The following is a 57,671-nucleotide window of genomic DNA, read 5'->3' as shown; positions in this document are numbered from 1 at the left end:
AGATGATGATTGATTCAACGTAGGGCTTATGGGTTTAGAAATTTTGGTGCCCAGGCCGGAATCGAACCGGCACGGAGGTTAAGCTCCGAGGATTTTAAGTCCCTTGCGTCTACCTGTTTCGCCACCTGGGCATTTACTTTGTTAATGGAGGCTGAGGCCGGAATCGAACCGGCGTACACGGCTTTGCAGGCCGCTGCATAACCACTCTGCCACACAGCCTCAAATAGATACTGCGCGCCTATCACTCTAAAAAAAAAGCGACATCGCAGTCGCTTAATTTGGAGCGGGAAACGAGACTCGAACTCGCGACCCTAACCTTGGCAAGGTTATGCTCTACCAACTGAGCTATTCCCGCGTCTCTACGGGATGAAATTCTACCGAAAATAAATAGGCTGTCAACAACAAAATTAACTTTTTTTCATTAACTCTGGCCAAGCAATAGCCAAATAAATCACCATAGACCAAATCGTTAAAATTGCAGACACATAGAGAAGAACAAAACCTATGCTCCCCCACCATGAAACAACTGGATTAAAGGCGAGTAATAAAACCAAAGCAATCATCTGCAAACAAGCTTTTACTTTCCCGATATACCCAACAGCAACAAGAGCGCGTCTCCCTACCTCAGCCATCCACTCACGCAAAGCAGAAATCACAATTTCCCGCCCGACAATAACAATGGCCGGGATCGTAATATAATTGATGTCTTTAGCCCCAACTAAAAGTAACAGGCTGGTCGATACCAATAATTTGTCAGCTACAGGATCAAGAAAAGCACCAAAATGAGACATCATTTGAAGTTTACGGGCCAAATAACCATCTAACCAGTCGGTAATACTTGCTATTGCAAAAATAACCGCAGCTGCTGGATGGGCCCATTGAAATGGACAATAAAATATGAGGACAAATATGGGAATACTTGAAATCCTCATCAAAGTTAAGATATTCGGCAAACTAGTTAATGTGCTCACTGCTTACTACCCCCTTTAGACCTCTGGCAACCTCAAGTAAGTAGCCAAAAGCTTGTAATCATCAAATACGGCTAAGGCACCTGCAGCTTTTAGAGCCGCTTCTTGCTGATGGTAAAAATCCATACCTATAGCATTAACATTAATTCTTCTTGCCATTTCCATATCGGTGACTGAATCCCCTATCATCAAAGTCGATGAGAAATCCTGCCCAAACTCTTCCATAATTTCTTCAAGCATTTGCGGACAAGGTTTTGCTGGCACTTGTCCTGCAGCACGCGTTACCTTAAACCATTGATCCAGGCCAGTAGCCTGAAGGGCACGCATTAAGGAATTATGACCTTTATTAGTAGCAATTGCTAAATCGATTTTTGCCTGTTGAAGTCGCTGAATAAATTCTAATACACCTGGTATCAAACAGACTTCTGTTGGTTTTGAAACCATTGCAGACTGCACCGCGAGCAATAACTCTTCTTGCTGTTTAGCTGTCAGATGAGGCAATGTCTTTTTTATTGCCTGAACCAAACCCAAATCGACATATCTTCTTGCCTGATAAGGATCAACCTCACCAAAACCTAATATTTTAGCTTCAGCAGCTACGGTATGTAAAATAACACCCAAGGTATCAGCGATCGTGCCTTCCCAATCAAAAATCACTAACTGATATGAATTACTCATTACTCAACAAGCTCCTTGCACGCAGCTGTTTTAGTGTATTACCAAATCTATCATCTACATCCGCTTGGAATACTCGCTTTATTCCATCCAAATGGAATTGGATAGACCTTGCGTGCAAATAAAGACGATTTTGGTGATTATCTATATCTTCCACTTCACCCACCCTAGAGCCGTATTTTTCATCACCAACAATAACGTGACCAAAATAGGCACTATGAACGCGAATTTGGTGAGTTCTTCCTGTCTTAGGAGTCGCCTCAACCCAACAAGCTTGGTGATAGTTTTCCAATAATTTAAATTCTGTTTCAGAGGCCTTACCTTCTTTATTAACCGAAACAAGCCTTTCCCCAGATCTCAATACATTCTTTTCAAGAGGGGCTGTAATCGTGATTTTCTTTTTACCTTCCCAACAATGAGTCAATAAAGCCCAATAGGTTTTTTTAACTTCACGTGCTTCAAGCAAGGCCTGAATAGCTCTCAGAGCGCTTCTTTTTTTAGCCAATAAAAGGCAGCCAGAAGTATCTCTGTCTAATCGATGCACTAATTCCAAATAAGACAAATCGTGCCTCATCTTTCGTAAGGCTTCAATTACACCAAGGCTCAAACCACTACCACCATGTACAGCTATACCTGCTGGTTTATTAATTACCAACAATGAAGAACCTTCAAAAATAATACTATCCTTCAAACGTTTTGCCAAACCATCACTTACAAACGTTTCCTTAGTATCAGCCATTCGAATTGGAGGAATCCTTATAATATCCCCTATTTGTAAGCGGCTATTCACTTGAGCTCTTTTCTTATTGATCCTTACTTCACCTCCACGAATAATTCTGTAAATATGACTTTTAGGAACACCCTTTAAAATACGTATTAGATAATTATCCAAACGTTGTCCATTCTCTTCTGAACTAATTTCTTTATAACTTACTTCACCCATTGTCAATAAACCTGTTTTCTGAGCGTGATTTTTTTGATATGATTAGATACCGTATGGGAAAATCCCTTACGACCGAATTATAACGTATAAATAGAGAAATAGTTTAATAGTCGACTCATAATCGACAAAAGATTTGTGATAAATTCACTAAAATAGATGCAATCTCCTTAATTTCCCATCATCTATACAGAATGGAAAATTAACAGAATAGCATAAGTTTAGTTTATTTGATAACAAATCAAACTAAAGAAGCAGCTACTCAGGCCATTAGACCTCTTTCGAAAATCGCTGTAAAGCTGTAAGTGCGAGGAGACACGAAGCACAAAGCCGAAATGTACATGAGGATTTGAGCATCGGACAACGAAGCAATTGCTCTTCCTAGTGATAGAGCATGAGTAGATGCCTAGTTAAGAAACAAAATGCGCTTCCATTTAAGTCAAAGATATAAGGAAGCGACCCAAAACCAGAGTAAAATTGATAATTATTTCGACAGATACCTACGCATGCCAGACATGCTTTATACCAATTACGAATGATTCCCGGGCTTTTGCACGCCTGATAAAAGGCTTTTTTCTCTTAGGACTTGTTTACAAACCCACTAAAAATGGACCCAAACCTACAATCTGCGAGAATCACAGCGCAACTTACGCAAAAGTGAATGAGCAAATCGCAGAAAGTCGTGGATTTTGGTCATTTTCAGAAAAGCTTGCAAACAAGATCCTAACCCACTTAATCAGTAAGCGGTACATCACAGAGTGTGCACCTTTTATTATCAAGGTAGCATGCGTACGGTCTGTCCATAAGGTAATGGGTCAGCTTAAAGATCTCCTCCCTACCTGCCAAATGGCACTGTCTTTAAGACATAGAATTAGGCAATTAGGGAATAGACTGTTACCGTTTTAGCAGAATAAGACCAAGATATTAATTTATCCGTCTTCTTACTCAGCATATAAAGACGAATGCAAGTAATAAAACTGAGAAATTAACGTCCAGGCACAAACCCTGCAGAAATGGCTATAACACTATACAGAGCCTTTCACTATCTTGACATAAATGCATGCGCCCTAAATATGGGGTTACACATGGAAAAAATGCTGATAAATGCAATGCAAACTGAAGAAATCCGCGTTGCACTCATTAAAGACAACCAATTATTTGACCTGGATATTGAATGTCCAGGAGAAATCAAGAAAAAAGGTAATATTTACAAAGCAATTGTAACAAGAAGAGAACCAAGTCTCGATGCCGTTTTTGTTGAGTATGGCTCCAAACGCCAAGGTTTTTTACCACTTAAAGAAATAGCGCCTGAATATCTAAGCAAAAATCCAGAAGAGTTTGGCGATGAAAAACCTCCAATTACGAGTCTTATCCGTGAAGGCCAAGAATTACTCGTCCAGGTCGATAAAGAAGAAAGAGGTAATAAAGGAGCAGCACTCACTACGTTTATTACCTTGGCTGGCTGTTATTTGGTATTAATGCCCAACAATCCTCGTTCTGGAGGAATATCGAGACGCATAGAAGGTGAAGAACGGGATGAGTTACGTGAAACACTAAATGCTTTAACGCTACCAGAAGATATGGGGCTTATTATCCGTACAGCAGGAGTTGGAAAAAGTCTGGAGGAATTGCAAGATGATTTGAATATGCTTTGCAATCAGTGGGAATCCATCAAACAAGCGTATAACACAGAACTGGCACCCTGTTTAATTCATCAAGAAGGTGATGTCATTATTCGTTCTATTCGTGATAATTTACGAAAATCAATAGGCGAAATCATTATTGACGATCAAATCTCTTATATTAAAGCGAAACAATACATTGAGCGTGTAAAACCAGAGTTTTTACCTAATCTAAAACTCTATAACAACAGCATTCCTCTTTTTAATTTCTATCAAATTGAAAGCCAAATTGAAACAGCTTATCAACGTCAAGTCATGCTTCCTTCTGGTGGTGCTTTAGTTATTGATAGAACAGAAGCGCTGGTATCCATTGATATTAACTCTGCTAAGGCTACAGGGGGCGCGGATATTGAAGCTACTGCTTTAAATACTAATCTCGAAGCAGCCGATGAAATTGCCCGTCAACTACGTCTACGTGATTTGGGCGGCTTAGTTGTCATCGATTTTATTGATATGAGCTCGAGCAAAAATCAAAGAGAAGTCGAAAATCGACTGAAAGAAGCTTTGCAAGCTGATAGAGCCAGAATTCAAGTAGGGCGCATTTCCCGCTTTGGTCTTCTTGAGATGTCTCGTCAGCGCCTCAGATTATCATTAGGAGAATCAGCTCAGGAAGTTTGTCCTCGTTGTGAAGGCAGAGGAACAGTTCGTAGCATTCAATCTCATGGCTTGTCCATTACCAGGCTTATCGAAGAAGAGGCCTTGAAAGAAAAAACAGCTGAAATTCAGGTGCAATTACCTGCTGAAATGGCTACATTCATCATGAATGAAAAACGAAATTTTATTAAAGATATTGAAAAAAGACATGGCGTAAGTGTAGTGGTGATTGCAAATCCTTATTTGCATCCTCCACAATATACTATTACACGTCTAAAAGAAGATAATGTCGGAAAATCAAAAAAGCCTAGTTATACCTTGATTCAGCAACCTGAAGTGCATGTACCTAGCAGTGATAAAGAACCTGCCTCACATGATGAACCAGCTGTTAAACCATTTACAGAACACAGAACTATCAAACATCCTCAAACTAGTTTCATAAAACGATTATGGACCAGTTTATTTGGTGGCCATTCTGCTACCCAAGCTACGGCTCAAGAATATAGCAAAAAACACCATAATCGTGCTCAACATCAAGCAAAACAAACAGCCAAGGGCTCAGACAAGCGCTCTCAAAGCAGCAGCAGTGGTTCAAATCGAAGACGTCGTTCAGGAGGAAGTCATCAACGTAGCTCGTCAGGCAGCGCCAGCAGTTCTGCTACCTCAAATCAACAACGGAAAAAATCCGGTTCCAACCCGAATCAAGGAAGCCAACAAAGCAATCGGTCAGCTCCTGCAAAAAATGAGGGTAACAAAAAAAGAGAAGCTATGCTGATTAAAGAACAAGGGGAATAGTAAATTGTCACGCTGTTATAGGAACGTCATTCCGATAACAGCAGGACAAAGATCTTAAAATTTGTAATCGTTCTGACCCTTTGTAAATAAAGTCTGTGGATTAGTCATTTGACCCAGCATTAGCCATTTTAAGAGATCACTTGTTGGGTCAGAATGGCCCAACCTACTTGCTTTTTGATACCAATCGTCCGTATTTATTCAAATTGGATGCTATAGGGCATTTCAGCGCACTAGTAGAGGCGATTTAATGTACTCTCATACCTTCTCTAACTGTATGCGTATCATCTGGAATTGATACAGCTGGTATTTTCTTCTCATTACAATATAGTCCATACCTATACAAACCCAAATTGTCATTACCCAGCTTAATATTTTCTTTATCCGATTCTGCCACTTGGCCTATTTCTACCGCTCTATCAACCATTTTATCCAAGCGATCCACTTGAGCTTCGTGACGCTTTAATAATTCGTTATAGCGCTCATTACTGCGTCTTAACTCTTCTTGAACCATTCTTAGCTCTTCTTCCGCCTGGCAAATTCGTTCAGCCACTTGATCAAAACTGATTTCTTTAGCATTAAGAAATCCATCCAGCTGTTTTTGGAATGAGGCACGTTTCTCTTGATCAGCAATAACCGTTCCTGATAAAGTTTGAACTGCTCCTTGTAGAGTATTGGCAACAATTTTAGCTTTCTCGACCTCCAGACCTAAAGACGTTCTTACTTCATGTAATTCAGCAACTTTAGTAGCTAATTGTTTTTGACTCCTTTCATACTCTTTTACTACCTGCGATAATTCTTTCTGGTTTCTTTCCAATAAATCCGTTTGTTTACTAGCTGATTCTTGCAGTTGTCTGGTCGTTTCCTCGAGATCATTTTTAAATTTACGAAGCAATTTTTCAGTTTCCATAAATAACTCTACTTGAGTAGTAAGTGACTCCACCTGACTATCAAGTCTATCAATATTTTCAGTTAATCTGGTATTTTCCTTCTTAAATTTCTGAATTTCCTCAGCAAATTTTTTACGAATTTCATCCAAGGCATCAATGGTAATCTGCAACACATCAGCTAAGCCAAAAAGCCCTTCTTTTAATCGCTTAGCGATATTCACATTGCATGTGTGATGATCGTCCAAAACAATGGCACCGGCTGTATAGGTGATTCCCGTAACTCCACCTATTACCAACAAAACACCAATGTGAGCAAACAACCCTACTGCTAAAGTTGGAGCTGTTAAAACTACTCCCCCTGTCACTTTTTGCCACATAGGCAGTTCACCCCATGCTGTTGCTGCACGAGTAAATAAACTAGGATTTTCTGCCATGCTGTCTACAATCGAACCTAGGCTTTCTTTAACGTCGCTAAGTTGTTTTTGAGTATGAATAATTTTTTTGAGACTGTCTGTTTCAATCTCAGGAGCGTCAGTACTGTCTTTAGAAGACTTTAAAGTACTTTCTGTGCCATTAGTAGTGGTTACTGAATTATCAGCTTTAATCAAAACTTTAAGTTCTGTTTCATTGGTGGCCATATCTACTCCTTACGATTAAAAATCTTCCTTAGATGACCATTTTTAATCATAAAGCATCAATAAGACAAGTAATTCTTTTATTTTTTGCAATTAAATTTTATTTTAGAATATCAGCGAAAAAAAAGATCTGAAAATTCAATCACTAACAGATTTTAAGAAATCTAAAAAATCCTGATTAAGGTAAATAGCAGTGCCATGTTGCTAGACGCCTCGAACAAACCGAGGCGCATAGACAGGGGGACTTATTGTCAACAGACCTTATTTTATTGTGCAATTATAATCTTCTGAAGAGGCTTTGCTTAACTCAGTCTCTTTTCTTTGATTACATGCTGTTGTAAATATTGAATTGCGTCCAGATACAGAAGATTTCACATGGTAAGGACAAAAAGATCGCAGGACATCAGGAGCGTATTTTCCTAAAACGTCTTTATTCATTGCCTGTGAATCACCTAACATGTCCTGTCCAATCAAGCTGTTGATTTGGTGTTTTCTCAAGAAATCAATCAAAGAATCCTTACCTACGGTTGCTATTTGCTCCGGCAACATCTCAACACAAATAATATGGGAGCTTCTTTTTTCTGCATCGGGAATCCCATACTTTGCATACAAATCAAGGAAATACTGCTTTTCGATTAACTCCTCTCTGGGACCATGCGAACAAACTATTAGAACGCGTGTTTTCTCTAATTGAATTCCTGCATTGGTTTTCCAACCCCCTAAAATCTTATGCATTCCCTGCAATTGGAGTTGAGCTGCCCGTGAAGCATAATCTTCATTGATTATTTTCATCTCTTGCAAATACTGACTCTGTAACTTTTTCATCTGGGATAAATTAGTTATCACTTGAGCTTGAGCGAGGTAAGTCATTATTTTATGAATTACTGGGAGCTCAGGACGAATCTTCTCATCTAAACACCTTAAATCATGCAAACAAGATTTAAGTTTCAATAAATCGATTATATGGCGGCTATTTCTTGCACGTCTCTCAATCATCGATTGAAAAATCATGGTTAACCAAACAGAACAATGAGATATTGATTTAATCAGATTATAAGAATCCCCTAATGCAGGAGTTTTTTGATCATCACTCTCGGAAAAAGCACCGTCTTTATTTTTCTGCCAAAGTGACAAGTGCCCATTAAGATAAATAATCACATGCTCAATACCTGTTAATGCCTGAAATTTTGCATTTTGACTATGGGAATTAAGAAACTCATTTTGAATTCTTGCCGATATCGACTTGATTGATCGTTTTTGGGGGACAGTATGAAAAAAGGAATGAGGAAGCTTGGGATAAGGATGGCTAGTTGTTAAAAAGATACCCCCAACGTTGAATTATTGAGCCTGCAGCAGATTTTGATAAATCTTTTCTAATTAATTGTTTTAAATGGGAGTGAGCTAACATACTATTTCTCCTTTTCTTTTAAAATTTTAAACTCATTGACACTATACTGTGCTTGGACATTTAGTGTCAATAATTTGTATACCATGTTTATACTGTAATCATTTTCACCGTATATACCTAAATCAATAGGTTGAAATTATTCATGCCACTCAATTTAAAAATTGATACAATCGCTCATTAAAAATTAATGATACAAAATAAAGAGGAAGTTACACTTTATGACATTTTCTATTGGTCAACGCTGGATAAGTAACACTGAGTCACAACTCGGGCTGGGTATTATTACTGAAGTTGACGGGAGGCAAGTTTGTATAAGCTTTCCAGCTGCTGAAGAAGATAGAATTTATGCCACTGACAATGCTCCTCTAAGCCGTATATCTTACAAAGTTGGTGAAGAAATCATCACCAATGAGCAGCAAAAATTAAAAGTTACCGCTATTAAGGAACAAGATGGCATTTTATTTTATACAGGGGAAGACGAATCAGGAAAACTGTTTCAAGTGAGTGAGCTTGCTCTTAATTGTTTTATCAAACTGAATACGCCACAACAAAGACTCTTCAGCGGATTATTAGACAAGCTCAGCACTTTTAAGCTCAGAATAGAAACATTAAATCATGTCAGCCGATTACAAAGATCTAAGGCAAGAGGATTATTAGGTTCGCGAGCCAGCCACCTTATTCATCAAATCTATATTGCGTATGAAGTAGCTCAAAGATTTACCCCTCGTGTTCTATTGGCTGATGAAGTAGGACTTGGTAAAACAATTGAAGCTGGCATGATACTGCATTATCAATTACATACTGGCCGTGCTTCTCGAGTACTTATTATTGTTCCAAATTCATTGATTCATCAATGGTTTGTCGAAATGCTCAGACGATTTAACTTGTATTTTTCTATCATAGATCAAAATCGTTATGATAACCTGGCAAACCATTCTGGTGAGTCGGAATATGAAAATCTTCCAATAGAAGAAAATTTGGGAACTGATAATCTATTTGAGTCGGAGCAATTGGTATTAACCAATCTGGATTTCCTCATGGAAAATGAGGAAATCCGTCAGCAAATATTAACTGTCCATTGGGATCTTCTTGTCGTAGATGAGGCACACCATCTTCACTGGTCCGAAGAATCTCAAAGTCCTGAATACACATTTATCGAAAAACTATCAACTCAGAGCGGAGGTTTGTTACTGCTTACGGCTACTCCTGAACAGGCTGGAATAGAAAGTCATTTCGCCCGCCTTCGCCTGCTTGATCCAGCACGATTTTATGATTTTGCAGCATTTAAAAAGGAAGAAAAACAGTACCAGGAAATAAATCAAGTCGTTCAAGAACTCCTTGATTATAAGGAAAAAAATGAAACAGATGAGTTGCACTCTCAATCTCAATTGCGTTTAGCGCAATTCTTGGGTGAAGAAGTCCCCTCCAGCATTAATGCTACAATTCAAGCATTATTGGATAGATATGGTACAGGACGCGTATTGTTTCGAAATACTCGAGTTGCGATTAAAGGGTTTCCCATAAGGATAGTTCATCCTGTCCCTTTAACTTGCCCAGATATTTACTCCATGGTAAACAAAAAATTAAAATCCACCAACCTTTATCCCGAATCTTTGCTGGATAATGAGTCATGGGTAAATCATGACCCTCGAGTAAGCTGGCTTGTTGACAAAATTCACGAACTTTACCCTAAAAAAATTCTGGTCATCTGCGCAGAAGCAAAAACGGCTATTACACTAGAACAATATTTAAAATTAAAGACAGGCATTCGTAGCGCAGCCTTCCATGAAGGATTAACCATTATTGAACGTGATAGAGCCGCTGCATATTTTGCAGAAGATGATAATGGAGCCCAAGTGCTCGTTTGTTCCGAAATAGGCAGCGAAGGGCGAAACTTTCAATTTTCTCATCATTTGGCCTTATTTGACTTGCCACTAAACCCTGACTTGCTTGAGCAACGAATTGGAAGATTGGATCGAATTGGTCAAAATCATCCCATTGAAATTCATGTACCCTATATAATAGGTACAGCTCAGGAAAAATTATTCCGCTGGTACCACGAGGGAATCAATATTTTCCAACAGAGCTGCTCTGTCGGTTTTTCAATATTTGAAACTTTTCAAGATCGACTGCTACCTATTTTGAGCAATCCAGATCCAGAAAAAAACCTTATAGAGGAACTCATTATTGATACCAAACTACATACTGAAGCAATTAAAAAAGAACTGAGTGCAGGCAGAGATAGATTATTAGAGTTGAATTCCTGCAACTATATTATAGGAAAAGAACTAATTGATGCGATAGAAGCAGAAGAGAACTCTCTTGAACTGGAAAATTATATGTCGCTGGTTTATCAGGAATATGGAATCGATCAGGAGTACCATTCGGAAAATGCTGAAATACTGCGTCCAGGTAATCACATGAAAACCACTCATTTTCCCGGATTAAAGGAAGATGGTATGACCGTCACTTACTCTCGCCCCAAAGCTCTTATACGTGAAGACATGGAATTTTTAAGTTGGGAACACCCCATGATTCATGATTCCATGGAAATGATTCTGGAATCAGATCTTGGTAATGCCACGGTGACAACCATTTCAATTAAAAGCATAAAACCTGGGACTCTATTCTTGGAGACTTTTTATACAATCAATTCTGCAGCTCCAAAATATCTGCAACTTGACCGATTTTTACCTTTGTCGCCGATTAGAATTTTGATGGATACAACCAATAAAAATTTATCCAATATTTTAAATTATGAACAGCTCAATGGTTTATGTGAACCAGTTAAGCGTCATTTAGGCTATCCAGTCATTAAACAGGTTCGAGAAAATATTGAATCCATTCTTAAACAAACTCACGAGGTTGCAGAAGCACAGATGAGGCTACTTGTTGAGGACGCAAAATCAAAGATGGAATTGACTATTTCTCAAGAAATAAATCGACTCGAGGCGTTACAAAAGCTTAATCCTGCAATTCGTGATGAGGAGATCCAATTCTTTAAAAAACAAATTTCAGAGAGTACTCACTTTATTAATGCTTGCACCTTAAAATTACAGGCTATACGGGTTGTAATCAATGTGAATTCAAGATAACGAAGATTATCCTAAGCTTATTATACCCCCATAAGATGATCCAATATTATTAATAGTGACTAAATTTTGACATGGAAAGAAAGGAACAGGTATAATCCCGTACGTCAATAAATAGTTACCCTATTTTCGGGTTCTATGCATGAAAAAATACTTGCCTTCTACGTTCCGCGGTTTATACACGGAATCTAGCGATATTGCTCAGTTCCGGATCCCGCAAACAAGTCGCGGAACATAGAAAATAGCATTAAATTGAATTTATTAAATTCAATTTAAGTGTTCATTCATGGGTAGGCCCTGACCCTATTTTGTTATTGGTGAGCAAACTAATCTTTTAATGCCATAGTGAATAAAAACAAGGGCTCTGCCCTAAATGAGTATCTCTATGAAAACATTTATTAATCGAAATCGCTTCCTCAAAGCTGTTGAATACGTCAGCGAAAACTATTTTTCAAAACCATACTCCATAACTCCAATGGTTGGTCGTTGGTTTAATCAATTAGCAATGATTCAACTTGAAAATGGCAAATTGATTCACTTAAGTGGTGATGTGGCCAGGAAATTCGTTGACATCACTCTTGATGGTAAAGTGGTTGACCCAACGGATATTACGCGAGTACATAAATTTTATGCTGCGGATTCAGAATTTGAAAAAGAACGCGTTGATCTGGTAGATAAAATCGATCAACTCACCGATGCTCTTAAAAAAGAGCTTGAGCCTCTAGTAATAGAGCAAAAAAATAAAGAACTAAAAGAATTACGGGAAAAATTAATTGCCTTTGACTCAGACAAACAAAAAGCCAAGCAATTATACGATAAACTTGTAGCACGAAGCCACTCTTCTTTAAATCAAGAACGTTTTGAAAAAGCCTATGGTTCTCAAATAAAACATATTGTCTACCGTCCAAATCACGGCCTGACCCATTCGGTTAGAACTGCCTATTTAATTACTGCGATACATGCATTTAAACAAGCGTATAAATCGGAATTCAAATCATTAACTGATCCTGAGCTTGAAAAATTACAGCTCATGATGTTATTCAGCGTTGTTGGTCGCCGTGATGAAACAGGATTTAATGATACAGGCCCTAATGTATTGGGACGAGCAACATATGAAAGTTTCAGAGTAACCTCTGGCAAAGAGTATCTTAAATATTGCAGAACCAATGCCAAGGAACTCTATGGAGGGGATTTAGAGCGGCTCTATCGAGATGCCATTATTGTGGAACTAATGGGGTATTCTGATATCCAAGATTATTTAGACAGACGAGCTACTCCCTCTGAAATTTTTATAGATTATGTAATTGAAAAGGAGCATAACAAAAAACGGGAAATCACTCGTGAAGAAGCACTGACCTTGATCACCAAAAAAATCTACACCATTGAACTATTATTTCCTGCAGGCTCAATTCGTGAATTGGCTGACGCCAAACTCAATATGATGAACAAAGCCCATGGCCTAGAGTTAACCCGTTGTTATCCTCTTTACCCTGAAAAAGAAGGCGGAGCCAAAAGCATTGGTATTCTAAACTCTTATTTAAGCCAATCCGGCCTCTATAAAACCCTTAATAGCCTTGATCTTGAAAAACTAACGTCCGTATTTAAATTAATACGATGCAGTTTTGATGCCTTGGACTTAACAGGACAAAACTCCATGTTTGGGTTGATCTCGCAAGAGACATTTGAAGCGCAAAAAGAAACGATATTAAATGATTTAAAAAACATTAACTTACGATTTAAACCACCTATCTCTTCAGAAAATCGTACTAAGCTTTTGAAAGAAGCACGCGATGCAACTAAAGAAATTGATTTATTTTGGACTCAGCGCAACCATAATGAAGCACAACTTCTCGACGCTTATCGCTCTCTGTTACTTCTGAAAGAAATTGTAAAGTACTTTACTGCTGCCAGCAAATTAAACCCCAGCAAAAAAATGTTTGCATTCCAACATAGTGAAACAGGTAATCCACATAAAGTGGATCACTTCATGAGTGCTATGAGTTTGATTAACGCGTTGCAAACCATAACCCCAGTACCTGGTGTTACCCAGACTACTCTACCCATCATTTCCAGAGTAAAGCACGATAGGGCCAAAAATATAGCCACAATCTTTTTTGATGACATCCAACAAGCGGACTATTTTAAAGAAACCTATAGCATCCTGCTTGGGATCACACCAAACGTTGTTACTGTCAATAAAGGACAATTTGCTATTGAGGTCAACAGAAAAAATTACCAACAATTAGTCAAAAACAGACTAGTAGAATTTAAACAAGTCACTATACCTAAAACAGCAAGCCGAGAAGAATCTTTAATTGATGAGGATGGTTTGCTTGAGGCACTTAATTTAATAACCCATAATAAAGCACTAGCCCGCTTGGTTTCTACAACCCCTTTAAGTGGAGAAGATTTTCCTGATTACGATTATCTTTTAAAGGCTCTGGAAGACCCCATCCATGAACGGTATACTCATCTCATAAAAGAATTGGAAAATTTTCCTATTGAGTATTTGAAATATTCTGATCCTAGAAATGGAATTTCTTACACAAGACAATTAATTACAGAACCTTTACCGGAGCTGCGTTTTCAAGAACCTATAACAGAACCAACCCCATTTTCAGACAAAGTCGCTGATGGCTTGACCGTTAGATTTGTCCCATCATCCAAAACACAAAGAAATACCATTTATACCAAAAAACTCGCTCATACTTTGCTGCCTCCTCATGGCAAAATAAAACCTTATCCAGGCTACAAACATAAAAGAAACAATTATTTCCCCATTGGTATTATCTCCAATATTGAACAGGTTGATTTAAAAGATGAACGTTACGTTTGGGCCAAAATATGTCAAGCTGTACCAAGTTTTGGATAAGAGATGCTTCAGTCTATGGAAAACAGCTTTATAATTTGCTTAATGCCCAAAATGATGATGTAGAAAAACCAAAACGCTCCTCAACAGGAGCCATTTTTTACAATAAAAACAAGATAAAAAAACCTTCAACACCCGATTTGCTGATCCCCTTTCTGGAAAATAGAGCAGCAAAAATTCTTTCCCGCCTGAATAATAAACATTATCTCCCCTCTGATGCAACAATCCAAGATTTTAAGCTGTTGCTTCGTCAAGAGTGTAAGGAGTATCTTGAACAAGTGCAAGATGACACACTCGTTCAACAAAAAATCCAGGCAATATACTCCTGCTTAGAAGAGAGACTAGCCCAAGAAGAAAAAAGAAAACATCCTAAATACGCCATATCCCTTCGTGAATTAATTGAACTGCAGAAAAAGTCTTCCGATGCAGAAGAGCATAATGAAATATTGGCATGTAATACAAAAAGTGCTGTCCGTGCGCTTTATGCTTGTAAAGACACATTATTTGATCGATTAAACCTTGCTTTTCATGCTCTGCAAATAAAAAAGCAATATCACTATGATCTCCCTCTTCTCATCATCAGTGAGAACAAATCACCTTATCATTATAGTGAAGCTATGATTAAAGCCGATTTGGAGGATGCGTATCATTTATTAAAAAACAATAATTTTCCGTACGACAGAGAACTATTCCCGGTATATGAACTTGATAAAAATGGACTCTTTGTGATTAGAAAAGGCGAAGCCGTAATCAAAAAGAATGAACGTGGTCATGAGATTAAAGAACCTAAAAACATTAGATACCAGCTCAATTTATTAAGAGATTTATTTCAATTAGGGTTACCTCAATTACAAAATATAAATCAATTAAGGCAGGGGAAATTGGGGAAAACTGAAATAACAGAAAAACAAATACAAACTGCCATCTCTTCCATAGTAGAGCAAATGGATGTTATTGGTAATATCAGACGCGAAAAAAAACTAATGCGGAAAATTTTTTCTAAGCCAGATCAGAAACCAAAAGAGAAATTTTTCTTGCGAACTGTAGCACTTGGTCATCAAACTCTGATAAAAGAAATTTTAGACCGTAGCGATTTTAAGCCTTCCTTGGCATTGTTAGAAAAATCCATCCAATTTGCCATGAAAAATAACCATGCTGAATTAAAAGAGTCATTAAAAGAATTGTGGTTAACTGAAAATATTGAATTTAAGGAATTACAATCTCTGGCTAACCAATTGGATTCTTTTGCAGATCTCCCAAGCGAAGCACAAATAGCTGCTCAAAAAAAACGTATAGAAATCATTATTAATGTAATGAATCGCGCTCAAGTGCTTCAACACCAAATTGAATTACCATTAGAGTTTTCTCAACTAATACAACAAAAAATACCCGAGGTATTTTTAAACAATGCATCACGAGGGAATAAAAATACAGCTCTCATTTTAAAATTTAAGGAGATATTAGATAAAAACCCTATACTAATACATCCTTATGCGCAAATGTTTACCAATAATCAAATGCTCAAATTAGATAAATTAATTGAGATTTATAATCAACTAGGAATTAAACACCTCTTCAATATATTAACGATCGTTGGAACTCGTGGTTGGGAGGCTGGTAATAACTATCGACTGTTAATAGAGTTTAATCAAACAGAAAAAGCGGAACAATACCTAAAAGATAAGCATTCCTTAAAGAATGAGAATCTTGGCAATATTAAAGAGGAATGCGAAAAACTAATCGGACAAATTGAAAAAGCTGGTTTCGGTAAAAAGGATACGGCAACTCAAGATTATTGTAAAGCCGTGCGAGAAATGGTAGAAAAAGGAGAAGCTGATTTTGTCCTAATGGCTATGATCTTACAGCAATTAAAACAGATTGACAAATCCGTAAACTCTCCTGAAATGAGAGCCATTAAACAGCAAGTAGAGCGACTCGAGAAAAATTCTGAGAGCTTTTTTAGCATCGGTAATAGGAGTAAAGCCACTCGAATTAAATCGGCTGTAGCAAAAGTACCATTGATTGAGAGAATTCATATTTTTTCCAATGAAAGCAGCTCAACTTGCAATAAAGTGCGAATAGCTCTTGCCTCACACAGAATATCTTTTACAAACTCGGTGAACAAGAGCAATAAAGTAGTCTCAGAAAATGCTGCAAAAAGTTTTATAGAAGTTGAAAAAATAGCAAATTCTGAGCAAGCCAAAGAGGCAATTAGATTGTTTTACCATACGCCGATAGCAGAAAAAACGGAAGATGAAATCACTATTGCATCCCCACTTGTTAAAAGCATCTAGGCCTATCATCTTGGCAAGGTCAAAGCTAAAAAATTTAAACAGAGGTTACGTAAAATAGCCCACTTCCGTGTCTCGATGCCCACGACATATCCCTGGGGCGTCGGAAAAAAGAGAAGCTTGAGCTTGCTGTTACCAGGTTATAAATACAGGAGTTCTTATGATATCAATTAGTTCGCTAGGCTCTCATCCTTCCTCCCCATTAAAATTTTTCAATAATGAAAAGGAACTTGCTAAAAGAGATGACCTCTATACAGGAGAAGATTTTTATTTTGGTTTTGACAGCAGTAATCATTCCTTTCTGGATATCATAGGGGGCAAAAAACCTCTAGCCATTAAATATGGACAAATCTTGTCACTATATAAACAGAGTATCGAAGGAAATTCTTGTGTCATCTATTGTATAAATGCCAATGAAAAAAAATTAGTTCCTATTATTACTATCAACACTCTACCAGCCGATGCGCATCTATTACAACAACTACTTCCATGGTCTTTTACTGATTTTTATTCCGAGAGATGTCCAGTTGATGAGTGGATAAGGAGCACAAAAAGAAGAGCTACTCATTCCGAATATAGAATTCAGAAGATAATTGAACAAATATCTAACAGTCAATGGCCCAATGATAGCGAACTGGATGAATTCAACAGAAATATTTCAGATCTGCTCGCAAAAAATTCTGATTTAAGAATTACCGTACATGATTTAAGCCCCGTGAAAGCACAGGCGAATCCAGAAATACTTCCTTCGAATCACAGGGACTTAATCACTCCTTACTCCCCATTCCATAACAATGCCAGATTGTCAGTTGATTTTTTTAAAACAAAATTTCCCCATCATATAACAGTCCGGTTAATAGATGACGTCTACTCACGAATTGAAATTATTACACCAGGAATTGAAGATGACCTTACATACAAGGCAATCTACAAAAGCACCTCCCCTGTCCTCTATTGGCAATTAAAGGAAGTTCTAAACAACCCTGAAGAATTAACGGTCTTACTTCAAGAAGAATTCAAAGATTTAGTGGATGAGTTTCTATTAAAACAATATCCAGAAAGACCAAAACAACCGGACTCTGGTCTAATTTGCTTTCGTTAAATTAAATAGTGCGGTCATTCATCAGAAACACATGCAAAATGAGTATTTAAAATCCCTCTTTAAAAATTCAAACACCAGTTGTATATTGGGTATACAGGAAAGGAGTCATGATCATGCATGGTAAAAAAGATATCATTAAGCTTCATGCCAAAGATAAAAAGCAAATTGTTAGCTATCTCGCAGAAGGTAGAAGAAAGGAAGCGATTAAACTATTTACTGAACTGTCCTTAAAAAAAACTGACCTTACGCCAGGCCACAAAATAAAGCTTGTTGAATTAAATCAAGAAAATCGTTTAGGTATACTGAAACAGGTTATGATTCATACCCTTGAAAATTTATTTAAGAAAAAACCGGATGAATTTTTTAAGACAACCTATCACTACGATTGGTGGGCTTTTCCCATGCATGTACCATTAGAATGGAACTGGCCTAAAAGAAATTATGATGCTTCCATTAATCTAAGAGAGGCGCAAACTTTATTAGAGGATGATGAATTTGTATCTGCTTATCTGGAGTGTATTACTCTCTATCTAGAAGCCCTAAAAAAACATGGTTGGAATGATTACCCTGTGCGTTACGCGCGCATGATTCATTCTCTGTCCCTCTTTATAAAAGCCGCAAGTACTGTAGATCAAAAGGGAGTAATAAAGGAAAAAACAATATATCAACGCCTATCGCAAAAAGGAGAGGAGATCATCGATTTTGCGCACACTAATTTAGCCGAAAAATATTCTGATTACTCCTTATTTACGAAAGGAATGGAAACTCTCGCCCAGGAAATTAAAAAATTTAAGGAATTTGCTGAGGAGCAGCCACGCGAAAGTAATCCGTTAAGTTATGCATAAGCAGCTACTTATAAACCAGTAGCAATAGGATTCACTCCTATGTTGGGATTAATTCCGCAATCATCCAGAATTTTCAATAAATTATTCCCTTTGCGAGTTAAGCGCTTAATACAATATTCTTCCAAATAACTATTCAAAATATAGGAATAATCTTCTATAGTCAAAATAGTAAGAATTTTCTCTGCTCTTTCTAAATGATGCCTGTTTCCATGATCACAGGATTGAAATAAAACCCCACCCAATATCGCAGCGATACTCGCCTTACGCTCAGGGCTGGCCAAATAAAACCGTTGAAGGCATTCATCAAGAGCTCTGTCTTTATCCCATTCTATCCATTCATTATATAATCCTAGAGCAACATCTGGATTAAAATTCTCTACACTGGTTAATTCCTGCATCACATACGCAACCGGCACTACGGCTTGCACATTAGCCCAGGAACAATTTCCACTTATTTGCGAACTAATTGGAATTTGTGCAAAAGGAAGCAATCCCAGCTGTTGATTAATAACATGATGAAAATAGCGCCTGTTTTGTTTTTTATATAAAAAATCTTGAATAAAACGAACACTCAATGCCTCAGGTCTGGTTATCCTATAAATATTGACACTTCCCTCTTTCAAACTATTCTCCCCTCTATCAATTTTTGCCCACCATTGATGATAGCGTACAAAACATAAAGCATGGCCTCGGCTTGCCGCTGGAAGAATCAACATATGGTCTTTTAACAAATCCTCAAAGCGCTTAAAGTGCTGCTCATTCAGTCGTGGATGATGTTGGTATTGCAATAATTCAGCCGCATTAGCAAAAGCATCCATAATATTATGAATCAATGGGAAATGCTCTCTTAAATGTCGGGTAGAAAAGCTACTGATGAACCTACGCAAAGAATCTTTTACTACTGCAACAGTAAATTCCAAAATAAATCCTTCATAATCCAACTCAATAAACTCACCTATGGAATTGACTATATCTACGTCGCCCTGCAACTCAAATCGATGTCCAATCAATTTGGCATTAATAAAATCCATGGCAAAATCCAGTTTAGCACCATGATGATATAACAATTGTTTTATTGCATCTTGTCCACGCAAAACTGGATAAACCAGGACACTAAGGCCATTACGGGTATAAGCATTAGGATCAGCTCCATATGTTAACAAGAGCCTGGTCATTTCTAAATCATTATTATCTACTGCCCAATGGAGAGGGGTTCGTCCTGTAACGTCTGGTTTATTAATATCGACTTTTCGTGCAATTAATTGCTCTGCAATTTTAATTTGGCGAGTGATTGCACATTCTATTAGAGGAGTAAAACCATATTCATCAATATCATCTAAAGATTCCCCCTCGCGCAAATACGCATCGAAATCAGGCATCCTATGTCTGATAATGTCGTTCGCGATACTCATTTAGGGCCCTCGAGGGGTAGGTGCTGTGGTAAATTTTGGCATGTTCCCCAAACGCAATTGTTTTTCTTTATCCTGTTCTCTTCTTTCATTATCAAACTCTCGCCTTGCTTCCGTATTGAGAGGCGGCTCAGGATTTAAATTAGGATCTATGCCATCAAACCGTTGGCTATCCAATTCAGGATGCTGCAATATATTATTTTGTAACTCACCTTCTGGGGCCACTCGGATTTCTTCCTCAGGATGTTCACGTGCCTTAACCGACGCAAATCGCCTCTCGCCTTGCTGCTCTGCCAAACGTCTCTTCCTTTCCATGGATTTCGTTTCAGCAACTAAAAAGGACGTGTCACGTTTACCGGTGGGCAAGCGTGTTGGCAAGTCTGTGCCTGAATCTCTGTGTTTTGTAGTGCTCATATTTTGAGTATACACCTAAAAAAACAATGTGGACAACTTATGCATTTATGAGCGCGGTCTATCGCATTGATTAATTATTACAAAAATTCTCTTTGAAGTATTTCAGCGATTTGCACGGCATTACTGGCTGCTCCTTTGCGAATATTATCAGCAACTACCCATAAATTTAAACCGCAAGGATGGGAAATATCCTGCCTTATGCGCCCTACAAAAACATCATCATGACCTACTGCATTCTTGATCGCTGTGGGATAACTTGCTTTGGAAATGTTATCCACCACAGTAACACCTGGTGCTTTTGCAAGTAGAGCACGGGCTTCATCAGCAGTCAGAGGCTTTTTCAACTCCACATGAATAGCCTCGGAATGTCCATAAATCACAGGGACTCTGACTGCGGTAGGATTAACCATTATGCTCTCATCTTCCATAATTTTACGAGTTTCCCAAACCATCTTCATTTCTTCGCGGGTATATCCATTGTCTTCAAATTGATCGATGTGTGGAATAGCATTAAATGCAATTTGTTGAGGGTAAACTTGAGCACGAGCTGGCCTTCCATTCAAAAGTTCTCCTACTTGGGAAACAAGCTCACTTATAGCTTTTTTTCCTGTTCCAGAAACAGACTGATAAGTAGCCACATTAATGCGATTAATGCCTGCTGCATCATACAAAGGCTTTAAAGCCACCACCATCTGAATAGTAGAGCAATTTGGGTTAGCAATTATGCCTCTTTTGGTATATTCAGAGATGCGATGGGGATTAACTTCTGGCACCACGAGAGGAATATCATTCTCATACCGAAAACAAGAGGTATTATCCACTACGACACATCCAGCAGCTACCGCTTTCGGAGCATACTCCTTTGAAACAGCCCCCCCAGCAGAAAATAAAGCGAGATCAACTTTACTAAAATCAAAATCTGCCAAATCCAGAACATCCAATTCTTCCTCTCTAAAAGTCACCGTCTTGCCTACTGACCGAGAACTGGCTAATGGGTAGAGAGATTTGATTGGAAAATTCCTTTCTTCCAAAACAGTTAAAAAAGTTTCCCCAACAGCGCCCGTGGCGCCTACAATAGCTATATTTAAATGTCTGCTCATTATGACCTCATCATGTAATGATCATGAATTAATAAAGTATTACCGTATTAGCGAAAAGCATAACACGGGCTATATTATCAGGCGGAGAAGCCGCCTGCTTAAGGAGCAGGATCAGAAAACGAAATGCCTGCAGCTCCTAATAAAATCTCTAATTTTCATTTAGTAACATTGCGCCTTGTGTCGCAAATAATGATCCATTAACACCAAAGCCATCATGGCTTCAGCTATTGGCACAGCCTTATCCCTACACAAGGATCATGCCTTCCCTTTGTTACCACTGTCACCGCCTCCCCCTGAGTATTAATTGTTTGGCCAGGGGTCGTAATACTTGAAGTTGGCTTTAAGGCAATACTCACCTCAATGGGTTGCCCCGTAGCTATACCGCCCAAAATACCACCTGCGTTATTACTCAAAAACCCTTCACGCGTTAATTGGTCCCTATGCACACTGCCTAGCTGCTCAACAGCATTAAAACCAGACCCTATTTCAACCCCTTTCACAGCATTAATCGACATCATAGCATAAGCCAAGGTAGCATCCAGCTTATCAAATACTGGATCGCCCAATCCTATCGGCACCCCACGCGCTATTACTTTCACTCGAGCCCCAACAGAATCTCCCTGACGTCTTAAACTCTCTATATAATCGGCCAATTCCTGAATTTGCTTATTATTAGGGCAAAAAAATGGATTTTTATTGATTTCCTCTTCCTTTTCAAATTGCAACTTTAAATCACCCATTTGTTGCAAATAACCCAAAATATCTATTTTTATATAACGCTGTAAGTACAATCTGGCTATTGCTCCAGCTGCTACTCGAGCTGCTGTCTCACGGGCAGAAGATCGCCCCCCTCCCCTGTAATCTCTGTGCCCATATTTATGATAATAGGTAAAATCAGCATGTCCTGGGCGGAACAAGTTTTTAATTTCTTCATAATCTTTGGAACGTTGATCCGTATTGTGGATCAATAAAGCAATAGGAGCCCCTGTTGTCTTTCCTTCAAAAACCCCTGATAAAATTTGTACTTTATCTTCTTCTCGTCTTTGTGTGGTGAATTTGGATTGGCCTGGTTTACGTTTGTCTAAGAAAGGCTGAATATCCCTTTCATTTAAGGGCATTCCTGGTGGGCAACCATCCACTATACATCCAATAGCTGGACCATGGCTTTCACCAAAGGTTGTTACAGTAAATAACGTTCCAAAGGTATTCCCCGACATGTATTGCTCGCTTATTTCATGTGAGTTCGATATAAGCAAAATCGGAGGTATTGCTCATATCGAACTGGATTATTTTGAATTAAAATATTCTTCTAATTGTTGTTTTGTTAATAAAAATACTCCTTGACCACCATTACTCATTTCTAGCCAGGTAAAGGGGACCAAAGGATAAGCATCACATAAAGCTTCTTCACTATTACCAACTTCTACAACCAAGATCCCATGTTCATTTAAATAATCATGAGCGCTCTTGAGAATTTTTTCAACAATAGCTAGACCATTATTACCAGTTTCCAAAGCCAGAACCGGTTCATGGCGATATTCATCGGGTAAAGTTTGCATCTCTTCTTTACCAACATACGGTGGATTACTGACTATCAAATCATATTTTTTATTGGGAAGTGCTGCAAAACAATCTGACTCAATAAGTTGCAATTGCTCCCCAACTTCATGTTGTTCACAATTTATAGCAGCCACTGCAAGTGCCTCACTTGAAATATCCACAGCATCAACCTGAGCTTCAGGGAATGCATAACAACAAGCAATAGCTATACAACCGCTTCCAGTACATAAATCCAAGATATGATGTACTTGTTCTGGTTCTATCCATGGTGAAAATTGATTATTGATCAGCTCCCCTATTGGCGAACGAGGGATCAATACACGCTCATCTACATAAAAAGGCAAATCACAAAAATAAGCTTCTTTAATTAAATAAGGAACAGGGACTCTTTGATTAATTCGTTTATCCAGTTGAATACAGAGATGCTTCCGTTCATTAGCGGTTAAACGGGCATTTAACAAAAGAGGATCTATATCATAGGGCAAAGACAAACTTCTTAATATTAGGGAACGCATATCATCCCAAGCATTGTCCGTTCCATGTCCATAATATAATTGTGCGTTTTCAGCACAAGACAGACTGAATCGTAAAAAATCCAGAATAGAAACCAATTCCTCTGTTTCTTTCATAAAATAACTACTCATGGGTACATTAGACCTAGCTATAGAAAAAGTACAAATTGTACACTAAATTAGAAAGCATGTCGTGTATGTATGCTTCGTACACAACAGATTTTTTTGCCATGCACAACGATATAACTGACTTTCACCTAAAGAAATACTCTAAATTAAGTTATAATTAAATATAAGTTTTCAATTCCTTTAACAAATGACCGATGATTTCCTATCCGATGAAGATAAGGCTCTGTTTCGTAACCATATGCGCTCAGTTAAGCCATTAAATGAAAAAACAAAGCGAGTAACAGACCCAACACCACTCCTCCACAAAAAAATTTACTCTGCTCCTGGGAGCGCAAAGCTCAAAGAAGAGAATTTTTTATCTGATTTTATTAAGGAGACAGTACAATCTAATACCATTTTATCCTATGCTAACTCAAGCATTCCCACCAAGAGATTCCGTGCTCTAAAAAATGGACAAATTCCCTGGGAAGCAAAATTGGATTTACATGGTTTAAAATCTGAAGATGCTCGCCAGGCATTGCAACATTTTATTCAAACTCAATCCCTGAATAATAAACGTTGTTTGCTTATCATTCATGGTAAAGGAGGTCATCAAGGAGCTCCTCCTGTTATAAAAAATCTAATAAACCGCTGGCTGCCTCAATTTAGTCAGGTATTAGCATTCCATAGTGCTTTATCTAAAGACGGAGGATTAGGAGCCGTCTATGTTCTATTAAAGAGAATTCATCCAAAGAACGAATAGAAAACCACAGAACTTAACAGGTTTACTTGCGTTAAAGCGCTAATCTTAGGATAATTCGTCAAATCAAAAATATTTTGAGTATACTATGGAACAATTTGGTCAGTTTATTGTAAACCACTGGCAGCTTTGGCTTGCCTTTGTTGTCGTTATATTTTTAATTTTTATCAATGAAATTTTTTCCAAAAGAAAAAAAGCGAAAGAATTGACGCCTCAATCCTTAGTCGATTTGATGAATAACGAAAATGCCATCGTGATTGATTTACGTGATAAAGAATCATTTAAAAATGGCCACATCATTAACTCAATTAATGCCAGTACTGAAGATTTTGAGCAACAGAAAATGACTCAATATAAAGAAAAACTCATTGTCCTGGTCTGTGCCCGAGGCTTACAATCCCCTGCTGTTGCTATGAAAATCCGCAATCAAGGCTACCAACCTCTAGTTCTTGGTGGAGGAATTCTGGCTTGGCAAAATGCTGATCTCCCTTTAGTAAAAGGAAAATAAAAACCATGAGTGAAATTATCCTATACACTACTGGTTATTGTCCTTATTGCATAAGGGCAAAAGAATTATTGGATAAAAAAAATGTTCCTATACGGAAATTCGGGTTGATTTACAACCGAATTACGGGAAGAAATGATAGAAAAAAGTGGACGGCGAACCGTCCCTCAGATTTTCATTAATGATCAAGCAATTGGTGGCTGCGATGATTTATATGCCCTGGAAGCACAGGGAAAATTAAACCAACTTTTAAAAAAATAGGAATAATATAAATGACTGAACAATCCCAAAACCTCCAACAAAATGAAGAAGCTCAATTCATGATTCAAAGAATCTATATCAAAGATTTGTCTTATGAGACCCCTAATACCCCCGCTATTTTCCAACAACAATGGGAACCAGAGCTTAAGTTGGATCTCAACACGTCTACTACGCAACTAGAAAAAAACGTTTATGAAGTGGTTCTCACAGTGACAGCAACAGTAATAAATCAAAAAACTACCGCGTTTTTGGTTGAGGTAAAGCAAGCTGGTATCTTCACTATCCAAGGTGCTCCTGCAAATCAACTGGATCATTTACTCAATAGTTTTTGCCCAAATATTCTTTTTCCTTATGCACGTGAAGCAATTACCTCTCAAGTGATTCGCGGAAGTTTCCCTCAACTAGTACTTGCTCCAATTAATTTTGATGCTTTGTATATGCAACAATTGGAAGAAAAGAAAAAAGCTACTGAAACTAAAGACGAGACTATTCCTCACTAAGAAAATGAATAAAAAAAACGCAACCATCCCCTCTCCCCCGACTTCCAGCAGCTTGACCTCAGGATCTAGCGATGTTCATAAGTTTATGGATCCTGAGGTCAAGCCACAGGAAGTCGCCAAAGATCCAAGATATGAGCAGTTACAAAAAAACATAGCTATTCTTGGTGCAGGTTCTTGGGGCACTGCGGTTGCAATTCATTTAGCCCAAGCAGGGCATAAAACTTTACTATGGAGCCATAATCCACAGCATGTTGACCTAATGTTGGAGCAACATGCTAATCCTACTTATCTTCCTGGTATCTCTTTTCCAGAAAATTTGATTCCATCTGATGATTTAAACCTATGTGTGCAAACAGCAGATTACGTCATCATCGCTGTACCATCGCATGCCTTCTCGGAATTAATTAATAAAATTCCCAAACCAATCCAGGGACTTACCTGGCTTACTAAAGGCGTTGATCCTCAAAGCCATCATTTATTAAGTGAATTAGTTGCAAAGCAATTTGGTTCTAAATTTCCTGTCGCTGTCGTTTCAGGACCTTCCTTTGCAAAAGAAGTCGCTCATTTTTTACCGACAGCACTGACCCTAGCTGGCAACAATATACGCTATCAAAAAAGCATACATAAATTATTTCATCACAACAACATTCGTGTTTATTTAAGTGATGATTTAATTGGGGTGCAATTATGTGGAGCAGTTAAAAACATCTTGGCAATAGCCTGTGGAATAAGTGACGGTCTAGGGTATGGCGCCAATGCCAAAGCCGCCCTTATTACTCGAGGGCTTGCTGAAATGAGCCGTTTGGGGCTTAGCTTGGGAGCCAAACAAGACACTTTTCTAGGTTTAGCTGGTGTAGGAGATCTGGTATTAACTTGCACGGATGATCAATCGCGTAACCGTCGCTTTGGATTGCTCCTAGGGCGCAATATACCTATTCAAGAAGCCGAACATCAAATCGGCCAAGTCGTTGAAGGGAAGCACAATGCCGCACAAATTTGCGCCATAGCCAACAAAAACAACATAGAAATGCCAATTTGCGAGCAGATTAATGCGCTTTTACATGGTACCATTAATGCCAAGCAAGCAGTTAATAATCTGATGAGTAGACCAGCTAAAGAAGAATAGACCTCACCCCAAAGTCTTACTTAACCCTATGGGGCGATCAAGTGTCTTAGGAAACTCAAGCCTTGGCATCAATCAATTCAATGTCACTTAAATTCAACTGCTCCCCTAAGAATATCTCTCCTACTTTTTGAAATCGGTTAATAGAATCTGTAACCAAATAATGGACTTTAGGAGCAACAGCCAAATTGTCATTGTATAAATTCTGCGCCTGCAACAAATTATAAAGAGAAACAGCGGTAGCCTGAGCCGAATCTACTATAGATACACCTTCAGGCAACAAAGTGGATAGGAGAGGCTTGAATACAGGGAAATGAGTACATCCCAATAAAACAGCATCTTCATCAGAAAAATCATCGAGATAATGCTTTAATGCCTCACGAGCAACAGAATTATTCACCATCCCTTCTTCTGCTAAAGCCACTAAAACGCTGCAAGCCCTGCTGCTCACCACTGCTTGAGGTAAGGTCTTCATTATTAAATCATGGTATGCTTTAGAAGCAATGGTTGTTTCTGTTGCTAAAACAGCAATGCGATGATTTTTGGTCGCGGAGACTGCAGCCGCTGCTCCAGGAGCCACGACTCCCAAAACAGGGATATCCGTTAAAATACTCTGTAAATGAGGCAATGCCGCTGTCGTTGCGGTATTACATGCAATAACCAAGGCCTTAATTTGACGTTCAACCAAAACCTTTGCCATTTGCATAGCATATTGCTTTACAGTATCTGGACTTTTTGTCCCATAAGGGAGGCGGGCAGTATCTCCTAAATAAACAAAAGACTCCCGGGGCAATTTATCACGCAACGCCCTTAAAACCGTTAATCCCCCCATACCTGAATCAAACACACCAATTGCCAATTCCCTATTAGAGCTCAATTTATTACTCCTTAATTATTATTTAACTACTCATCCCCTTTCTTGGAGTTTCGCTGGGGGCTGGCCCTTCTTTCTTAATAGTTTTTTGAGTAGTCTCACGTACTTTATTTAATTGCTTTTTATATTCACTTTGATCACTTGAAGAGGTTTGTTTTATCACCTGGGAATCCACCTCTGTTCTTTTCTTTAAACCGCCAAATTTTTCATCAACCATTGCTTTGTAGTCTTCTTTTTTGTTATGGACGATATCATAGGTTGATGTTTGCTTTTTATTAGTAAAGACCTGACTATAAAAAGAATTTTTATTAAATGTTCCAAACCATCCTGTCCCCAACAGCCCTTTTATATTGTCTGGATTAAATTCAGCAGAATGCACTTTAATAGCATTACGGTCAAACTTCATTTTTGGATTATTTTTACCAAGAATGACCAAGGCGGTATATAGAAATTGTAATTCCTCTGCATTGTCACCACGTAATCTGATAGGCTTGGCCTTCGTTGGCGGTCCATCACGTTTTGCCAGCATATCAGCTGCTGCAGCCATATAAAAATTCACTTTGGCTTCTAAAGGCGCATCTTGACCTGGGACAGGCGGTACTCGGGTAGGAGATTGCACAATTTCGAATTTATTACCCTCAGCATTATGGGTGTATCGAGCAATGGTTTCAACAGGTGTCCCAGACTGAGGTTTTGTCTTATGAGACACATCAACAACTACCATGCTACCTTCCGGTACTTTCTCGCCAAGGAGAAAACTTTCCAAGGTTCCTTCCTTAGAATCGAAATCAACTGTCGTGTTATTTTTTAAAGCTGGATTAGGCACACGTGGAATAGGCGGTATTCTATCAGGAGTAACGATTTGACGATTGATACCTTTCGTCTCATAATAGTACGTTTTCTCGCCTTTGGCAGCAGAATTTACCGCCTCTAATATTTGCCCTAAATTTTTCTGGTCCCTTCATAAAATTTCAGATCTTCCCTGACAGCTTTTAATTCCGTGCTTAACTGTGTACGTAATTGTTTAATTTCAGTTTTTTGTTGTTCCGTTAATGAGGCTTTAAATTCATTATCATTAGGCAAACTTGCCAAATGTCCCTCCAGAGCAATCACTTGACGCCTTAATTGATCTATATCAAGAGCCACCTCACTAGCCATCCTTTCATATCTTCCTTTCATTTTAATCGCATTAGATTTGGCGGTGCCTTGGAAGGTTGGATTGTATAAATGGACAGGATCTGCTTCATTTATAAGTTTAAATTTATCTTTGTTATCGGTTATTGGTTTATGGAGCCTTGGATTCCTTCTAAACCAGCCTTCACTTCATTAACAGCTCTAGTAACATTCTCTGCCTTTGGACTCACAAACTGTGCTCGTCTTGCAACATTTTTCATCTCATCAAATAAGCCAGGAGTTATTTCCCTTGTCAAATGATCTTTTAATTTCATTTGCTCTGGGGTTAAAGGAGAGTTAGGCGGATTAGGGGTTATCAATTTATCGATAAGATTTTTAGCAGAATCACTATTAACGATTTTATTTAAAAGGCTAAATGTAATGCTATTACTACTTCCAGATAAAGCGGTTTTATCCAATGGATATGGTTTGTCTAGTTTCAGAAAAACAGCCAGGATTGGTCTATAACGTTTATATTTCTCATTAGAATATTCATCCATTAACTTTTCATTACATTGATGCTGACTTCCGATCTTTTTGGTTGCCGTATCTGCCGCAGTACTAATGAAATCAGATCCATTGCTATTCAAATTAAACGCTTTATAAAATTCTTCTCTATCTACAACCCCTGATTGGGCTTTAATCTTGTCAATTAAAGATTTATACTCTCCTACATCAGTAAATGTATTTGGATGATCGCTCGCTTTGATCTCGAGCAATGCGCTATTGATTTCTTTTACTTGATCACCAGATAAAGTGATGTCTGGCTTGAAATTGGCTAAAATTCTGGCTATTTCAGCATTATGGATATCCCTGAAGGCAGCCAATCTGGTATTTTCCTTAACCAATTCATCAATTCCATGAGCATCTTTTCCTAAATAATGCTCCGCTATATGTTTTTCTGTAGCATTTAAAACATTACGTATTTGTCCTGATTTATTTAGAATAATTTCTCTTTGTTTCTCTATTGGAAGTTGATTAAATACAGAAAATAGTTTTGGATGAGCAGTAACACCTAATCGAGATTCATTAGCCACTTGAAGCTCAAGATGACGTGAGCGAACCCACTGTTTGATGTCTTTAAAATCCGATTCCCTCACCCAGTCTGCTGGAGTAATTCTCAGTGTGCCAAGTGCCTCCCTAAATTTTCCCAGATTTGGAGCGCCATCTAATGCCTTTAGCTGATTTGGATCAGCCATACGATTTATAAAGTTTTGCAGCATTACTTTTTTAAGGGAACCTAAATTGTCTTTTGTGACGGAATGATCGATGTAGTTATGGTTTCCCATCAACCCTTTTAATAGGCTTCTTAATGCCTCTTCATTTTGAGCAGTCAGGGCAGGAAGCAAGTCGCGTTTTTCGGAGAGTAAGGCCTCTTGTAGATATCTGGCACCTAATATTCCTCTTGCCCTATTTAAATCACTTTCAGGTAAATAAGTCTTGTAAGGCTCATCCAAACTTGCTTTAAAAGTATTATCATCACCCTCCAACCCCGCTTTTTTGGCTAATAGTGCGTCTTTGGAGAGCGATTGCACGTACCCCTCGAACCCCGTTTGAGCAGCGTTTTGTCTTAATTCTTCAATACGTTCCTCAAGAACCCCTTTTACAGCATCACTCAAAGGGAAGGACAACACACCACTTGCTCCTGGGGGCAAACCCAAGGCATTTGCCGCACTTTTTAATGTTTGTTCATTTCCGGCTTTACATAAATTATCCAATAATTGGTCATTCCTCGACCGATTAATGAATTTAAGTAATAAGGTATCCTGGGCGTATTCTTTAATTCTCTTCATAGCCTCATCAGGTAAAACATTTGTGGATTTATTGATTGCTACGGGGGGAATTGTGAGAGTATGTTCATCCTCGACCCAACCAGGTACGTTATCTTGGCTAAAATTACCAAGCTCAGGTTTCTTTGACGCTAAGTAGGCTCTACACTGATCTGGATTATTCTTCAAAATAGCAATGAGGACAGAGTCATCTGAACTGGCTAATCCAAGTTTGACACGCTCTTCAGCAGCCAATTGATGCAGTTTTTTAAAAGAATATTCCCCTTCTACCCGAGAATTCAAGAAGTCATCGGAGTCCGCTTTGTCCTCCATTAATTCAGCATCTCGCGTATTCCAAAATTCATTATTAATAATGGCTTGCCGAAAAGCAGCATGATCTGAAGGATCAGCTTTCAATATATCATCTAAAATTCTTAAAGTGCCTCTTCTAAGGTCATGATTATCTGGTGCTGACAGGGTATCTTTTATTGCCCTTTTCAATACATGAAACAATTGTTCGTTCTTAGCCATACAGATCTACTCCTCGAGAACTATTATGTATTCATTTTAAGCTAAAAATCTTAAGTTATCCTTAAATTTTGTCGATAATATTTACAAACTGCGCAACCAGATAGAAATTTAAGCTATATAAGAAAAGTATAGCAAGGATAGGCCAATAACATGAGAATAAAAATAATTCCTTTTGGATTGAGTGTGTTGGACCTCCGTGAATACCCAACATACTGTGTTTTCATGCCCTTTTCGAATGAATTTAAACCAATAAAAACCGGAAGTTCTTTTGTATTTCATTCAAATCAAACTGGTTTAAATAAAGCGAAAAACTCATCCATGCACTTAAAGCAGCCAAATCCTGAAAAGGCGCTGGCAAATAGAGTGGATCAGTTAGAATTCCTCTTTCTTTTAACTCGCCTAAAAGTGGTAAATCGTCCAAAACCAATTTGCCGGTGAATAATAAAGGGATGGTATCTACCCTTTTTTGACCGATAGCGAAACGAATATAATTGTAAATTAAGACAAAACCCTTGGCATAGGACAAATCTTTGGTAAATGGTCCTCCCGTTGGCGTACTTCCTCTAAAAATACGAACCGTTTGTTTATAACTGTCCTCCTCTGAGAAGCCACATTCCAGAAAATAACGATAAATGTCAATGAAATCGGCACCTTGAGTGACTTTATCCAAAGCAATAACCCGGTTCGTAATTTTCAACAACCGATCAGGATAAGAAGAGAACGTAACTACTTCGGTGATCACTGCTAATCCCTCTTGAATCACACTACTGGAAGGAGATCCTTTCGAAAGAAAAAAACAGTTAGGTTGCATGGAGCCATTAAGAGTTGTACCGACATGCACCCATCCTTCATGTACCTCCAAATAGCGTAAATCCCTATCGCTAAACATCGCATTTTGACTTAACTTAATGCTGTCCGCACCAGCCGATGCATCTGCTACCATGTCATCACTCACCATGACAGTCACTCGGCCAGGGTGCTTATCAAAAAACTTTCCTAAACGCTCCTGTAAAATTTCCTGCGCCTGGATGGGGGTATACCGCTTTATATCCGCTTCTGATTGCAGCTGAACTTTTAGAGTGGTCAGTACATCAAATAATAAAGACCCCATTTCACACATACGCGGCCCACCCACATAAAAAACATCATCCGGCTGCCGTACAATTCCATCGCCATTTCGCTAAACGAAGGGGTACCTCTTAGAGATAACATTTGTGCCGTACGGCTATACTCTTCGCATTGGCGCCTGATTAGCCTTGTCACCGTAGAGTATTGTCCTAATTGATTTTGAGCATCGCGCAAAATAATACGAAATTCTTCCTGTTTATCTTTTACTTTAAAAGGCAATGGCTTGCTGTCGTAATAGGCTTTATCAACCAAAGGCAACTTCTTCGCCTTGGATTTAAAAAATTCCTGCTTTATCGATTCATCCCATTTAATGCTATCGAGAATCCTAATTTGGCGTTGCGCTTCCACAAGACGTTGAGACAACTCTTGTATTATTGACAACTCTTCTGATTCTGATGGCGTCATGATGAATCCTTATCAAGTTGTTATATCTTCCACTGGAGGCGCTATACTCACCCGTGCATCCTGCGTTTGCGGGGGTAGATCATAAAAATTACTAATGTTGGCACTGGTTAAGGGAGATGGAACTACCAATACATCACCATTACGGCTTTTTAAATATAAATTTTCCCCATTACTGGCGTAGCGAGAGTTACATGACGATAATGCCAGTGCCGCTAAAACTACAAAACTCAATTTTTTCACAACTATCCCCAATTAAAGCAACTTTAAATTTTTAAGTATTTTTTCCAAAGCCTGGTGATGGTTCTCAGACAATTCGGTCATAGGCAATCGCAATTCGCCCCCTATCAATCCCATTTTTTTCATAGCCCATTTTACTGGAATTGGATTAGACTCCACAAACATCAGCTCATGTAAAGGCATCAATTGTTCATGAATACGCAAACATCCGGCCTGATCACTATCTATTGCCAAGTCACACATTTTTGCCATTAATTTTGGCGCTGCATTCGCAGTTACAGAAATAACGCCTTTAGCACCCGCTAATAACCACTGCGCAGCTGTCAAATCATCGCCACTATAGACGTCGATACTCCCTTCGCATAAACGCAAAATTTGCTGCAATCTAGTCATCTGTCCTGTTGCTTCCTTAATTCCAATAATATTTGAAATTTTGGCAAGTCTCGCAACTGTTTCAGGTAACAGATCACAGGCAGTTCTTCCAGGAACATTGTATAAAATAATTGGAATCGCTGCTGAATGAGCAATATGACTATAATGCAAATACAATCCTTCTTGAGTAGGTTTGATATAAGCTGGGGTCATGATTAAAGCAGCATGCACCCCACATTCCATGGCTTGTTGAGTGAGCTCTAGGCAATCCTTGGTGGCATTCATGGCAGTGCCGGCAATAACAGGCACTCTCTCTTTCGCTTGCTCAACCACTGTTTTAATAACCAGAAGTTTTTCACTATGTGATAAAGTACCAGACTCCCCAGTTGTTCCAGCAGCAACCAATGCGTGAGTTCCACTCGCGATATGAAACTCTACTAACTCTCGTAACTGATGAACATCTACTTGGTCATCCTTAAAGGGGGTTACTAAGGCTACTATACTTCCTCTAAACATATTATCCTCAATAATTAATGCTCATAACTAACATATTACTGGAAAACTGATGTGAGAGTAAATTTTTAAATAACACTTTAAGTTTTTCTTACAAAATTATTGACTCTTTGTACCTCCTTACTGGAGCCAGCTTTAACTCAATTAGAATGGCACTTCTATTAATTGTTATTTGAGTACAAGATATAATTTGATTATTTTTTATACATTTTTTATTAATTTTGTACTATCATTGATATGAAGATGGAAAACTACAAAAGGAAATTTACTATGAAAAAAATTATCGCAATATTGTTTTTCATAGGGATGTCAACCACTATGATGTTGGGTTGTACCAATACCCAAGTTGGAACAGCGGTAGGAGCTGCAGCAGGCGCTGGGATAGGTTATGGCGTTTCTGGCGGCACGGCATTAGGAACTGCAATTGGTGCAGGTGCTGGCGCATTAGTAGGCGGTGCCATTGGCCAAGAGCAAGACAGGCGTGAATATTACTACTATGGTGGCTATCCCTATTATTACTACTAATCCGAATTAATTTATATTAAGCGTTCTTTTAAAACCCTGATCATTGTTAGGATCAGGGTTTTATTTATCATGAAAAATCAACTCTGTTCCTTTTAATAAAACAACCAATTAGGGTATGTTGATAATTGCTTCCCAAGATAAAATTTCCTAATGACGTCACTCAGACTATAGAAATAATAACACTCCCTAAGCTACAATTTTAAATATACCAATTCTTTAACAGATTTTTCATGAATGTACCTTTGACTGTCTTGATGGCACAGATTAATCCTACAGTAGGAGCCATCGAATCAAACGCCAATAAAATTATCGATGTCATTAAAAGCCACCAATCCCATCACGATGTTATTATTTTTTCTGAACTGACATTATCTGGCTATCCAGCAGAAGATTTACTTTTTCGCAAGGAATATCACCATAAAATAATGCGGAATCTAAAAAACATTCAGGAGGTCACTAAAGATTGTTATGTGATTGTTGGGCACCCCAAGATGCATAAAGAAGACTGCTACAATAGTTTCAGTATTTTTCATCAAGGCCAAACAATTAAGGAATACCATAAACAAAAACTACCTAACTACGGCGTATTTGATGAAGTGCGGTACTTCACCCCTGGCCCAAAAGATCCTTGTATTATATCAGTTAAAAATTATAAATTAGGAATCTGCATATGCGAAGACTTATGGCAAAAAGGCCCTGTGGACGAATTACTCAAAAATGGCATTTCTGTTTTACTAAGTTTAAATGCCTCGCCGTTTGATTATCAGAAATATTTATTAAGACAAGACCTTCTAGAATCCTATGCCCAACAAGGCGTTTCTATTGTATACGTTAATCAAATAGGTGGTCAGGATGAGTTGCTGTTTGATGGTCAATCTTTGGCAATGGATAACCAAGGTGTTATTCGTGCTCTTGCTCCTGCCTTTGAGGAAAGTTTATGTACGGTACAAATCAGCAATACGAGAGTGACTGGCCCAATCACCCCTTACCTGACTAAAGAAGCATTAATTTACAAGGCATTAGTTTGTGGCACCAGAGATTATGTCAAAAAAAATAATTTTCCTGGCGTATTACTCGGATTGTCAGGAGGCATTGATTCCGCCCTAACCTTGGCCATAGCAGTCGATGCTTTGGGAGCTGAGCAAGTTCATGCCGTTTTAATGCCTTCTCGCTATACTGCTTCAATAAGCAATGAAGATGCTCTGGCACAATTAAAAAATCTTAAAGTAAAACATACTACCATCCCCATTGAGCCAGTGTTTCAATCTATGATAAAAACCCTCCACCCCATTTTTAAAAATTCATCGCCCGATATCACTGAAGAAAATATTCAAGCAAGAATACGTGGAATGCTGCTCATGGCATTATCCAATAAAACAGGGAGAATGGTATTAACCACCAGCAACAAAAGTGAAACTGCCGTAGGCTACGCTACTTTATATGGAGATATGGCGGGTGGTTTTGCAGTCTTAAAAGATGTGCTTAAAACCCAAGTTTATGAATTAGTAAAATATAGGAACGAAATTTCCCCTGTCATTCCTGAGCGCGTTATTACCAGACCTCCTTCGGCCGAATTGAAACCAAACCAAACTGACCAAGACAGCTTGCCAGATTACAGTATATTAGATGCCATTATCATGGCCTACATGGAACAAAATTTGAGTCCTTCCGAAATTATTAATAAAGGATTTGAACCTCAGACAGTTAATAAAGTCATTCAATTAATTAAACGTAACGAATACAAAAGACGCCAGGCGGCACCAGGAATAAAAATTAGTAACCTAGCGTTTGGTAAAGACTGGCGCTACCCTATAACCAATGGTTTTAAATAAATAAATTTTGGCTATAAAAGGCATACTACTCCTTTTATAGCGCTAATAAACGATATCAACTGTGATTTTTAGCCACCATTGCAATAATAATGGCTTATTGTCTTATTCTTATCTTATATAGTGGGGACAGCAGGTTTTAAAGACTCCTCAGTACCCACAATCTTAGCTCTGCTTAAAAAGAAAGTTTCAATATTTCCATATTTTTTAAGATCTAAACGGCAAGGAGTTCGCTCTGGGGATTTATTCTGAGTTATATCCGAATTATTAGAGCCTGCCTGAGAAGATTCTTGGTCTTTTGCGTTCAGCTTTTCTTCTTGCATTTTACTTAATTTACCACTCAAACAACGCTCGATATTTACAAATAAACTCAAGTCTAATTTTTTCGGTGTCGTCACAGAGCTAGTAGAAGTTTGTTCAACCTTTGCATTCTTAAAACCATTAACCAAACATTCTTGTAATTGGGCTTTAAACTCCCCCATACCAATAGACTTGGAAGTATTTACATTTAATAAATGTGCTTTTAATTGAAGAATTTGCTCTTCTCCAAAAGGATAATTTTGAGCGTTTAACCATAAGGCTAAAGAGGGGTAAGAATCCAATGTAATGGGTTGAGCAAAGCCTAATGTATTTATCCACCATAAAGAAAAATCATTAGGTTTCCCTCGCAAAACAAAAGCGGCAGCCAATCCGTTTTGTATCAATTCTTCATTAGTAAGATTAATATTATTTTTAGGATCCAAGGGATTGATAATTAACTGTGTTCTTTCTAAAAACGATTCTCGAGCTTTTAAACATTCCTTTTTAAGCCTTTTTAAACGCAAAGAGCTTATATTTTCTACTTCTTTAACATTATGCTCGATTAGAATTTTCATCAACTCCTCGCCAAGCTCTAGAGCATAAACTTTGCCTGTTGCATCCACCCAAAATAATTTCCAAACATTATTTTTTGAAATCAAACCAAATTGAATATAGTTCTTATTTTCTTCTGCTGATGTCTTTGCTGATTCCAAATTATTCGCAATCAAAACATTATCAACAAATTTCTGTGCACTCTGCTGTGTTATTTTTAGTTCTTGTTTTTGGGCTTCTATCAATTTTTGAGTAGCATGGTATTGGGACATGAACTCATTGATTCTTGTGCCTATTTTCTCTCGGAGTTTCAAAATAATGGGCTGCACTAATTCGCTTTCTAGAAATTTGTAGCCAGGTACTGATTTGATGAGCTCATCAAATAAATAATAATTAAATGATCCATGCTCCCATTCTCCTTTAGCTACTAATAACTTAAACTCCTGTAGGCGCGTATAGGCGTCAGGGAAAGCTTCTATGCTTTTAATAGCCAATTCTATATCTTGCCCTCGTTTTCTTGTGTATTGATAAAACCAACCCTTAAGCCAGGACTCAATGGGTTTGTTATAGCGTGCTTTAGCTGCTTCTATTACCAAAATAAGCTGCTTACATCCTTCTTCCGATTCATCAGCAATTCGATTTAATAGTTTTTCAGAAAACTTATCTAAATTATCAATCACATCAAGTAATTCTTTTCTATTTTTTGGGGGCATATATAACACTCCTTGTTTTTGGCCTAAATTTCATCTTACCCTAATGAGAATTTTATACAACAGCAAAATCATTGACCTAGTCAAATCTCTTGTATAATCTGTATGGTTTGTCTTCGTTTAGATTATCCTAGAAAAAGCACAACAGAAAACTTGCAAATTTAAAGCAAATCGCTAACATGATTCAGTTAAAAAATAATAAAAAAGGGATGTCATGAGAATTACATTACTTACAACAGCTTTATTAGCTAGTGGTATTGCTTCCGCTGCAGTACCTGTCGATGGATGGTATGCCAGTGCGTTTGGTGGTTATACTTACATTCCCCCTAATATATACAATTTTGCTTTCGGGGTATTCCGAGATGAAGTGAAATACAATAATGGTTATAACGTGGGGGGACGAATAGGTTACCAAAGTAATCCCATCCGTTATGAAGCAGAATATACTTATTTAAGAGCAGAAACCAAGCGTTTTAACCTTAATTTCATTACTCAACTGAATGTGACAGGTTTCACATCTGCGAGCCTTATTATGGCCAACATATACTACGATTGTCCTGAAATGTTGCCCGCTATTGCACCATTTTTAGGTCTAGGTATTGGATATGCCAATCTTAAGGCAGAGCTCAACAGCACAGGTCCTTTTGTACCTTCCTATTTTACCACTTCTGATAATGCTTTTGCCTACCAAGGAACCGTTGGTTTGACTTACAATTTCTCAGAAAATTACGCTGCCAACCTGGCTTATCGCTACGTTGCAACTGATAATTCTAGTAATTTCGGAAAAGTCTACCAGGCCCACCTTGCCAGCGTGGGAGCTATTTACCGTTTTGATCAAGGAAATTATAAGTAAGGATACTCTATGAAGCAGTTATTACGACTCACTGTCTTGTCCAGTCTGCTATTAAGCAATTCAACTTTTGCTTTTAACCAACCCCAAGGCTTTTATGTTGGGATATTAGGAGAAATCAGTCACGGACCTTCAGGTGAAGATATAGTATTTCCATATAACGATAGAATATTTACTGGCAATGTAGAATATAGTCCAGTCTCAGGAGGTGGTGGGGCTGTTTTAGGTTATAAAATAAGCCACTACCGTGTTGAAGGAGAAGTTCTTTATAATCGAATTTCAACTGGCCCTTTAACAATAGACGCTTGTACTCTAGAGAGTCCTAATGTTTATACACCAACTGGTGTTTGCCCAGCAGAAATACGGGCAGCTGGATATGGGTTTGATGGTAGCAGCGCCGCTCTTTATGGTTTTTTAAATCTATATTATGATTTTTTCAGTTCCGTACATGAAAGCACGATTGTACCATATATTGGTTTAGGAGGAGGATTAGTCCGTCTTCAGAACAGAGGCGATTTTGTACAAACAACAATTATCAGTTTACCCCCTTCTTTTGGGGTTAGTGATACGAAGGTTACAGGCGCAGGACAAGGTATTATTGGATTAGGGTATTTGATGGACGATTTTGCCTGGCTAGCCATGGATTTTCGTTATATTACAACGAATAGCCTTTCAGACTTCAATAATAAAAAATATTCACTGAGTACTCTCAATGTTGGTGTTAACTTTACTTTTGATAAAGGAGCCTCTTGATCTGTACTGAACCTATTCAAGATACTGAACGATTAATGGCGTCAACTTAAGGAAATCCAAGTAATAGAAAAGCTAACTCTAAGTCAGTTATGACATTTATGCACAAAATTTGCGCTTTATGATAAATTTTATAGTATAATTCCATTGTTCACCCATACTCTGGAGTCTAAAATGTCATTTAAAGAGCTATCTGATAAAACACTAATGGATAGTGTAAATAAGTTAAAAGACGGCATTAATTGCTTTAGGATGCCTTTTACTGTGTTTTATTCCATACATAGTAAAAGCAAACAACTGCAGATGAAAAAGGAATATAAACCAACAGATGGCATAGGCTTATACACGGAAGTTATAAAAACAATAAAAGGAAATTCTGATGCCATACGTTTGGTCAATCAAAAAATGCGCGATAATGGTTTTTGGGGACAACATTATGATAACGATGAAGCGTCGTTAAAACTTCATCTGAGCCTCAATAACATTGGTGATCTCGATGAAAAGACTATTTTCGAATTAGTAAAGTTTCTCGCAGATGAGGCGGATTCTCCTGACAATGACTTTAGTTTTCATTTTAAAATTATTGAACCTGCTCAGCACTCTAGTGCACGTTTTAAAGATACTGATCAGATAACCATTTATTTTGATAAATATTCCTCTACAGGAGATATGGTTAAACTAACAGAAAAAATTGATACATTTCTGAAAAAGAAAGGACTAAAAGAAAACACAATTAAACTAGGGCCTAAAGATAGTTTCGGATTTAATTCTTTTGTTTCTGCACGATTCGATACCAATAAACTTCTTTCAGAATATGATGTTTATCCTTTCTTTGATCTTGAGCTGGAAAAATTTTTTAAAAAACATCAACCTGAAGAATTAAAAAAAATCCCTTTATGTGCTTTAGAGGCTGTTTTTTGTAGAGTAATGCTATCCAAGCAAATTACAAAACTAAAAAATGACAATTTACAGGACTTACTCCCAAGGATAGTGAACTCGTACAACTGGAATTTGAAAAGATGTTAGCGAACCCCAAAGAATATATTCGTTCTGCCACTGAAAATTGGGAAAATAAGCATGAGGAACAAACAAAGAAAGTAGAGGAGCAAATCAAAATACTCTTTGAAAGTATAAGAAACCTTAAATTTGATTTTAGTGACTGCAAGTCTTTATCCGATCTCGATAAAAAAATTAAAATTGAGCAAGAACACCTTGATAAACAAATGCAGTCAATTAATACCCATCAAAAACAAATTGATTTTTTTGACTCTTCTATCACAGAAGGTATTGCACTTTTACTCAAAGAAAAAGAGAAAGAATTGCTAAATGAAGCAAATAAACAGAGAAATCACCTCGCATCTAAAGCAGAGGAGCAAATCAAAATACTCTACGAAAGTATAAGAAACATTAAATTTGATTTTAGTGACTGCAAATCTTTATCGGCTCTCGATAAAAAAATTCAAATTGAGCAAGAGCACCTAGGTAAACAAATGCAGTCAATTAATACCCATCAAAAACAAATTGATGTTATTAACTCTTCTGTCACAGAAGATATTCCACTTTTATTCATACAAAAAGAGAAAGAATTGCTAGAGGAAGCAAATAAACAGAGAAATCACCTCGTATCTCAAGTACAGGAGCAATTCAAAATACTCTTCGAAAGTATAAGGAACATTAAATTTGATTTTAGTGACTGCAAGTCTTTATCCGCTCTCGATAAAAAAATTAAAATTGAGCAAGAGCACCTGGATAAACAAATGCAGTCAATTAATACCCATCAAAAACAAATTGATGTTATTGGCACTGCTGTCACAGAAGGTATTGCACGTTTACTCAAACAAAAAGAGAAAGAATTGCTAAATGAAGCAAATAAACAGAAAAATCACCTCGCATCTTTCGTTATTAAAGAAGATTTGAATAAAAATCCAAAAATTATTAAATTGAGAATAGCTCTTGATGAGTTAGAAAAATATGGTGAAAATTTAAAGTCCAACAAAGCAGACCTTTTAGCTATACAAAAATCTAATGCGGCGCTTGATTTGGCAAAAAACTTAAAGGAACAATTAGAGAAATTTATAGAAAATGGCGATTATACAGAAAAAACCTATGCAGCCTTTGACAAACAATTTAAAGAAACACTGGCTGATAAAAAAACCCAAGACTTATTAAAAACGCATCGTAACTTTCAAAAGGTTATCGTCGCCAATATCTTAATTGCATTAACGATGGTTGGTGCATTATTCGTTGTTGGACAATTGGCATATTCCTATGCTACCACCAAGAAAGCTACAGGTTTTTTTGCCCGTACGCATGGCGAACGACATTTGGAACAAATTGAAGAACAAGCCTATAATTTAAATTTAACCAATAAAAGTGGTGGTTAAGTGAAATTGTAATCGTACCCTGAGTCTTGATGAAATGCCTGAATTGTAATAGGTCACCCTAATAAACTTCAAAGAAGTTTATTAGGGTGACCTATTACTTTACGCTCCTTTGCGGCTCCTGCCATAAGGTTATGAATAAAACCATCACCATTGGTCCTAGGAATAAACCTAACAATCCCAGCGTTTCTACTCCACCCAAGATACCAAATAAGACCGCTAGAAAAGGCAATTGTATCGCACCACCTATAAGGACTGGTTTTACAAAATGATCAGCAACAAACATAACCAGTGTTCCCCATATCAAAACAATGACACCCCCAACCAAACTGCCAATAGAAAGCAATATTAAGGCGACTATGACGAAAACTACAGGAACAACAAAGGGTATCATTGCGGCTAAAGCGGTAATAAATCCAGCTAAAGTAGGGGCGGGAAAATCAACCAGAACATAGCACCCCCCCATTAATATACCGACTCCGATACCAACCACAATTGTTCCATTCACTGTCCCCCGTAAGGCACTGGGAAGCCTGTCTGAGTATCGGAACCATCTCTCACCTAAACAATATTCGCCTATATGCTGAATTTGTAATAATAATTGGTCGCCATCCCGGTAGAAGAAAAATAAAGTTAGGAGAGTAAAGCCCAATTGAAAACTACGATGAGCTAAATTAAACCCAATTTGCTTAATGTAATAACTGGTTGATGTTAAAGTAATATGCAAATTAGACAAGAACTCCCTAATATTCCCTGGTCTACCAATATTTTCATCCCAATATTTGATTAGATCATCACTAATAAACGGGATATCTTTAAAAAAAGCAGGCGCAGCTCCTCCATCTTTATTCACATGCTGCAAAAAATTAATAAATAATTGCGACTCTTTAATTAAGATTCCAATCAACCAGCTTAAGGGGATAAGGAATAATAACCCCATGAGAGTGGTAAATAAAAAAGCAGATGTGTTGTGTCTATTGCCAAATAATTTACGCCATCTAATGTAGAGAGGGTAAGTTGCAATTACAATAATGGCAGCCCAAATTATGGATGGAATGAATTTGTGAACGATATAAAGTGAGAAAACAATTATACCAACAGTAAGCCCTATGCTAATCAGTTCTTTATGATTTTCATTCATCAAGCAAGGCTCCAGGCTAAAATTTGTAAAATGCACCAAGCGGGCACAGCCGCCAAAATATCATCCAACATAATTCCAAAACCACCTTGAATTCGCTGATCTATGATACGTATTGGTTGTGGCTTCCAAATATCAAAGAGGCGAAATAAAATAAATCCCGTTAACATCCATACGATTCCTTTAGGTACTAAAAACATAGTCAGTAAATAACCAACTACTTCATCCCACACTACCCCTTTATAATCATGGATACCCAAATCGCGAGAGACTTTATCACTTACCCACACTCCCAGTATAAAGGCTAAAATAACCCCTAATAAATAAACACTCCAATGGGCATTTATGATTAACAAATAAAGTGGCACTGCGGCTAGAGTTCCCCAAGTACCTGGAGCAACTGACATCAAACCGCTTCCAAAACCAAAAGCAACAAAATAAACTGGATCTTGCCATACTCTATTTGCTAAATTTGCTTGATTCATATTCGTTCCTCAAAATGCCCCTCTCACACCATTTTAGAATAAACGAGATTTAAAAATGTGAATAGCCCCGTGGTTGCAACTCCTCACTCAGATTATTGGCAGATTGTATTCTTAATCCTGGTTTCTCTTCTATCATACCAACAAGAAAACATGCTAGATTTTCTTTTTGGAGCTCCTGTCGAAACACATCCAGCCGCTGAGAGGGCACTGTAAAGCATAATTCATAATCATCGCCTCCTGAAAGAGCCAAATCAATAGCTTCTTCAGAACAATATTTATTTAATAAAGGATGCACCGGTATTTTTTCTTTAAACAAGATAGCGCCAACCTTGCTCGCAACGCAAATATGATTTAAATCAGCACTTAACCCGTCAGAGATATCAATGGCTGCAGTAGAATATTTTCGGAGTAAACTCATAAAATCAACGCGTGGTTGGGGGTGCAACAATTTATCCATTAACTCCATTTTGTCTTTTGAATTGATTTTTTGATTATCCAGGAATTTTACAGCTAATCCTGCTGCGCCTAACTGACCGGAAACCATGATCGCATCGCCTGCCTTTGCCCCACAACGTCTGATGGATTGACCATGGGGTGCAGTCCCCATAATCGTTAAGGTTATTGCTAATGGGCCTTTGGTGGTATCGCCACCGATTAGATCGACATTAAACAAATTCAGTGAATCTTTTATTCCTTGGGCAAATGAGTCAAGCCAAACTTGATCCAATCCGGATAATGTCAAAGCAAGCGTTGCCCAGCATGGCTGAGCTCCCATAGCCGCTATATCGCTGATATTAGCCATGACTGCTTTATAAGCAATATCATAAGGTTTCCATTGGGGAAGAAAATGAATGCCCGACACCAAGGTGTCTGTACTTACTAATAAATCCATACCAGCAGGAATTTGCAGGCATGCTGCATCATCCCCTATACCCAAAAGTACATCACTCCTTTTCAGAGGGATGGATTTAAAATAATGATCAATAAGGGTAAATTCATTCATTATGAAGATTGATTTCAACAGAACGAACCTGTTTCGCTAAATTATTCAATACGCCATTAACGTAACGATATCCTTCTTGAGAACCAAATTCTTTAGTTAACGAGATTGATTCATCAAGAATCACTTTATATGGAATTTCTGGACAATGGAACAATTCAAATGCTCCAATTCGCAGAGTAGTTAGTTCAATAGGATTTAATGCACTGACTTCTCTATCTAGATAAGGTAACAAATTAGCTTCCAAAGAGTCCACTTGGGCTGGGATACCATACAAGAGGCGGCAGAAATATTCCCCATCTACTTTATCCATATTGTTAATTGCTCTGAATTGCGCTTCAATTTCATGAAGATCAGTGCCTGACATTAGCCATTGGTAAAGAGCTTGCAATGCAAGCTTCCGCGCTCGTCTTTTACCTCGAATTGATTGTTTTTCCACTATTACCTCATATTATTCTAGGGCTTAACCAAGATTTCTCCTTATCTTCTTTGCAGCTATTCACCTTAAACCTTCATCCATAATCTTCAAAGCTCTGCCTTTTCTGTCATTAAAAGTAGCGAAGAGCTTCGTAGTAAGCGGTTATTTTTCTTTTTTCATTTGATCTATTGTTTGCCTAAAATCGCTAACGTCTTTAAAGCGTTTATACACTGATGCAAAACGTACATAAGCCACATGATCCAATCTGAATAATTCCTTCATCACTAATTCACCAACCACTTGGGAATCTATTTCTCGTTCACCTCTTCGTCTAATCTCCTGAGTAATAGAAATGATCGCCTCTTCCAGATCATCCACACTAACTGGTCTTTTTTCCAAAGCTCTCAACATGCCAGAACGCAAATTTTCTATATTGAATGGCTCCCTTCTTCCATCGCGCTTTATAATTAATGGCATGATCAATTCAGCGGTTTCAAAAGTGGTGAACCGCTCATGACATTCTAGACATTCACGTCTCCTGCGAACTTGGGCACCATCCGCAACCAGACGTGAATCAACAACTTTTGTTTCTTCTGCATGACAAAATGGACAATACATGATTAGGCATAAACCGGAAATTCACGACATAAAAGCAGTACTTGAGTTTTCACTCTGGAAATATTGGTTTCATCATTAATATTATCAAGAACATCCGCAATCCAGTTTGATAAGAGAGTAATTTCCTTTTCCTTAAAGCCTCGTGTAGTCACTGCCGGTGTTCCCAATCGTAATCCGCTGGTTACAAAAGGTGAACGGGGATCATTAGGAACTGTATTTTTATTTACTGTGATATTTGCTTTACCTAAAGCAGCATCCGCTTCTTTCCCCGTGATATTTTTATTAATTAAATCCACCAGTAAAAGATGATTATCTGTCCCGTCAGAAACAATATCATACCCTCTGCTTTTCAATACAGCACACATGGTTCGAGCATTTTTCAAAATTTGCTCTTGATAGGTTTTAAATTCAGGCAATAAGGCTTCTGCAAAAGCAACTGCTTTTGCAGCGATAACATGCATCAATGGGCCACCTTGCATACCAGGGAATACTGCAGAGTTTAATTTTTTCTCGATTTCTTCATTTTCCTTGCAAAGTATTAAACCTCCACGAGGCCCTCTTAGGGTCTTGTGGGTTGTGGTAGTCACTACATCTGCATAAGGAATGGGAGAAGGATATAGCCCAACAGCAACAAGTCCTGCTACATGAGCCATATCAGCCATTAAATAAGCACCTACTTGGTCAGCAATATCTCTAAATCGTGACCAATCGATGATTCTGGAATAAGCCGAAAAGCCAGCGATAATTAATTTAGGTTTGTGTTGAAGAGCCAGTTTTTCCAGTGCCTCGTAATCAATCAAACCTGTCTCAGGATCAACGCCATATTCTACAGCATTATATAATTTCCCTGAAAAATTAACCTTAGATCCATGAGTCAGGTGCCCACCATGCGGTAAAGCCATACCTAAAAAGATATCTCCTGGAGAGAGCAAGGCCATCATAACAGCGGCATTGGCTTGCGACCCAGAATGTGGTTGAACATTGACGTAATGAGCTCCAAAAAGTTGCTTTGCTCTTGAGATAGCAAGCTCTTCAGCCACATCAACAAACTCACAACCACCATAATAGCGTTTACCAGGGTAGCCTTCTGCGTATTTATTAGTCAGAATAGAACCTTGAGCTTGCAGCACTCTAGGACTTACATAATTTTCAGATGCTATCAATTCAATATGTTCTTCCTGACGTCGTTTTTCATCAGAAATTGCTTTAAAAAGAACATCATCAAAATTTTCTATAGTATAACTTTCGTTAAACATGAATGTTCCTTGGTTTGTGTTTATATTTAGTTTAGTTTGATTTTATAATAATGTCGTTACGAACACCTTTAACTCCGTCAACTCCTGCTGCAATGGTTCCCGCTCTTTGTTTTATTCTTTGGGAATCAACAAAACCGCTAAGCTGAACTTGATCTTTATAGGTTTTTACTTTTATAGCAAATCCTGTAGTTCCTAACTGATCAACTAAACTGGCTTTTACTTTAGTCGTAGTCGCTGAACTATCTAGATACTCTCCTGTACTTTCTGATAAAGGAGAAGAAGCGCATGCAATAATTATCATAGATATAGATCCCACTATTAACATCTTCAGTGAGTCACGCATAAAGGCTCCTTAAAGATAAAAACGTTATTAGAGTACCATAAAATTTATCTAGATACGAAAAAAATAATAGCTCTAGGGTGTGATTTAACGTGCGAGGTGAAACAGAGCACAGAACTGCAGTGTATGTGAGTATAAAAGGATTCGAGCACCGTATCGACAAAGCGATTCTCCATGGCAGTAGAGTTTCTAAGTCTGATGAAGTGTTTTGATGTCCTCCCACTGGAAGAGGGAGGAATCTAATGAGATTACAATTTATTTTACAACAATGCTCTTGAATATTAACTGTGCCCGTGAATTCTTTTTTGCTCTTCAGGGCGCGATCCATAAGCTTGCTCATTTTGAGTTATTGTGCCCTGAACGTCATCATGTCCATGAACATTAGAATTAGGATGGCCATGAACAGAGCCAGAACTATTACTAAATGGATGTCTGTGGACAGAGCTATCATTCGCGGTGTGCTCATGAACATTTGGCCGAATTTCTATGCTTGATTGAGGGTGAGAAGGATTGACTATAACGGCATTGCCTCGAGCATCAGGGTGATTATGATAAACTTTTCCTCTTGGTGCCGCATAATAATAGCGGTTATTACTCCTGTAATGCTGCCGATTATAATACCCTTGTGGGTAATAACGATTGACTTCCACTCTGGGGGCGGACTCAAGATATCCTGGCTGATAAAAATCTTCTTGAATAACGGTACAGGAGGAAAGCAAGGGAATAAAGAAAACAAGGGAAATGAGGTATTTCATGTACAACTCCTCAAAAAGTAAGGGAAAGCTCATTTTGAAAAGCTTTCCCTTATTAATAGAATTATCTGGTTGATAATTCTGCTTTAGCTTCTTTCAAGTAAGGAACAACTCGAATAGTACTGTTCACATTGGTCCAACCTGAATAAATAGTGTAATAAGGAGATGTAATAGTAATATACATACCGCTATGGCAATAGAAATTATAAAAGAGGCTTATGTAATGAGGTGACTCATAACGATAAATATTAAAATCTATAGTTGCACCATCATCAAAAGTACCAAATACACGAACATCAGTATAACTTTGATTGATAATTTCAATTTGACAATAACCAGGGTAGGTTAGACTTTTTTGTATCGATTTTTTATCTTCACTGTCTGCTTTAGGATGTAAGTGAAGATTAGCAGCAAAAACGTTAGAAAATAAACTGAAACATACAACAAATAACAACGATTTTAACTTCATGTGTTTCCCCTTAGTAAGATGGAAGCTGCATAGTATCAAAGTATCCAATTTAGTCAATAGGATTTTTTTGTACCCATAAAGAAGGGTTCTTCACAGACTATTCCTTTTAATATTCATCATCCTAAGAGCTAAAGATTCTTCATTATTAATCGCACATACATAAGACGTTTAAAAATTTTTAGGTAATCATAAACAATCAGATGATAAAGTATTTGTTTATGTTATATTTGCTAAATTAAATTTTTGCATATCTTCATCACCATTTTAAAATCTTGGTAAAAGACCAGATTTGAGCGAAAAATAAGATGAAAAGCCAGCACAGAGGGCTATCCAAGCTTTTTGATTTGTTTTTGCTCAAAACGTGCCAAATATGGCTTTTCGATGAATTGTGAACATAATTTTTGAGTATTAACAGGGGAAGGAAAATGAATAAGCGAATGACTATCATGGGAATAACCTTATTGGTTGTTTTCGGTGGGATCATTGCTTTTAATCTAATTAAGGCATACATGATTAAACAATTCTTCGCCAGTTATGCCCCCCCTGCTGTTACTGTTTCCTCTGCAGTTGCCCAGGCAGTAGATTGGAAACCAACTATCGACGCGGTAGGGAATTTCATTGCAATTAATGGAGTGGAAGTCAACTCTGAAGCATCTGGTAATGTGATCAAAATTCATTTTGAATCAGGTCAATATGTCGAAAAGGATGAACCGCTCATTACCATTGATGACAGTATTGATCAAGCCTTGCTTAACTTTAACCAGGCCGAGTTAACGCTCAAGGAGCTCAGTTACAAACGCCAAACTGATTTGTTTAAGCGCGGCGCTACTCCAAGTTCTAGCGTTGATGAGGCAAAAGCCAATTTACAGCAAGCCCAAGCGAAAGTAGAACAAATTCAAGCACAAATTCGACAGAAACACATAGGAGCTCCTTTCTCAGGTCGTTTAGGAATTCGCCAGGTCAATCTGGGCCAATATGTCACTCCAGGACAAACATCCATAGTTTCATTACAATCATTAGATCCCTTATACCTGGAATTTTATTTACCAGAACAATACTACAAACGCATTCATCTTAATCAGGCTATATCATTTACTGTTGAAGAATTTCCTAATGTAATTTTTGAGGGAACTATTCATGCTGTAAATTCTAAAGTAGATTTAACCACTCATAATATTCAAGTACAGGCAATTTTGCCTAATTGCCCAGCTGAGGCTATTAAAGATCCAACCAAATCACCTCTTATTAAAACTCGCAAACAAGTGAGAGGAGATAAAATAATTGTTACTTGCAACTCTGAATTGAACAAACAAAATAAAATAAGGAGATTTGTATTTATACCAGGTATGTTTGCATCTATTGAAGTAGATCAACCCGTAGAACCTAACACAATTATAGTACCATCCACAGCTATTTCTTATAGCCTCTATGGAAACGCGGTCTATATCATTGAAAAAAATAAAGAAGGAAAGAAAAATAAAGATGGCACCGATCAATTGGTGGTAAATAGAGTATTCGTAGTTACTGGAGAACAGCAGGGAAATTACACTGTTATTAAGAAAGGCATTAAAGCTGGTCAGTTAGTTGTAAGCACCGGCGATTTAAAATTACAAAACGGCACACCTGTTGTTATTAATAACAGTGTTAACCTTGATACTGAAATTAGCCCAGATAAGTTAGGACAGTAGCGAATGTTGGCAATTTAATTCTTAAACCATATGGAATACTCCATGTGCGGCTAAGACATTTTCAAGGTGGCGCATCGAACTTACAAGCCAATGACAACATTGCCATGATTAAGGTCTATTATTCTTTACCCAAAATTTGGAGTTTGGTCAGTTTTTTAGCAGGATAATTTATGAAATTTACAGATCTCTTTATCAAACGCCCGGTTCTTTCCATTGTGGTCAGCATGCTGATTTTTTTATTCGGAATAAATTCCATATATAAAATGCAAATTCGCCAATATCCCCGAATGGATAATACAGTAATCACTATTATGACCAGTTATCCAGGCGCTGATGCTGAACTGATAGCTGGATTCATTACAACTCCTCTCGAGAGTGCTGTTGCCAGTGCTGAAGGGATCGATTACATGACTTCGACCAGCCAACAGGGACTAAGTACCATCACTTTAAATATTAAATTAAATTTTGATCCTCAAGTCGCTTTTACAGATGTCATGAGTAAAGTACAACAGACTCTCAACCAGTTACCTAAAGAGTCACAGCAACCAGTCATCTTGAAAAAATCAGACTCATCAACAGCATTAATGTACATCAGTTTAGACAGTAAGGATATGACACCCCAACAAATTACTGACTACGCTACCCGAGTTGTACAACCACAGCTGCAAACTGTGGATGGTGTTGCAAAAGCTGAGATTTTAGGCGGACAAACCTATTCCATGAGAATATTCATGAATCCAATTAAAATGGCTGCCCTTAATGTCACTCCTGCAGATGTTTCCGCAGTCTTAGCCAGCAATAATTTTCTCACGGCTGCTGGGAATACTAAAAGTGAATACGTCGCAATCAACTTGACCGCTAAAACCGATTTGAATAATGTCGAGGAATTCCAAAAACTTATCGTAAGAAGTAATAAAGGTTCGATCATAAGGCTTCGAGATATAGCTAAAGTAGAGTTAGGTTCGCAAAATTATGACAGCTCAGTTACTTTTAATAGTAAAAAAGCTGTCTTTATATCCATTACTCCAACACCAACCGCTAACCCACTGACAGTGATCAATGATGCGAGGAAACTTTTCCCTTCAATTGTAAGAGAGTTCCCACCTTCATTAAGCGGCACCATCGTATATGATGCTACAGCGTTCATACGGGCATCAATTCACGAAGTAATGGAAACTATCATTGAAGCGGCAGTCATTGTTATTATTGTTATCTTTTTGTTTCTAGGATCTATTCGTTCAGTTCTTATCCCTGTAATTACCATCCCGCTATCCTTGATAGGTGTTTGCACATTAATGCTCATGCTTGGATACAGTATTAATCTACTGACCCTTCTTGCGTTTGTGTTGGCGATAGGATTGGTAGTGGATGACGCCATTGTAGTCGTAGAAAATGTGCATAGACACTTAGAAGAAGGAAAAACTCCCTTCGAAGCGGCAATTATAGGGGCCAGAGAAATTGGAATACCAGTTATCGCCATGACCATTACGCTTGCAGCTGTTTATGCACCAATTGGATTTATGGGGGGCTTAACTGGCGCGTTATTCAAAGAATTTGCTTTTACACTGGCAAGTGCCGTTATCATTTCAGGAATCATTGCGTTAACATTATCTCCTATGATGTGCTCCAAAATTCTATCGGAAGAAGCTTCCAGTGGGAAATTTTCTCTTTTTTTAGATGATCTTTTTAACAAACTTAAAAACATTTACCAGAGAGCACTCCATAGTTTGTTAAACACTCGCGAAATTATGCTGCTGTTTGCAGGGGTCGTTATTTTAATGTTGCCCTATTTGTACACTAATACAGCAGCTGAAACAGCCCCGGATGAAGATCAAGGTTTCTTTTTTGTTATGGCGACAGCCCCCCAATATGCCACTTTAAATTATATAGAAGCCTTTACAAAACCTTTTGATGCGATTTATAAAAGTTTTCCTGAAGCAGAGAACTACTTTACCGTAAACATGAGTCAACCTATCTCAGGTATGGTTCTAAAACCATGGGACCAAAGAAAAACAAGTCAATTTGATTTAAAAGAACCACTCCAGAAAAAATTATCTCAAGTTGCTGGACTCAATGCGTTTGCTATTATCCCACCCCCTCTACCGGGAGGTGGCGGTGGTCCTCCAGTGCAATTTGTTGTTAAGACAACCAATGATTTCCAAAGTTTGATGGATGTATCTAATAAGTTAACTGAAAAAGCTAGAAATAGTGGTCTGTTTATTTATATAGATAACTCTCTAAAATTTAATCAACCTCAGGTTGAATTTGATATTAATCGCGCTAAAGCTTCAGAAATGGGCTTGGATATGCGTGCATTAGGGAGTAGTTTAACTAGCGCCCTTTCCGGTAATTATATTAATTATTTTAATTTGGAAGGCCGCAGCTATCAGGTCATTCCACAACTTGCACGTAATTTTCGTCTTACTGCGGAACAATTAGGCAACATCTATGTTAAAACATTAAATGGGCAAATGGTTCCCCTATCTACTGTCGTTATCCCTGTTGAAAAAACACAGCCTAATGCAGCAACTCATTTCCAACAATTAAATTCTGCCACAATTCAAGCAGTAATGACGCCCGGTAAAACCTTGGGCCAAGGTTTGGCGTTTTTACAAGAAGCGGCAAAAGAAGTCTTACCCAAAGGATTTACTTATGATTATGGAGGAGGATCCAGACAATTTATGCAGGAAGGCAGTGCGCTCCTTTTCGCCTTCCTCTTTGCAATTATTGTTATCTTTTTAGTTCTTGCAGCTCAGTATGAAAGCTTTAGAGATCCTCTGATTGTTCTAATCAGCGTACCAATGTCTATCTGTGGCGCCTTAATTCCGCTTAACTTAGGTCTTGCTACAATTAATATTTACACTCAGGTTGGTTTGATTACTTTAATTGGGCTTATTAGTAAGCATGGAATATTAATAGTGGATTTTGCCAATCATTTACAACGTGAGAAAAATCTTGATAAACGTGCCGCAGTCGAAGAAGCTGCAGGAATTAGATTGCGCCCCATATTAATGACAACAGCAGCGATGGTGTTTGGTGTAATACCGCTCCTTATCGCAAGCGGTGCTGGAGCAGTAAGTCGATTTGATATAGGTCTGGTTATTGCAACTGGTTTATTAGTTGGTACTTGCTTCACTTTGTTTGTAGTACCGACCTTATATACCTACATTGCTGAAGATCATAGGCATAAACCCAATGAACCTGCTGAGGTAGCTTAATTTTCATTTTCAATATTTATGAAAATTTTTAAAGATTTCCTCACAATCATAACTTTCTAGCGAGTTCTGCCAATGGCAGATTTCAGAAGAACCATAAATGCCCTAGCCCCTTTGGGGAAAGGGCTAGTGTGATTTTGGCCTGCTGTCCTGAATCTTAAAATGTCCTGAATCTTAAAATGGCTAAATTCCCATACTCTATGATAAAATTCAGAATTTTTACCAACATAGGCTACAAACGATGATGGATAAAACCTATTCTCCCGAAACAATAGAACAAGCAATTTATAAGAAATGGGAAAATCATCATTACTTTCAACCTCGAGGTGAAGGTAAGCGATTTTGCATCATGCTTCCACCACCTAATGTCACAGGAAGTCTTCATATGGGGCATGGTTTTCAGCATACCATAATGGATGCACTTACCAGATACCACCGTATGCTTGGAGATAAGACATTATGGCAACCAGGCACCGATCACGCTGGTATTTCCACTCAACTTGTTGTTGAACGTCAATTAGAAGCAGAAGGAATATCTAGAAAAGATCTAACTCGTGAACAATTTCTGGAAAAAGTTTGGCAATGGAAAAATGAATCTGGCAATACCATAACTCAACAAATGAGGCGTTTAGGGGCTTCTGTCGATTGGAGCCGTGAACGTTTCACTATGGATGAAGGGCTATCTGCAGCTGTTCAAAAAGTATTCGTACAACTTTATGAAGAAGGTCTTATTTATCGAGGAACTCGTCTCGTCAATTGGGACCCCAAATTAGGTACAGCGGTCTCGGATCTTGAAGTGCTTTCTGAAGAGGAAGATGGATTTCTTTGGCATATACGCTATCCTGTTGTGGATTCTGAAGAATTTTTGGTAGTAGCGACAACACGTCCTGAAACCTTGCTCGGGGACTCTGCTGTTGCAGTTCATCCTGATGACTCGCGCTTTAAACATCTCATAGGAAAACATGTTCATCTTCCATTGTGTGATAGAACGATACCTGTTATTGCAGATGAGTATGTCGATAAAGAATTTGGGAGTGGTTGTGTAAAAATTACTCCTGCACATGATTTTAATGATCATGAAGTAGGTAAACGTCATCAATTACCTCAAATTAATATATTAACTAAAAAAGCGACTATAAATAAAAATGCTCCTTTAAAATATCAAGGGATGGATAGATTTGTAGCCAGAGAACAAATCCTCAAAGACTTGGAAAATGAAGGCTTATTGATTAAAACAGAACCTCATAAATTAAAAGTACCTCGAGGTGAAAAGTCCAATGTCATTATTGAGCCCCTACTCACTGATCAATGGTATGTTAAAACCAAACCATTAGCAGAACCAGCCATCGCAGCGGTAAAAAAAGGAGACATTCGGTTTATTCCTGATACATGGGATAAAACTTACTTTCAGTGGATGGATAATATTGAAGACTGGTGTATAAGTCGCCAGCTTTGGTGGGGTCATAGAATTCCTGCATGGTATGATACCCATGGAAATACTTATGTAGGCTACAGCGAAAATGACGTCCGCTTTAAGTATAATATTGACGAAAATACTCCCTTAAAGCAAGACGAAGATGTCTTGGATACATGGTTCTCATCAGCATTATGGCCATTTTCAACCTTAGGCTGGCCTGAGCGAACACCAGAACTGGAACAATTTTACCCTACTTCTATATTAGTAACTGGATTTGATATTATATTTTTCTGGGTCGCCCGTATGATTATGATGGGGTTGAAGTTTACCGGAAAAATTCCCTTTAAAGAAATTTTTATAACTGGTCTGATTCGTGATAGCGAAGGTCACAAAATGTCAAAATCCAAGGGTAATGTCCTGGATCCCCTGGATATTGTCGATGGAATTGATCTGGATTCTTTAATAGCCAAACGGACCTCTAATCTCATGTTGAATTCTGTTCGTGAGAAAATTATAAAAGCAACACGCAAGGAATTTCCCGAAGGGATTAGTGCGTATGGAACAGATGCACTACGATTTACCTACTGTTCTCTCGCCTCTACCGGTCGTAATGTCCGTTTTGATATTGGCCGGGTAGAAGGGTATAGAAATTTTTGTAATAAATTATGGAATGCTGCACGCTATGTTTTACTAAACACGGATGAGGAGCAAATTGATTTTGGAGATGGAGCGTTTCAATATAGCCCTGCCGATCAATGGATACTATCACGACTACAAAACACCATCAGCAAAGTCCACTATTATTTTGAAACCTATCGCTTTGATCTGCTAGCCAATACACTCTACGAGTTCGTCTGGCATGAATATTGTGACTGGTATCTGGAGTTATCCAAACCCATATTACAAGATGAAGAAGCGTTAAGCGCGATGAAAAGAGGTACTCGAAAAACTTTAATCCATGTTCTGGATCAAATATTGAAGCTCCTACATCCTTTAATGCCATTCATTACTGAAGAAATTTGGCAAAAAACTACAAAATTTACTAGTGAAAATGGGAACAGTATTATGTTAAGTGCTTATCCCAAGGTTAGTGAAGAATTCATCAATCCGTTAATCGAAGAAGAATTGGATTGGTTAAAATCAGCAATTCAATCCCTGCGAACAATCCGTAGTGAAATGTCAATTTCTCCTGCCAAACAAATACCTTTACATGTGCGCAATATTACTCCCGAGTTAAAAGAGCGTATTGTAAAATATGAAAAAATTCTAAAAACTCTTGGTAAAATCAATCATATTAATTATTTAAATCCTCATGATAAAATACCTGTTTCCGCAACAGCAGTGTTAGGAGAAATTGAGCTGCTGATACCTATGGCCGATTTAATTGATAAAGCAGCAGAGCTGTCAAGGTTGAGCAAAGAACTCGCCAAACTGGATAAAGACATTGATCTGGCTCAAGGTAAATTAAATAACCCTAAGTTTACTGATAAAGCACCCGCGGAAATCATCACTAAAGAGCAAGAGAAATTAGCTCAAGCTCAACTTGCAAGAGAAAAGCTATTGCAACATAAAATCAGGATTGAATCATTATGATCAAATGAGTTGGGCTTAACAATCTGATTGATAATCAGATAAGCTATGTTTTGTGCTAAATATAGGTTGGGGCATTTTGCTCAACCTATATTAGCGAGGTGATTGGAATTTTAGCTCTAGACCCAATTTAAAAGAAAGGATATCTTTAGTGACTACTCAATTTAACTCTCTTAAATCCTACACCTTCCCAATCATTTTAATTTTATCCATCGTGTTTGGAGGCCTTTCAGGTTATTTTTTCAGACAAAACATAGCCTGGTTAAAGCCATTAGGTGATATTTTCCTTAATTTGATTTTTACGACTATTGTTCCTCTCATTTTTTTTAGTATATCTTCCGCTATTGCAAGAACAGGTTCCTTTGGAAAACTAGGCAAAATATTTTACTCCATGTTAGTTGTCTTCCTATTTACAGGAATCCTAGCCTCTCTCTATGCTATTTTTATAGTTTTACTCTTTCCTCCTGCGCATGGTGTGTCTTTATCTTTGGAAACACCCAAACAGCTTTCCTCAATCAATATCTCAAACCAAATTATTGACATATTTACTGTTTCTGAATTTCCTAAATTATTCTCACATGAACATATTCTAGCCCTGATTCTATTTTCAGTCTTTGTGGGATTAGCTGTCGCTCACTCCAAAGGCAAAGGAATAATGTTTCATTCCTTCTTAAAAGCAGGTGAAGAAGTATTTATGTATGTATTTCAACTAATTATGTACTATGCCCCTATTGGCTTTTTTGCCTATTTTGCAGTATTAGTCAGTGAAATTGGCCCTCAGTTAATGGAAAGTTATCTACGCATCGCCATACTTTATTATGCATCTACACTGCTCTACTTCTTTCTTGCTTTAACAGGATATGCTTATCTTGCGGGAAGATCACAAGGCATTTTATTATTTTGGAGAAATATTTTTCTTCCAACAATAACCTCAATTGCAACTTGCAGTAGTGCTGCCAGCATTCCTGCCAATTTAATGGCAACAAAAGCCATGCGTGTTCCTTCAGAAATTTATGAAACAACAATCCCATTAGGGTCCATCATCCATAAAGACGGATCGGTAATAGGCGGTGTATTTAAAATTGCCTTTTTATTTGGGATTTTCCATTTGCCTTTTGCCAGCCTACCTGTACTACTCACGGCAATTGGCGTTTCCCTATTAGTAGGAACAGTCATGGGTGCTATTCCAAGTGGTGGGATGCTTGGTGAATTATTAATTTTATCAGTCTATGGCTTCCCCCCCTCCGTATTAATTGCAGTAGCCGCCATCAGTATTATCATTGATCCCATGCTACAATGGTTAATGTGACATCCAATAGTGTCTGCAGCATGATGATTGCACGCTTGGTAG

At 37.9% G+C, this 57,671-nt stretch carries 43 protein-coding genes, 3 tRNA genes and 5 pseudogenes; 21 read left to right on the top strand and 30 right to left on the bottom strand.

Annotated features, from left to right (window positions below):
- Positions 1-44: 44 nt before the first annotated feature.
- The 6 genes from OK13_RS06180 to OK13_RS06155 all read right to left on the bottom strand — a co-directional run bounded on the left by OK13_RS06180 (position 45) and on the right by OK13_RS06155 (position 2,586).
- Positions 45-131, bottom strand: a tRNA-Leu gene (locus OK13_RS06180).
- 14 nt (positions 132-145) lie between these two features.
- Positions 146-219, bottom strand: a tRNA-Cys gene (locus tag OK13_RS06175).
- A gap of 60 nt (positions 220-279) precedes the next feature.
- Positions 280-355: transfer RNA gene (locus OK13_RS06170), tRNA-Gly, on the bottom strand.
- A gap of 52 nt (positions 356-407) precedes the next feature.
- Positions 408-971 (bottom strand): CDP-diacylglycerol--glycerol-3-phosphate 3-phosphatidyltransferase, encoded by a 564-nt coding sequence (pgsA, locus tag OK13_RS06165; RefSeq protein WP_035888914.1) that lies wholly within the window; start codon positions 969-971, stop codon positions 408-410.
- 15 nt (positions 972-986) lie between these two features.
- On the bottom strand, positions 987-1,646 hold the full coding sequence (locus tag OK13_RS06160; RefSeq protein ID WP_035888911.1) for an HAD family hydrolase: 660 nt from the start codon (positions 1,644-1,646) through the stop codon (positions 987-989).
- Positions 1,639-2,586 carry an RluA family pseudouridine synthase gene (locus tag OK13_RS06155; RefSeq protein ID WP_035888909.1) on the bottom strand — a complete coding sequence of 316 codons (948 nt, stop codon included), beginning with the start codon at positions 2,584-2,586 and terminating at the stop codon, positions 1,639-1,641. Before OK13_RS06155 ends, OK13_RS06160 begins: the two co-directional genes overlap by 8 nt.
- A gap of 1,082 nt (positions 2,587-3,668) precedes the next feature.
- Between OK13_RS06155 and OK13_RS06145 the strand changes: the two genes are divergently transcribed.
- Positions 3,669-5,654 carry an Rne/Rng family ribonuclease gene (locus OK13_RS06145; protein ID WP_052117592.1) on the top strand — a complete coding sequence of 662 codons (1,986 nt, stop codon included), beginning with the start codon at positions 3,669-3,671 and terminating at the stop codon, positions 5,652-5,654.
- Between the two features lie 244 nt (positions 5,655-5,898).
- On the opposite strand, the gene OK13_RS06140 is transcribed toward OK13_RS06145, so the two are convergent.
- Both OK13_RS06140 and OK13_RS06135 read right to left on the bottom strand, forming a co-directional pair.
- Entirely contained in the window at positions 5,899-7,179 is a 1,281-nt protein-coding gene (locus tag OK13_RS06140) for a LegC2/C7 family Dot/Icm T4SS effector (RefSeq protein ID WP_035888907.1), read from the bottom strand.
- 258 nt (positions 7,180-7,437) lie between these two features.
- Positions 7,438-8,334, bottom strand: coding sequence for a hypothetical protein (locus tag OK13_RS06135; RefSeq protein ID WP_035888906.1), 897 nt, complete (start codon positions 8,332-8,334; stop codon positions 7,438-7,440).
- A gap of 468 nt (positions 8,335-8,802) precedes the next feature.
- Here OK13_RS06135 and rapA point away from each other — a divergent pair, with 468 nt between their 5' ends.
- From rapA to OK13_RS06115, 5 genes are all read left to right on the top strand, one after another.
- Positions 8,803-11,679, top strand: coding sequence for an RNA polymerase-associated protein RapA (rapA, locus tag OK13_RS06130; RefSeq protein ID WP_035888903.1), 2,877 nt, complete (start codon positions 8,803-8,805; stop codon positions 11,677-11,679).
- A 382-nt stretch (positions 11,680-12,061) separates the two neighbouring features.
- Positions 12,062-14,548: a SidE phosphodiesterase domain-containing protein gene (locus tag OK13_RS13900; protein WP_052117591.1), complete on the top strand. Its 2,487-nt coding sequence runs from the start codon at positions 12,062-12,064 to the stop codon at positions 14,546-14,548.
- Positions 14,521-16,839 (top strand): hypothetical protein, encoded by a 2,319-nt coding sequence (locus tag OK13_RS13895; protein ID WP_052117590.1) that lies wholly within the window; start codon positions 14,521-14,523, stop codon positions 16,837-16,839. Before OK13_RS13900 ends, OK13_RS13895 begins: the two co-directional genes overlap by 28 nt.
- A gap of 157 nt (positions 16,840-16,996) precedes the next feature.
- Complete coding sequence (locus OK13_RS06120; RefSeq protein WP_035888902.1) at positions 16,997-17,938, top strand: hypothetical protein; 942 nt, start codon at positions 16,997-16,999, stop codon at positions 17,936-17,938.
- A gap of 113 nt (positions 17,939-18,051) precedes the next feature.
- The gene (locus OK13_RS06115) at positions 18,052-18,783 is read left to right on the top strand and encodes a hypothetical protein (protein WP_052117589.1); all 732 of its coding nucleotides are present in this window, start codon (positions 18,052-18,054) and stop codon (positions 18,781-18,783) included.
- 8 nt (positions 18,784-18,791) lie between these two features.
- On the opposite strand, the gene ankH is transcribed toward OK13_RS06115, so the two are convergent.
- The 5 genes and pseudogenes from ankH to prmB all read right to left on the bottom strand — a co-directional run bounded on the left by ankH (position 18,792) and on the right by prmB (position 23,910).
- On the bottom strand, positions 18,792-20,195 hold the full coding sequence (gene ankH / locus OK13_RS06110) for a Dot/Icm T4SS effector AnkH/LegA3 (RefSeq protein ID WP_035888901.1): 1,404 nt from the start codon (positions 20,193-20,195) through the stop codon (positions 18,792-18,794).
- Positions 20,196-20,573 (bottom strand): annotated as a pseudogene (locus OK13_RS06105) (Smr/MutS family protein); the annotation flags it as partial.
- Positions 20,574-20,683: 110 nt separating this feature from the next.
- Positions 20,684-21,706: an aspartate-semialdehyde dehydrogenase gene (locus OK13_RS06100; RefSeq protein ID WP_035888899.1), complete on the bottom strand. Its 1,023-nt coding sequence runs from the start codon at positions 21,704-21,706 to the stop codon at positions 20,684-20,686.
- A 159-nt stretch (positions 21,707-21,865) separates the two neighbouring features.
- Positions 21,866-22,923: pseudogene (gene aroC / locus OK13_RS06095) on the bottom strand (chorismate synthase).
- Positions 22,924-22,992: 69 nt separating this feature from the next.
- On the bottom strand, positions 22,993-23,910 hold the full coding sequence (gene prmB, locus OK13_RS06090) for a 50S ribosomal protein L3 N(5)-glutamine methyltransferase (protein ID WP_035888898.1): 918 nt from the start codon (positions 23,908-23,910) through the stop codon (positions 22,993-22,995).
- A 184-nt stretch (positions 23,911-24,094) separates the two neighbouring features.
- Between prmB and OK13_RS06085 the strand changes: the two genes are divergently transcribed.
- The 5 genes and pseudogenes from OK13_RS06085 (at position 24,095) to OK13_RS06065 (ending at position 27,038) form a co-directional block, all read left to right on the top strand.
- Complete coding sequence (locus OK13_RS06085) at positions 24,095-24,649, top strand: Smr/MutS family protein (RefSeq protein ID WP_035888897.1); 555 nt, start codon at positions 24,095-24,097, stop codon at positions 24,647-24,649.
- Positions 24,650-24,734: 85 nt separating this feature from the next.
- Complete coding sequence (locus OK13_RS06080; protein WP_035888895.1) at positions 24,735-25,154, top strand: rhodanese-like domain-containing protein; 420 nt, start codon at positions 24,735-24,737, stop codon at positions 25,152-25,154.
- 5 nt (positions 25,155-25,159) lie between these two features.
- Positions 25,160-25,412 (top strand): annotated as a pseudogene (gene grxC, locus OK13_RS06075) (glutaredoxin 3).
- Positions 25,413-25,423: 11 nt separating this feature from the next.
- The gene (gene secB / locus OK13_RS06070) at positions 25,424-25,912 is read left to right on the top strand and encodes a protein-export chaperone SecB (protein ID WP_035888892.1); all 489 of its coding nucleotides are present in this window, start codon (positions 25,424-25,426) and stop codon (positions 25,910-25,912) included.
- Positions 25,913-25,997: 85 nt separating this feature from the next.
- Positions 25,998-27,038 carry an NAD(P)H-dependent glycerol-3-phosphate dehydrogenase gene (locus tag OK13_RS06065; RefSeq protein WP_052117594.1) on the top strand — a complete coding sequence of 347 codons (1,041 nt, stop codon included), beginning with the start codon at positions 25,998-26,000 and terminating at the stop codon, positions 27,036-27,038.
- A gap of 55 nt (positions 27,039-27,093) precedes the next feature.
- Here the strand turns inward: OK13_RS06065 and murI are convergent, their stop codons facing one another.
- The 7 genes and pseudogenes from murI to dapA all read right to left on the bottom strand — a co-directional run bounded on the left by murI (position 27,094) and on the right by dapA (position 34,040).
- On the bottom strand, positions 27,094-27,912 hold the full coding sequence (murI, locus tag OK13_RS06060; RefSeq protein ID WP_035888890.1) for a glutamate racemase: 819 nt from the start codon (positions 27,910-27,912) through the stop codon (positions 27,094-27,096).
- Between the two features lie 22 nt (positions 27,913-27,934).
- Positions 27,935-28,675 (bottom strand): hypothetical protein, encoded by a 741-nt coding sequence (locus tag OK13_RS15230; RefSeq protein WP_241480451.1) that lies wholly within the window; start codon positions 28,673-28,675, stop codon positions 27,935-27,937.
- A gap of 176 nt (positions 28,676-28,851) precedes the next feature.
- A complete protein-coding gene (locus tag OK13_RS15225; protein WP_241480450.1) occupies positions 28,852-29,088 on the bottom strand; it encodes a hypothetical protein in 237 nt (78 codons plus the stop codon).
- A gap of 98 nt (positions 29,089-29,186) precedes the next feature.
- Entirely contained in the window at positions 29,187-31,382 is a 2,196-nt protein-coding gene (locus OK13_RS15220; protein ID WP_241480449.1) for a hypothetical protein, read from the bottom strand.
- Positions 31,383-31,623: 241 nt separating this feature from the next.
- Positions 31,624-32,915, bottom strand: a pseudogene (locus OK13_RS06050) (flavohemoglobin expression-modulating QEGLA motif protein).
- 12 nt (positions 32,916-32,927) lie between these two features.
- Positions 32,928-33,155, bottom strand: a complete 228-nt coding sequence (locus tag OK13_RS06045; RefSeq protein WP_035888888.1) for a hypothetical protein — start codon at positions 33,153-33,155, stop codon at positions 32,928-32,930.
- 12 nt (positions 33,156-33,167) lie between these two features.
- Positions 33,168-34,040, bottom strand: a complete 873-nt coding sequence (gene dapA, locus OK13_RS06040; protein WP_035888886.1) for a 4-hydroxy-tetrahydrodipicolinate synthase — start codon at positions 34,038-34,040, stop codon at positions 33,168-33,170.
- Between the two features lie 267 nt (positions 34,041-34,307).
- Between dapA and OK13_RS06035 the strand changes: the two genes are divergently transcribed.
- Both OK13_RS06035 and OK13_RS06030 read left to right on the top strand, forming a co-directional pair.
- A complete protein-coding gene (locus tag OK13_RS06035) occupies positions 34,308-34,562 on the top strand; it encodes a glycine zipper domain-containing protein (protein ID WP_035888883.1) in 255 nt (84 codons plus the stop codon).
- A 230-nt stretch (positions 34,563-34,792) separates the two neighbouring features.
- On the top strand, positions 34,793-36,394 hold the full coding sequence (locus tag OK13_RS06030) for an NAD+ synthase (protein WP_035888881.1): 1,602 nt from the start codon (positions 34,793-34,795) through the stop codon (positions 36,392-36,394).
- Between the two features lie 113 nt (positions 36,395-36,507).
- Here OK13_RS06030 and OK13_RS06025 read toward each other — a convergent pair whose 3' ends face one another.
- A complete protein-coding gene (locus OK13_RS06025) occupies positions 36,508-37,956 on the bottom strand; it encodes a hypothetical protein (protein ID WP_035888879.1) in 1,449 nt (482 codons plus the stop codon).
- 211 nt (positions 37,957-38,167) lie between these two features.
- On the opposite strand from OK13_RS06025, the gene OK13_RS06020 reads away from it, so the two are divergent.
- The 4 genes from OK13_RS06020 to OK13_RS13890 all read left to right on the top strand — a co-directional run bounded on the left by OK13_RS06020 (position 38,168) and on the right by OK13_RS13890 (position 41,937).
- Positions 38,168-38,806: an outer membrane protein gene (locus OK13_RS06020; RefSeq protein WP_035888877.1), complete on the top strand. Its 639-nt coding sequence runs from the start codon at positions 38,168-38,170 to the stop codon at positions 38,804-38,806.
- 9 nt (positions 38,807-38,815) lie between these two features.
- A complete protein-coding gene (locus OK13_RS06015; RefSeq protein WP_035888874.1) occupies positions 38,816-39,556 on the top strand; it encodes an outer membrane beta-barrel protein in 741 nt (246 codons plus the stop codon).
- Positions 39,557-39,727: 171 nt separating this feature from the next.
- Positions 39,728-40,579, top strand: a complete 852-nt coding sequence (locus OK13_RS06010) for a hypothetical protein (protein ID WP_052117588.1) — start codon at positions 39,728-39,730, stop codon at positions 40,577-40,579.
- Positions 40,573-41,937 carry a hypothetical protein gene (locus tag OK13_RS13890; protein WP_052117587.1) on the top strand — a complete coding sequence of 455 codons (1,365 nt, stop codon included), beginning with the start codon at positions 40,573-40,575 and terminating at the stop codon, positions 41,935-41,937. Before OK13_RS06010 ends, OK13_RS13890 begins: the two co-directional genes overlap by 7 nt.
- Positions 41,938-42,031: 94 nt before the next feature.
- Here OK13_RS13890 and OK13_RS06005 read toward each other — a convergent pair whose 3' ends face one another.
- The 9 genes from OK13_RS06005 to OK13_RS05965 all read right to left on the bottom strand — a co-directional run bounded on the left by OK13_RS06005 (position 42,032) and on the right by OK13_RS05965 (position 48,410).
- Entirely contained in the window at positions 42,032-43,075 is a 1,044-nt protein-coding gene (locus OK13_RS06005; protein ID WP_035888872.1) for an AI-2E family transporter, read from the bottom strand.
- A complete protein-coding gene (locus OK13_RS06000) occupies positions 43,075-43,557 on the bottom strand; it encodes a phosphatidylglycerophosphatase A family protein (RefSeq protein WP_035888871.1) in 483 nt (160 codons plus the stop codon). Before OK13_RS06000 ends, OK13_RS06005 begins: the two co-directional genes overlap by 1 nt.
- A 49-nt stretch (positions 43,558-43,606) precedes the next feature.
- Positions 43,607-44,560, bottom strand: a complete 954-nt coding sequence (gene thiL, locus OK13_RS05995) for a thiamine-phosphate kinase (protein ID WP_035888869.1) — start codon at positions 44,558-44,560, stop codon at positions 43,607-43,609.
- The gene (gene nusB, locus OK13_RS05990) at positions 44,553-44,996 is read right to left on the bottom strand and encodes a transcription antitermination factor NusB (RefSeq protein WP_035888867.1); all 444 of its coding nucleotides are present in this window, start codon (positions 44,994-44,996) and stop codon (positions 44,553-44,555) included. The genes thiL and nusB overlap by 8 nt, the downstream gene beginning before the upstream one ends.
- A gap of 141 nt (positions 44,997-45,137) precedes the next feature.
- The gene (nrdR, locus tag OK13_RS05985; protein ID WP_035888865.1) at positions 45,138-45,593 is read right to left on the bottom strand and encodes a transcriptional regulator NrdR; all 456 of its coding nucleotides are present in this window, start codon (positions 45,591-45,593) and stop codon (positions 45,138-45,140) included.
- 2 nt (positions 45,594-45,595) lie between these two features.
- The gene (gene glyA / locus OK13_RS05980; RefSeq protein WP_035888863.1) at positions 45,596-46,849 is read right to left on the bottom strand and encodes a serine hydroxymethyltransferase; all 1,254 of its coding nucleotides are present in this window, start codon (positions 46,847-46,849) and stop codon (positions 45,596-45,598) included.
- A 31-nt stretch (positions 46,850-46,880) separates the two neighbouring features.
- Positions 46,881-47,192, bottom strand: a complete 312-nt coding sequence (locus tag OK13_RS05975) for a BON domain-containing protein (protein ID WP_035888862.1) — start codon at positions 47,190-47,192, stop codon at positions 46,881-46,883.
- 278 nt (positions 47,193-47,470) lie between these two features.
- Positions 47,471-47,944, bottom strand: a complete 474-nt coding sequence (locus OK13_RS05970; RefSeq protein ID WP_035888860.1) for a hypothetical protein — start codon at positions 47,942-47,944, stop codon at positions 47,471-47,473.
- 61 nt (positions 47,945-48,005) lie between these two features.
- On the bottom strand, positions 48,006-48,410 hold the full coding sequence (locus OK13_RS05965; protein WP_035888859.1) for a hypothetical protein: 405 nt from the start codon (positions 48,408-48,410) through the stop codon (positions 48,006-48,008).
- A 425-nt stretch (positions 48,411-48,835) separates the two neighbouring features.
- Here OK13_RS05965 and OK13_RS05960 point away from each other — a divergent pair, with 425 nt between their 5' ends.
- The 4 genes and pseudogenes from OK13_RS05960 to OK13_RS05945 form a co-directional block, all read left to right on the top strand.
- Positions 48,836-50,098 (top strand): efflux RND transporter periplasmic adaptor subunit, encoded by a 1,263-nt coding sequence (locus OK13_RS05960; protein ID WP_035888856.1) that lies wholly within the window; start codon positions 48,836-48,838, stop codon positions 50,096-50,098.
- Positions 50,099-50,268: 170 nt separating this feature from the next.
- Positions 50,269-53,316: an efflux RND transporter permease subunit gene (locus OK13_RS05955; RefSeq protein ID WP_035888855.1), complete on the top strand. Its 3,048-nt coding sequence runs from the start codon at positions 50,269-50,271 to the stop codon at positions 53,314-53,316.
- 241 nt (positions 53,317-53,557) lie between these two features.
- On the top strand, positions 53,558-56,323 hold the full coding sequence (locus OK13_RS05950) for a valine--tRNA ligase (RefSeq protein WP_035888916.1): 2,766 nt from the start codon (positions 53,558-53,560) through the stop codon (positions 56,321-56,323).
- A 148-nt stretch (positions 56,324-56,471) separates the two neighbouring features.
- Positions 56,472-57,671: pseudogene (locus OK13_RS05945) on the top strand (dicarboxylate/amino acid:cation symporter); the annotation flags it as partial.

It is taken from the genome of Legionella norrlandica (genome assembly GCF_000770585.1).
GTDB classification, from domain to species: domain Bacteria; phylum Pseudomonadota; class Gammaproteobacteria; order Legionellales; family Legionellaceae; genus Legionella; species Legionella norrlandica.
This window is presented reverse-complemented; position numbering and strand designations above follow the sequence as displayed.

Bases quoted from the DNA above. Each gene is read 5' to 3' on its own strand.
- OK13_RS06025 (WP_035888879.1), bottom strand. From the start codon at position 37,956: ATGCCCCCAAAAAATAGAAAAGAATTACTTGATGTGATTGATAATTTA.
- OK13_RS13890 (WP_052117587.1), top strand. From the start codon at position 40,573: ATGTTAGCGAACCCCAAAGAATATATTCGTTCTGCCACTGAAAATTGG.
- nrdR (WP_035888865.1), bottom strand. From the start codon at position 45,593: ATGTATTGTCCATTTTGTCATGCAGAAGAAACAAAAGTTGTTGATTCA.
- thiL (WP_035888869.1), bottom strand. From the start codon at position 44,560: ATGAATGAATTTACCCTTATTGATCATTATTTTAAATCCATCCCTCTG.
- OK13_RS05965 (WP_035888859.1), bottom strand. From the start codon at position 48,410: ATGAAGTTAAAATCGTTGTTATTTGTTGTATGTTTCAGTTTATTTTCT.
- OK13_RS06085 (WP_035888897.1), top strand. From the start codon at position 24,095: ATGACCGATGATTTCCTATCCGATGAAGATAAGGCTCTGTTTCGTAAC.
- OK13_RS13900 (WP_052117591.1), top strand. From the start codon at position 12,062: ATGAAAACATTTATTAATCGAAATCGCTTCCTCAAAGCTGTTGAATAC.
- OK13_RS06015 (WP_035888874.1), top strand. From the start codon at position 38,816: ATGAAGCAGTTATTACGACTCACTGTCTTGTCCAGTCTGCTATTAAGC.
- ankH (WP_035888901.1), bottom strand. From the start codon at position 20,195: ATGAGTATCGCGAACGACATTATCAGACATAGGATGCCTGATTTCGAT.
- OK13_RS06100 (WP_035888899.1), bottom strand. From the start codon at position 21,706: ATGAGCAGACATTTAAATATAGCTATTGTAGGCGCCACGGGCGCTGTT.
- OK13_RS06120 (WP_035888902.1), top strand. From the start codon at position 16,997: ATGATATCAATTAGTTCGCTAGGCTCTCATCCTTCCTCCCCATTAAAA.
- OK13_RS06160 (WP_035888911.1), bottom strand. From the start codon at position 1,646: ATGAGTAATTCATATCAGTTAGTGATTTTTGATTGGGAAGGCACGATC.
- OK13_RS06005 (WP_035888872.1), bottom strand. From the start codon at position 43,075: ATGAATGAAAATCATAAAGAACTGATTAGCATAGGGCTTACTGTTGGT.
- OK13_RS13895 (WP_052117590.1), top strand. From the start codon at position 14,521: ATGTCAAGCTGTACCAAGTTTTGGATAAGAGATGCTTCAGTCTATGGA.
- OK13_RS06000 (WP_035888871.1), bottom strand. From the start codon at position 43,557: ATGAATCAAGCAAATTTAGCAAATAGAGTATGGCAAGATCCAGTTTAT.
- OK13_RS06140 (WP_035888907.1), bottom strand. From the start codon at position 7,179: ATGGCCACCAATGAAACAGAACTTAAAGTTTTGATTAAAGCTGATAAT.
- OK13_RS15225 (WP_241480450.1), bottom strand. From the start codon at position 29,088: ATGAAAGGAAGATATGAAAGGATGGCTAGTGAGGTGGCTCTTGATATA.
- OK13_RS05970 (WP_035888860.1), bottom strand. From the start codon at position 47,944: ATGAAATACCTCATTTCCCTTGTTTTCTTTATTCCCTTGCTTTCCTCC.
- OK13_RS15220 (WP_241480449.1), bottom strand. From the start codon at position 31,382: ATGGCTAAGAACGAACAATTGTTTCATGTATTGAAAAGGGCAATAAAA.
- OK13_RS06080 (WP_035888895.1), top strand. From the start codon at position 24,735: ATGGAACAATTTGGTCAGTTTATTGTAAACCACTGGCAGCTTTGGCTT.
- OK13_RS06020 (WP_035888877.1), top strand. From the start codon at position 38,168: ATGAGAATTACATTACTTACAACAGCTTTATTAGCTAGTGGTATTGCT.
- OK13_RS06145 (WP_052117592.1), top strand. From the start codon at position 3,669: ATGGAAAAAATGCTGATAAATGCAATGCAAACTGAAGAAATCCGCGTT.
- OK13_RS06010 (WP_052117588.1), top strand. From the start codon at position 39,728: ATGTCATTTAAAGAGCTATCTGATAAAACACTAATGGATAGTGTAAAT.
- glyA (WP_035888863.1), bottom strand. From the start codon at position 46,849: ATGTTTAACGAAAGTTATACTATAGAAAATTTTGATGATGTTCTTTTT.
- OK13_RS05960 (WP_035888856.1), top strand. From the start codon at position 48,836: ATGAATAAGCGAATGACTATCATGGGAATAACCTTATTGGTTGTTTTC.
- OK13_RS06030 (WP_035888881.1), top strand. From the start codon at position 34,793: ATGAATGTACCTTTGACTGTCTTGATGGCACAGATTAATCCTACAGTA.
- prmB (WP_035888898.1), bottom strand. From the start codon at position 23,910: ATGAGTAGTTATTTTATGAAAGAAACAGAGGAATTGGTTTCTATTCTG.
- OK13_RS06035 (WP_035888883.1), top strand. From the start codon at position 34,308: ATGAAAAAAATTATCGCAATATTGTTTTTCATAGGGATGTCAACCACT.
- OK13_RS05975 (WP_035888862.1), bottom strand. From the start codon at position 47,192: ATGCGTGACTCACTGAAGATGTTAATAGTGGGATCTATATCTATGATA.
- OK13_RS05955 (WP_035888855.1), top strand. From the start codon at position 50,269: ATGAAATTTACAGATCTCTTTATCAAACGCCCGGTTCTTTCCATTGTG.
- rapA (WP_035888903.1), top strand. From the start codon at position 8,803: ATGACATTTTCTATTGGTCAACGCTGGATAAGTAACACTGAGTCACAA.
- OK13_RS06155 (WP_035888909.1), bottom strand. From the start codon at position 2,586: ATGGGTGAAGTAAGTTATAAAGAAATTAGTTCAGAAGAGAATGGACAA.
- OK13_RS06115 (WP_052117589.1), top strand. From the start codon at position 18,052: ATGCATGGTAAAAAAGATATCATTAAGCTTCATGCCAAAGATAAAAAG.
- dapA (WP_035888886.1), bottom strand. From the start codon at position 34,040: ATGTTTAGAGGAAGTATAGTAGCCTTAGTAACCCCCTTTAAGGATGAC.
- OK13_RS06065 (WP_052117594.1), top strand. From the start codon at position 25,998: ATGGATCCTGAGGTCAAGCCACAGGAAGTCGCCAAAGATCCAAGATAT.
- OK13_RS05950 (WP_035888916.1), top strand. From the start codon at position 53,558: ATGGATAAAACCTATTCTCCCGAAACAATAGAACAAGCAATTTATAAG.
- secB (WP_035888892.1), top strand. From the start codon at position 25,424: ATGACTGAACAATCCCAAAACCTCCAACAAAATGAAGAAGCTCAATTC.